At 59.5% G+C, this 56,222-nt stretch carries 53 protein-coding genes (2 of these 53 only partly in view); 22 read left to right on the top strand and 31 right to left on the bottom strand.

Translation table 11 applies throughout. From position 1 onward, the window contains the following. Positions 1–935, bottom strand: the 5' portion of a protein-coding gene (locus ABEB25_RS12995) for a porin (RefSeq protein ID WP_345736839.1). 616 nt of this gene lie to the left of the window's left edge; only the first 935 of its 1,551 coding nucleotides appear in the window; it begins with the start codon at positions 933–935; its stop codon lies beyond the left edge, outside the window. 165 nt (positions 936–1,100) lie between these two features. On the opposite strand from ABEB25_RS12995, the gene ABEB25_RS13000 reads away from it, so the two are divergent. The 4 genes from ABEB25_RS13000 (at position 1,101) to ABEB25_RS13015 (ending at position 5,643) form a co-directional block, all read left to right on the top strand. Then, positions 1,101–2,141, top strand: a complete 1,041-nt coding sequence (locus ABEB25_RS13000) for an aldo/keto reductase (RefSeq protein ID WP_345736840.1) — start codon at positions 1,101–1,103, stop codon at positions 2,139–2,141. A gap of 87 nt (positions 2,142–2,228) precedes the next feature. Next, positions 2,229–2,756: a hypothetical protein gene (locus ABEB25_RS13005; protein ID WP_345736841.1), complete on the top strand. Its 528-nt coding sequence runs from the start codon at positions 2,229–2,231 to the stop codon at positions 2,754–2,756. 203 nt (positions 2,757–2,959) lie between these two features. Then, complete coding sequence (locus ABEB25_RS13010; protein ID WP_345736842.1) at positions 2,960–3,841, top strand: hypothetical protein; 882 nt, start codon at positions 2,960–2,962, stop codon at positions 3,839–3,841. A 62-nt stretch (positions 3,842–3,903) separates the two neighbouring features. Beyond that, positions 3,904–5,643, top strand: coding sequence for an ABC transporter ATP-binding protein (locus ABEB25_RS13015; RefSeq protein WP_345736843.1), 1,740 nt, complete (start codon positions 3,904–3,906; stop codon positions 5,641–5,643). Positions 5,644–5,746: 103 nt separating this feature from the next. On the opposite strand, the gene ABEB25_RS13020 is transcribed toward ABEB25_RS13015, so the two are convergent. The 9 genes from ABEB25_RS13020 to ABEB25_RS13060 all read right to left on the bottom strand — a co-directional run bounded on the left by ABEB25_RS13020 (position 5,747) and on the right by ABEB25_RS13060 (position 16,790). Then, on the bottom strand, positions 5,747–6,916 hold the full coding sequence (locus ABEB25_RS13020) for a hypothetical protein (protein WP_345736844.1): 1,170 nt from the start codon (positions 6,914–6,916) through the stop codon (positions 5,747–5,749). 82 nt (positions 6,917–6,998) lie between these two features. Continuing rightward, positions 6,999–7,835, bottom strand: coding sequence for an ABC transporter ATP-binding protein (locus ABEB25_RS13025; RefSeq protein ID WP_345736845.1), 837 nt, complete (start codon positions 7,833–7,835; stop codon positions 6,999–7,001). Between the two features lie 15 nt (positions 7,836–7,850). Beyond that, on the bottom strand, positions 7,851–8,759 hold the full coding sequence (locus ABEB25_RS13030; RefSeq protein WP_345736846.1) for a hypothetical protein: 909 nt from the start codon (positions 8,757–8,759) through the stop codon (positions 7,851–7,853). A 6-nt stretch (positions 8,760–8,765) separates the two neighbouring features. After that, positions 8,766–10,781, bottom strand: a complete 2,016-nt coding sequence (locus ABEB25_RS13035) for an ABC transporter substrate-binding protein (protein WP_345736847.1) — start codon at positions 10,779–10,781, stop codon at positions 8,766–8,768. Then, a complete protein-coding gene (locus ABEB25_RS13040) occupies positions 10,778–11,608 on the bottom strand; it encodes a polysaccharide deacetylase family protein (RefSeq protein WP_345736848.1) in 831 nt (276 codons plus the stop codon). The genes ABEB25_RS13035 and ABEB25_RS13040 overlap by 4 nt, the downstream gene beginning before the upstream one ends. 12 nt (positions 11,609–11,620) lie before the next feature. Beyond that, positions 11,621–13,477, bottom strand: coding sequence for a cell division protein FtsZ (locus ABEB25_RS13045; protein ID WP_345736849.1), 1,857 nt, complete (start codon positions 13,475–13,477; stop codon positions 11,621–11,623). Positions 13,478–13,521: 44 nt separating this feature from the next. Then, positions 13,522–14,736, bottom strand: coding sequence for a cell division protein FtsA (gene ftsA / locus ABEB25_RS13050; RefSeq protein WP_345736850.1), 1,215 nt, complete (start codon positions 14,734–14,736; stop codon positions 13,522–13,524). 6 nt (positions 14,737–14,742) lie between these two features. After that, positions 14,743–15,735: a cell division protein FtsQ/DivIB gene (locus tag ABEB25_RS13055; protein WP_345736851.1), complete on the bottom strand. Its 993-nt coding sequence runs from the start codon at positions 15,733–15,735 to the stop codon at positions 14,743–14,745. Between the two features lie 134 nt (positions 15,736–15,869). Beyond that, entirely contained in the window at positions 15,870–16,790 is a 921-nt protein-coding gene (locus ABEB25_RS13060) for a D-alanine--D-alanine ligase family protein (protein WP_345736852.1), read from the bottom strand. Positions 16,791–16,894: 104 nt separating this feature from the next. On the opposite strand from ABEB25_RS13060, the gene ABEB25_RS13065 reads away from it, so the two are divergent. Then, on the top strand, positions 16,895–18,196 hold the full coding sequence (locus ABEB25_RS13065; protein ID WP_345736853.1) for a M20 metallopeptidase family protein: 1,302 nt from the start codon (positions 16,895–16,897) through the stop codon (positions 18,194–18,196). A gap of 29 nt (positions 18,197–18,225) precedes the next feature. Here ABEB25_RS13065 and ABEB25_RS13070 read toward each other — a convergent pair whose 3' ends face one another. After that, positions 18,226–19,998, bottom strand: a complete 1,773-nt coding sequence (locus ABEB25_RS13070) for an FAD/NAD(P)-binding protein (protein WP_345736854.1) — start codon at positions 19,996–19,998, stop codon at positions 18,226–18,228. An 81-nt stretch (positions 19,999–20,079) separates the two neighbouring features. On the opposite strand from ABEB25_RS13070, the gene ABEB25_RS13075 reads away from it, so the two are divergent. Both ABEB25_RS13075 and ABEB25_RS13080 read left to right on the top strand, forming a co-directional pair. After that, complete coding sequence (locus ABEB25_RS13075; RefSeq protein ID WP_345736855.1) at positions 20,080–20,628, top strand: MOSC domain-containing protein; 549 nt, start codon at positions 20,080–20,082, stop codon at positions 20,626–20,628. Positions 20,629–20,755: 127 nt separating this feature from the next. Then, positions 20,756–21,643 carry a polyphosphate kinase 2 family protein gene (locus tag ABEB25_RS13080; RefSeq protein ID WP_345736856.1) on the top strand — a complete coding sequence of 296 codons (888 nt, stop codon included), beginning with the start codon at positions 20,756–20,758 and terminating at the stop codon, positions 21,641–21,643. A 66-nt stretch (positions 21,644–21,709) separates the two neighbouring features. Here ABEB25_RS13080 and rph read toward each other — a convergent pair whose 3' ends face one another. Both rph and ABEB25_RS13090 read right to left on the bottom strand, forming a co-directional pair. Continuing rightward, positions 21,710–22,495 carry a ribonuclease PH gene (rph, locus tag ABEB25_RS13085; protein ID WP_345736857.1) on the bottom strand — a complete coding sequence of 262 codons (786 nt, stop codon included), beginning with the start codon at positions 22,493–22,495 and terminating at the stop codon, positions 21,710–21,712. Positions 22,496–22,543: 48 nt separating this feature from the next. After that, entirely contained in the window at positions 22,544–23,359 is an 816-nt protein-coding gene (locus tag ABEB25_RS13090; RefSeq protein ID WP_345736858.1) for a hypothetical protein, read from the bottom strand. A gap of 146 nt (positions 23,360–23,505) precedes the next feature. Here ABEB25_RS13090 and ABEB25_RS13095 point away from each other — a divergent pair, with 146 nt between their 5' ends. Beyond that, the gene (locus tag ABEB25_RS13095) at positions 23,506–24,435 is read left to right on the top strand and encodes an amidohydrolase family protein (RefSeq protein ID WP_345736859.1); all 930 of its coding nucleotides are present in this window, start codon (positions 23,506–23,508) and stop codon (positions 24,433–24,435) included. A gap of 1 nt (position 24,436) precedes the next feature. Here the strand turns inward: ABEB25_RS13095 and ABEB25_RS13100 are convergent, their stop codons facing one another. Further along, positions 24,437–26,869, bottom strand: a complete 2,433-nt coding sequence (locus tag ABEB25_RS13100; RefSeq protein ID WP_345736860.1) for a protein kinase family protein — start codon at positions 26,867–26,869, stop codon at positions 24,437–24,439. A gap of 391 nt (positions 26,870–27,260) precedes the next feature. Between ABEB25_RS13100 and ABEB25_RS13105 the strand changes: the two genes are divergently transcribed. Beyond that, positions 27,261–27,983 (top strand): sensor histidine kinase, encoded by a 723-nt coding sequence (locus ABEB25_RS13105; RefSeq protein WP_345736861.1) that lies wholly within the window; start codon positions 27,261–27,263, stop codon positions 27,981–27,983. Positions 27,984–28,002: 19 nt separating this feature from the next. On the opposite strand, the gene ABEB25_RS13110 is transcribed toward ABEB25_RS13105, so the two are convergent. Both ABEB25_RS13110 and ABEB25_RS13115 read right to left on the bottom strand, forming a co-directional pair. Further along, a complete protein-coding gene (locus ABEB25_RS13110) occupies positions 28,003–29,409 on the bottom strand; it encodes a DUF2851 family protein (RefSeq protein ID WP_345736862.1) in 1,407 nt (468 codons plus the stop codon). A 55-nt stretch (positions 29,410–29,464) separates the two neighbouring features. Then, positions 29,465–30,121 carry an HAD family hydrolase gene (locus tag ABEB25_RS13115; RefSeq protein WP_345736863.1) on the bottom strand — a complete coding sequence of 219 codons (657 nt, stop codon included), beginning with the start codon at positions 30,119–30,121 and terminating at the stop codon, positions 29,465–29,467. 145 nt (positions 30,122–30,266) lie between these two features. Here ABEB25_RS13115 and ABEB25_RS13120 point away from each other — a divergent pair, with 145 nt between their 5' ends. From ABEB25_RS13120 to ABEB25_RS13140, 5 genes are all read left to right on the top strand, one after another. Beyond that, the gene (locus tag ABEB25_RS13120) at positions 30,267–30,836 is read left to right on the top strand and encodes a DUF1990 domain-containing protein (protein WP_345736864.1); all 570 of its coding nucleotides are present in this window, start codon (positions 30,267–30,269) and stop codon (positions 30,834–30,836) included. Continuing rightward, positions 30,817–31,191 carry a YndJ family transporter gene (locus ABEB25_RS13125; protein ID WP_345736865.1) on the top strand — a complete coding sequence of 125 codons (375 nt, stop codon included), beginning with the start codon at positions 30,817–30,819 and terminating at the stop codon, positions 31,189–31,191. Before ABEB25_RS13120 ends, ABEB25_RS13125 begins: the two co-directional genes overlap by 20 nt. Before the next feature lie 74 nt (positions 31,192–31,265). Further along, a complete protein-coding gene (locus ABEB25_RS13130) occupies positions 31,266–32,171 on the top strand; it encodes a ThuA domain-containing protein (protein ID WP_345736866.1) in 906 nt (301 codons plus the stop codon). 129 nt (positions 32,172–32,300) lie between these two features. After that, positions 32,301–32,828 (top strand): GNAT family N-acetyltransferase, encoded by a 528-nt coding sequence (locus ABEB25_RS13135; protein ID WP_345736867.1) that lies wholly within the window; start codon positions 32,301–32,303, stop codon positions 32,826–32,828. Positions 32,829–32,837: 9 nt separating this feature from the next. Further along, positions 32,838–33,545, top strand: coding sequence for an NlpC/P60 family protein (locus ABEB25_RS13140; protein ID WP_345736868.1), 708 nt, complete (start codon positions 32,838–32,840; stop codon positions 33,543–33,545). Between the two features lie 40 nt (positions 33,546–33,585). Here ABEB25_RS13140 and ABEB25_RS13145 read toward each other — a convergent pair whose 3' ends face one another. The 3 genes from ABEB25_RS13145 to ABEB25_RS13155 form a co-directional block, all read right to left on the bottom strand. Then, entirely contained in the window at positions 33,586–33,987 is a 402-nt protein-coding gene (locus ABEB25_RS13145) for a hypothetical protein (protein ID WP_345736869.1), read from the bottom strand. A gap of 129 nt (positions 33,988–34,116) precedes the next feature. Beyond that, positions 34,117–35,103: an ABC transporter permease gene (locus ABEB25_RS13150; RefSeq protein WP_345736870.1), complete on the bottom strand. Its 987-nt coding sequence runs from the start codon at positions 35,101–35,103 to the stop codon at positions 34,117–34,119. Further along, positions 35,096–36,016 (bottom strand): ABC transporter permease, encoded by a 921-nt coding sequence (locus ABEB25_RS13155; protein WP_345736871.1) that lies wholly within the window; start codon positions 36,014–36,016, stop codon positions 35,096–35,098. The genes ABEB25_RS13150 and ABEB25_RS13155 overlap by 8 nt, the downstream gene beginning before the upstream one ends. Positions 36,017–36,117: 101 nt before the next feature. On the opposite strand from ABEB25_RS13155, the gene ABEB25_RS13160 reads away from it, so the two are divergent. Together ABEB25_RS13160 and trpB are read left to right on the top strand one after the other, a co-directional pair. Further along, positions 36,118–36,711, top strand: a complete 594-nt coding sequence (locus tag ABEB25_RS13160; protein WP_345736872.1) for a 5-formyltetrahydrofolate cyclo-ligase — start codon at positions 36,118–36,120, stop codon at positions 36,709–36,711. A gap of 71 nt (positions 36,712–36,782) precedes the next feature. After that, a complete protein-coding gene (gene trpB, locus ABEB25_RS13165; RefSeq protein ID WP_345736873.1) occupies positions 36,783–38,009 on the top strand; it encodes a tryptophan synthase subunit beta in 1,227 nt (408 codons plus the stop codon). Between the two features lie 41 nt (positions 38,010–38,050). Here trpB and ABEB25_RS13170 read toward each other — a convergent pair whose 3' ends face one another. After that, the gene (locus ABEB25_RS13170; RefSeq protein ID WP_345736874.1) at positions 38,051–38,626 is read right to left on the bottom strand and encodes a hypothetical protein; all 576 of its coding nucleotides are present in this window, start codon (positions 38,624–38,626) and stop codon (positions 38,051–38,053) included. A gap of 189 nt (positions 38,627–38,815) precedes the next feature. Here ABEB25_RS13170 and ABEB25_RS13175 point away from each other — a divergent pair, with 189 nt between their 5' ends. Beyond that, positions 38,816–39,466, top strand: a complete 651-nt coding sequence (locus ABEB25_RS13175; protein WP_345736875.1) for a methyltransferase domain-containing protein — start codon at positions 38,816–38,818, stop codon at positions 39,464–39,466. A gap of 11 nt (positions 39,467–39,477) precedes the next feature. On the opposite strand, the gene ABEB25_RS13180 is transcribed toward ABEB25_RS13175, so the two are convergent. The 5 genes from ABEB25_RS13180 to ABEB25_RS13200 all read right to left on the bottom strand — a co-directional run bounded on the left by ABEB25_RS13180 (position 39,478) and on the right by ABEB25_RS13200 (position 44,065). Then, positions 39,478–40,104 carry a tetratricopeptide repeat protein gene (locus ABEB25_RS13180; protein ID WP_345736876.1) on the bottom strand — a complete coding sequence of 209 codons (627 nt, stop codon included), beginning with the start codon at positions 40,102–40,104 and terminating at the stop codon, positions 39,478–39,480. Positions 40,105–40,147: 43 nt separating this feature from the next. Then, positions 40,148–41,371, bottom strand: a complete 1,224-nt coding sequence (locus ABEB25_RS13185) for a redoxin family protein (RefSeq protein ID WP_345736877.1) — start codon at positions 41,369–41,371, stop codon at positions 40,148–40,150. Positions 41,372–41,388: 17 nt separating this feature from the next. After that, the gene (locus ABEB25_RS13190; protein ID WP_345736878.1) at positions 41,389–41,715 is read right to left on the bottom strand and encodes a putative signal transducing protein; all 327 of its coding nucleotides are present in this window, start codon (positions 41,713–41,715) and stop codon (positions 41,389–41,391) included. A 155-nt stretch (positions 41,716–41,870) separates the two neighbouring features. After that, positions 41,871–43,187, bottom strand: coding sequence for a xylose isomerase (gene xylA, locus ABEB25_RS13195; RefSeq protein ID WP_345736879.1), 1,317 nt, complete (start codon positions 43,185–43,187; stop codon positions 41,871–41,873). A 104-nt stretch (positions 43,188–43,291) separates the two neighbouring features. Continuing rightward, positions 43,292–44,065: an AraC family transcriptional regulator gene (locus ABEB25_RS13200; protein ID WP_345736880.1), complete on the bottom strand. Its 774-nt coding sequence runs from the start codon at positions 44,063–44,065 to the stop codon at positions 43,292–43,294. A gap of 540 nt (positions 44,066–44,605) precedes the next feature. Here ABEB25_RS13200 and ABEB25_RS13205 point away from each other — a divergent pair. Together ABEB25_RS13205 and ABEB25_RS13210 are read left to right on the top strand one after the other, a co-directional pair. Further along, positions 44,606–44,908 (top strand): hypothetical protein, encoded by a 303-nt coding sequence (locus tag ABEB25_RS13205; protein ID WP_345736881.1) that lies wholly within the window; start codon positions 44,606–44,608, stop codon positions 44,906–44,908. Continuing rightward, the gene (locus ABEB25_RS13210; protein ID WP_345736882.1) at positions 44,905–45,276 is read left to right on the top strand and encodes a CoA-binding protein; all 372 of its coding nucleotides are present in this window, start codon (positions 44,905–44,907) and stop codon (positions 45,274–45,276) included. The genes ABEB25_RS13205 and ABEB25_RS13210 overlap by 4 nt, the downstream gene beginning before the upstream one ends. 1 nt (position 45,277) lies before the next feature. Here ABEB25_RS13210 and ABEB25_RS13215 read toward each other — a convergent pair whose 3' ends face one another. Further along, positions 45,278–46,072, bottom strand: coding sequence for an alpha/beta hydrolase (locus tag ABEB25_RS13215; protein ID WP_345736883.1), 795 nt, complete (start codon positions 46,070–46,072; stop codon positions 45,278–45,280). A gap of 135 nt (positions 46,073–46,207) precedes the next feature. Here ABEB25_RS13215 and ABEB25_RS13220 point away from each other — a divergent pair, with 135 nt between their 5' ends. Continuing rightward, a complete protein-coding gene (locus ABEB25_RS13220; RefSeq protein WP_345736884.1) occupies positions 46,208–47,407 on the top strand; it encodes a sialidase family protein in 1,200 nt (399 codons plus the stop codon). A 45-nt stretch (positions 47,408–47,452) separates the two neighbouring features. Here the strand turns inward: ABEB25_RS13220 and ABEB25_RS13225 are convergent, their stop codons facing one another. Next, positions 47,453–48,712: an MFS transporter gene (locus ABEB25_RS13225; protein WP_345736885.1), complete on the bottom strand. Its 1,260-nt coding sequence runs from the start codon at positions 48,710–48,712 to the stop codon at positions 47,453–47,455. Continuing rightward, on the bottom strand, positions 48,702–49,574 hold the full coding sequence (locus ABEB25_RS13230; protein WP_345736886.1) for an HAD-IB family phosphatase: 873 nt from the start codon (positions 49,572–49,574) through the stop codon (positions 48,702–48,704). Before ABEB25_RS13230 ends, ABEB25_RS13225 begins: the two co-directional genes overlap by 11 nt. A gap of 152 nt (positions 49,575–49,726) precedes the next feature. Between ABEB25_RS13230 and ABEB25_RS13235 the strand changes: the two genes are divergently transcribed. Beyond that, positions 49,727–50,902 carry a GntR family transcriptional regulator gene (locus ABEB25_RS13235; RefSeq protein WP_345736887.1) on the top strand — a complete coding sequence of 392 codons (1,176 nt, stop codon included), beginning with the start codon at positions 49,727–49,729 and terminating at the stop codon, positions 50,900–50,902. 72 nt (positions 50,903–50,974) lie between these two features. On the opposite strand, the gene ABEB25_RS13240 is transcribed toward ABEB25_RS13235, so the two are convergent. Both ABEB25_RS13240 and ABEB25_RS13245 read right to left on the bottom strand, forming a co-directional pair. Next, complete coding sequence (locus tag ABEB25_RS13240; protein ID WP_345736888.1) at positions 50,975–53,089, bottom strand: tetratricopeptide repeat protein; 2,115 nt, start codon at positions 53,087–53,089, stop codon at positions 50,975–50,977. A 116-nt stretch (positions 53,090–53,205) separates the two neighbouring features. Continuing rightward, the gene (locus ABEB25_RS13245) at positions 53,206–54,027 is read right to left on the bottom strand and encodes a PHB depolymerase family esterase (RefSeq protein ID WP_345736889.1); all 822 of its coding nucleotides are present in this window, start codon (positions 54,025–54,027) and stop codon (positions 53,206–53,208) included. A 117-nt stretch (positions 54,028–54,144) separates the two neighbouring features. Between ABEB25_RS13245 and lysA the strand changes: the two genes are divergently transcribed. Next, positions 54,145–55,437, top strand: coding sequence for a diaminopimelate decarboxylase (gene lysA, locus ABEB25_RS13250; RefSeq protein WP_345736890.1), 1,293 nt, complete (start codon positions 54,145–54,147; stop codon positions 55,435–55,437). Positions 55,438–55,542: 105 nt separating this feature from the next. Here lysA and ABEB25_RS13255 read toward each other — a convergent pair whose 3' ends face one another. Beyond that, on the bottom strand, positions 55,543–56,222 hold the 3' portion of the coding sequence (locus ABEB25_RS13255) for an LpxL/LpxP family acyltransferase (RefSeq protein WP_345736891.1). 283 nt of this gene lie beyond the right edge of the window; 680 of the gene's 963 nt are visible here — the last part of the coding sequence; the start codon falls outside the window, past its right edge — the gene reads right to left on this strand; the stop codon is at positions 55,543–55,545.

Here is a 56,222-nt window from a genome sequence, read left to right on the forward strand (position 1 = left end):
AAGACGCCATAGTCACCGGAGCCTTTGAGGCCTTCTTTGACGAGTTTGCTGAACAGCTTGCGCTTCTCTTTCGGAGCCCAATAGAAGTAGGCACCGATGTCACGCTCGCCCTCGACGGCGGAGTTCAGCGCATCTGGACGCTCCATCGGGGCGCGGTTCTGGCTGGACTGGAGGTTCACGAAGCCGAAGGGCACTTTCGACTGACCCACACGGAATCGAAATTCCTTGTCCGCATCCAGGGCAATGTCCGCATAGAGGTCGCGCATCTGGAGGGCAAAGTCCCCGGTGCCAGTGGAGCCCGCATAGTCACTCTGGGCGTAAATGTAAAGGTGGTCTGAAACGTCACCGCTCAGGATGAGGCGGCCACGGCGGATGAGGAAGGACTCAGTATCGCTGACGGAGCGGTCATTCGGCACGTTCAGCCCCTCAGCATTGTCCCCATAGAGGGCGGTGTAGCGGAACTGGGCGTAACCGCGGAAGCTGAGGTTCTCATACCACTTGCCGTCCAGCATCTTTTCCATGAGGTCCTTCGGCGTCTCGCTGGAAAGTTTGTCCAGCTCGGCCAGGGACTTTTTGCTTTCTGCGATGTGGGCGTCGAGTTCCTTCATTTCCGCCTCAGTCTGGGCAAGGCGCTCTTCCATTTGCTCCAGGCGCTCATTGGAAGGCAGCGCGGGGGCTGCTGCTGGCACGGGAGTAGGAGCAGGTACGGGCTTGGCATCCTCAGCCTGGGCTACGGCGACGAGCTGGTCATACTCCTCCTGGGTGATGGAGCCTTTGGCCTTCATGATCTCGAAGAGTTTCATCAGGGCGGCATTGTCAGCCATCACCTGTGGGGGCAGGCACAGCATGCCGAAGGTGAGGGCTACGCCTAGAGCGCGAAGGCTCTGTGACAGTTTTGACAGGAGGGAGGTGTGAATGCGGTTTCGCAGTGACATGTGCGTCACATAAGCACCTGACGTCACAACATGGGTAGCTTTGAAGTGTGACACGTTTGTCACATAAGCTGTCACAAAGCCTCTTTATGTGACGTTTCCTTGTCACAAAGGAGGAAAAATGACCGTCCAGCTTGCTCCTTGAGCTGCTCCCTCCTAGTTTCCAGGATGGAACGCAGACGACTTGGACGCAGTGGCATCGTGGTGACGGATATCTGCATGGGGACCATGACTTTTGGCCTTCAGGCGGATGAGAAGACCTCTTTTTCCATCATGGACACCGCCTACGAGGCCGGGATCGACTTCTTTGACGCCGCAGAAATGTACCCTGTGCCGCCCAGTGCGGAGCGCTTTGGCATCACCGAAGAAATCGTGGGCCGCTGGCTGAAAACGAAAACGCGTGGGGAGGTCATCGTGGCCACCAAAGTCACCGGCCCGGGCCATGGCTGGTTCCGCCCACCCATCCGTGGCGGGTTTACGGCGCTGGATCGGCGGCAGATTTTCCAGGCCTGTGAGGATAGTCTCCGTCGTCTCCAGACAGATTACATTGACCTGTATCAGACCCATTGGCCCGACCACGGCATGCGCCAGGAAGACACCCTAGAAGCCCTGACCGAACTGGTTAAACAGGGAAAAGTCCGCGCCATCGGCTGCAGCAATGAAACGAGCTGGGGCCTGATGAAGAATCTCTGGGCCTCCGAAAAGCATCATCTGGCCCGGTTTGACACCGTGCAGAACAACTTCTCTCTCATCAACCGCCGCTGCCTGAACGAGCTCGCCCAAGTCTGCCGGATGGAAGGCGTGAGCCTGCTGCCCTACTCCCCTCTGGGCGGGGGTGTGCTGACGGGCAAATACAACGGAGGCAGCCTGCCTGCCGGGGCACGCTTCAGTGATTACCTCGTCAATGGCGGCGAGCGCCAGCAGCGCATGGCACGCCGTTTCGTCAATGAACGAAGCCTGGCAACGGCGGAGAGGCTGGGGAAAATCGCCGCTGATATCGGCACCACCGTCACCGCCCTGTCGGTGGCCTGGAGCCGCCAGCACAATTTTGTCGCCTCCACCATCATTGGGGCCACCACCGTGGCACAGCTTCAAGAAAGCCTGGGTGCCGTGGACCTCATCCTCGATGCCGAAACACTGCGCCGTATTGATGAGCTGGAAGTGGAGATCCCCAATCCCATGACGGAAGACGGATTGAGGAGGCTGTAAACAAACTGTTTTCCCCTCAAGCTCATGCCTAGGCCCCGTCTTCTCTTCTTTCTGAGCCTGGGTTTATTGATAGGAGTCATGCTGGTGATGTGGACGAAATTCAGCTCCCCTACCCTATCGGCCCCTTCAGCGGCGAACCCAGAGGCACGGCGGGAAGGTACACCCCAGATACACCCACCTCTGGAGCTTCCCGGCGATGCCATTTTAAAAAACTACGCGCTGCCTAGCACCCGTCCCCAGGAGGATCTGGAGGCCCTGGCCCACACCTTTAGCAACCTGCTGCTGCTGATCAAAGGCGACTCACCTTTCCGTATGGGGGCCAATGAGGAATTCGCAGCCGCACTGCGAGGCAAGAATCGCACCCAGCTCCGCTTTCTCTCAGACACACACCGCGCCTTCAATGCCCAGGGGCAGCTCATTGATCGCTGGGACACCCCGCTTTATTTCCACGCCATTGCAAGGAACCGGGTGGATATCCGCAGCGCAGGCCCCGACCGCCAAATGTGGACGGCAGATGACCTCCACCGTCGCTACGACGGCAGCTTCCTCAAAGGCGAGGCACTGAATCCGAAGAGCCTATTTCAAGACAAAGAGCCGGGAAGATCTGTACGGTAGTCTGCACTCTCCGAGTGCAGTGCCTTGAAGGTGACCTAGCCCTCAGACATCGAGAAGAAAGGGGGCTGACGAGGACTGCTTGGGGCGAACGCATCACTCGGAGAGTGATGGCTACTGTACAAGAGCTGCGCCCCCTGGGAGTATATCCGATAAACGGCTTGCAGCGGGGCGTGCCTACCCTTTTGATGGGCTCGATTCCATCCATGCAAGAACTCGCCATCAGCCTGCCAGACATGAGCGGTGCCCTGGAAAGTGTGAAAAGCACTTTTTCTGGGAGCAGCATGACGGCAGGCGGGCTAGCCTTGGTCGCCTTCCTTGCTGGGCTCGCCTTTGCGCGAGGCATCGTTTCGCAGATCCTCACCATGCTCAGTCTGGGCCTCTCCGTCCTGGCGGGTCTCTACATCTTCCGCCATCGGGCGGAGGTCTTCGGCGCGTATGGCGCAAACATGAGCACAGACACCCTGCTCATGATGTCTGGTGCGGCGGCCATGCTCACCTTTTTCCTCGCACGGGCCGTCATCAATGTCGTGGCGGGTTTTGGCCTGCTCGCTTTTTTGGGTAGCATCACCGGGTGGAAGGCCGGCCTGCTCAGCCTTTTGCCGTCGGGGGTTATGGTCTGGCTCAGCACCATGGTGCTTCGCCTCGTAGGCAGCGTTTATGGTCTGGAAAACGCCTCCATCCAGCAACAGGGCAAAGGCGAAAAGAGCGACTTCGGAGCCTGGGTGGAACAGCTCGCTCAAAAGGTGGACCGCACCTCCGTGGGCAAGCTGGTGGAAAAACTGGACCCTTATGACTTCCGCGCCACGGCCAACCTAGCCCGGTTGCTCATCCTATGGCCCGATGGGCGCGTGTGGCAGCAGATCGCCGCGAAAGGTCCAGAGACCGCCAAGGCGCTGAACCATCCCGAAATCGCCGCTCTCGGGCGTGATGAAAAAGTACGGCAGGCCATCTCGCGGCAGGACTTTGCCGGCCTCATGCAGTTGCCCCAGGTCCTAGAGACCGCCAGCAACCCAGAGCTGGAGCCGTTCCTCAAAGGCTTGGCGCTGGAGCAGGCCATGGACAGCATCGTGTACCAGCGACGATAAAAAGTCCCACTTTGCCTGATCAATCGGCGAGGTCATCACGTCAGAGTTTTCGCCATTGCCCCATGTCCGAAAAACCCACCTCCCTGCGCACCACCGCCAGCCGCCTGCTCGTCTTTGCCCGGGCGCACTGGTGCATGGCCGCCGTGCAGTTTGTCCTCGCCGTCATCGGCACGTCCTTGATCATCGTCTTTCCCGGCGTGGTGCAGTGGTTTGTGGATGACATCATTCCAAACAAAGACATCCCCGGCATCTGGCGCGCAGGTGGCCTGGCCGTCGGGGCCTTCTTTCTGCGGGAGTTCCTCTTCTACGTGCGCACGCGGCTGAACAGCGTGTTTGAGCAACGGATGATCTTTGACCTTCGTGGGCAGCTCCATCACAAGATCGCCCGCCTGCCGCTGAGCTGGTTTGACCGCCAAAGCACCGGCGACATCCTCACCCGTATGGCGGATGATGTGCCTGCGACCCAACGTGTGATCCTGGAAGGCATCGAGCAAGGCGTCACCTCCATCCTGCAGATCATCATCAGTGCCGTGGTGATGTTTTACACCAACAGCACTTTCGCCCTCATCGTCATGGTGCCCACGCCCTTCATCGCGGCGGGGGGCTGGCTGTTCGCGCGCTGGATCGCCCCCCGGGCCAAGCTGGCACGCGAGGCCAGCAGCCACATGAATTCCCTGCTGCATGACACCATCACGGGCATCCGCCAGATCAAAAGCTACACGGCGGAAGACACCAAGCAGGAAGATTTTAACAACGCCAGCCACGGCCTGCGCCAGGCCCAGCAAAAGCTGATGACCGCCTGGGCCGTTTATAGCCCGCTCATGGGTTTCTTTGGCAGCCTGGGCCTCGTCTTGCTGCTGGGCGTAGGCGCGTATGGAGCCATCCAGGGGAACCTAACCACGGGCGAGCTTTTCAAATTCATCTTTTTGTTAGGCTTCTTTTTCGAGCCCATTGCCCGGTTGCATGGGGTGAATCAGACCATCGTCACCGGCCTGGCCAGCGCGGAGCGCGTCTTCAAAATCCTGGATCAGGAAGGCGAGGAGGATTTGGAAAAAGGCCGTGCCCTGTCCCAGGCCAAGGGCTCCATCGAATTCCGCCAAGTGACCTTTGGCTATCAGCCGGACAAGCCGGTGGTCCATGATCTGAACCTCACCGTACAGCCCCGGCAGACGGTGGCCATCGTGGGCGCGACGGGGTCGGGCAAGTCCACGCTGTTTCAGTTGCTCACCCGATTTTATGATCCGCAGTCTGGCAGCATCACCCTGGATGGCTCATCCATCGCTGACTACAGCCGGGTCTCCCTGCGAGATTCCATTGCCTACGTGACGCAGGATGCCTTCTTGTTTGCCGGGTCTATCCGGGAAAACCTGCGCCTAGGCAAACACGCGGCGGATGATGCCGAAATGTGGCAGGCCCTCAATTTTGCCTGCGCAGAAGAGTTTGTTAGGCGGCATCCGGACGGGCTTGATGCCCAAGTGGGTGAACGCGGCGTCATGCTGAGCGGGGGGGAGCGCCAGCGCATCGCCATGGCACGCGCGTTTCTCAAAGATGCGCCCATCCTGCTCCTGGACGAAGCCACCAGCGCCGTGGATACGAAGTCCGAACAGCTCATCCAGCAGGCTCTCGACACCCTGCGCCAGGACCGCACCTGCCTCGTCATCGCCCACCGCCTCAGCACCGTCATCAGTGCCGATGTGATCTACGTCATGCGCCAGGGGGAAGTGCTGGCCCATGGCCGCCACGAGGAGCTTCTTCTGAGCTGCCCTTACTATCGCGAGCTGGCCAGCCTCGCGCTATTGTGATCAAAGGATCAAATTAGAAGATTTATCATCATCCAACACTTGCCGACCTTGATGCCAGAAGCATCGCACCATGCTCATGACACGGACCGCCCATACCCTACCTCTATGAAGCATTTGGCGAGGGAGAAGGCATGATCGTTGTCGCTTTCAACCAGGCCTTTAACTGAACGATGACTTCCTGGCGATGGCTGAAGAGCAGGAAGTGATCAGCCCATGGAATGGCTTTCAGAGTCACCTGGATTCCCTTTTTGGTCATGGCCGAAGCCGCCCCCTCCACGCTTGACAGAGAAACACGATCATCCTCTGCACCCGAAATGATACAAACAGGCTTGCCCTTCCACTTCACAAAAAACTTGGGAGTCTGGATGACATCCCTGTCCACCACCGGAGAAATCAGGGTGATGGACTTGAACTGATCTCCCAAATCGCGGGCCACGTGACCGACACCCAGACCTCCATTGGAAAGCCCCATCAGATGAATCTGCTTCGAATCAATCGAAACAGTTCGTTTGGCATCTGACAATGTCTGCTGGATCAGTTTGGCAGAATCCTTGGATGTCCAGTTTCCCATCCCATAAGAGGGACAGATCAAGACCATTCCGAGTTCATCCGCAACCTCGGCCAGCAGCCAGGGATAGGCTTTAAAATTACCGCCGCTGCCATGAAGAAAAACCATCGCGGGTGCTGGCACATCCGGCCGCAGACTCGCCGGCACATACAGGAAATAGTGGCCATGATCTGCCCTCTGAAACCACAAGTCATCATAGGCCTGCGGCATCACGGAGCCCAGGGCATGGAAATCCGGGTCTGCTTCCAGTTCCTGATAAATCTCCGTGGTGAGTTGGGAGAGGCGGTGTGCCTGTCCAGAAGTGAAGAGACGGTCCATCAGGGGCACCAGCTTAAAGCCCAACAAAAATTGATCCAACTCCGGCAACAAATTGCCCAAGGCATGTGGTCGAAACCGAGACGATTCCTTCACATAACGGTGCTGGATTCTGGTGCCCTCCCTTGCAGTCCCCGCAGGAGCCACGATGGCAAGCCAGCCCGTGAGAATCACCCATCCCAAACAGGCTGCAAATCCTGTCATTTCCAACCTTTTGGACTCGCGTTCCTTGCCGATGCAGATCAGCAAAGGCCCCAGGCCTATCAACAGCCCGGCCATGCCAAAAACCTTGCTTTCCCAGGACACTCCCGCCTGAAGCAACAGCACTGACAAAGGGACAGCAATAGCAGCCAGCAACAAGCTGGCCATGCGGAATAGTACAGACAACATCTGCACCTATGATTTGATAAAGTGCCCCGATGTTCAATGAGATCATCGCAAACTCTTTACTCAACGAGGTGAGCGGCGTGAGCTACTTCAGCGCCGAATAATCAATCGTCCGCAGGCGGTGCTTTTTAGCACCCATGCGCGGCACGCAGTCCAGCAGGGCCTGGGTGTAGGGGTGCTGGGGATGGTTTAGAATCTGGGAGGTGGGGCCGGTTTCCACGATTTCGCCCCGAAACATCACCGCGACGCGGTCGGCAACATCCTTGATGATGCCGAAATTGTGCGTGATAAGGATGAGGCTCATGTCCAGCCGCTTTCGCAGATCCGCCAGCAGCTCCATGATCTGCTTTTGAATGGTGACATCAAGAGCGGTGGTGGGCTCGTCCGCGATGAGCAGCTTCGGCTGGCAACACAGGGCCATGGCGATCATGACACGCTGCTGCATGCCGCCGCTGAGTTCGTGCGGGTAAGCGCTGAGGCGCTTTTCCGGTTCGGTGATACCCACCATTCTTAGCCAGCTCAGGATTTCGGCATCGCGATCCGTCACTTCCGGACGATGCAGGTCCAGGGCCTCGCCGATCTGCGTGCGCACGGTCAGCACGGGGTTCAACGAAGTAGTGGGTTCCTGGAAAACATAGGCGATCTCCTTGCCGCGGACTTTGCGCAGTTCCTTCTCGCTCATCTTCAGCACCTCATGTCCGGCGATGCTGAGGTGCGTGGCGGTGATGGTGGCGGGTGGCTCCGGCAACAGCCGTGCCAGGGCCAGGGCGGTGGCGCTTTTGCCACTGCCGCTCTCTCCCACGATGGCGATGGATTCCCCCTGCTCCAGTTCCAGGCTAAGGCCCTTCACAGCAACGGCAGGCGGCCCACCATGACGGCGGAACTCGATCTTCAGGTCGCGGATGCTCAGGAGGGAAGACATAAGGGAGAAGAGATGCTACCGGGGACGCGGCAGAATGATGCGGCCCAGCAGACACAATGACAAGGCCCAAAGCGCATACGGCCACGCAAGCAGCAACGGTGCCTGGGGAGTCTGCAAGGCAGCCTGATATGCAGCCTGGAAGCGCACGCCGAGGATCTCCTCGCCCGGGCAACCCAGCGCGACCCACAAGACCAGCCCCCAGGCCGCGACGGAACAAACCATGGAGACAGCCCGCCGGGCCTGATTCCGCCAAAGATGCCGCCGCCAGATCTCCTCAGGGCTCAGGCCGATAGCCAGCGCGCCGTCGCGGATCCGGTCTTCCGCCGTGGGGTGATGCATCTCCTGGTGACGCGGCCACGCCAAAGCCACACAGCCCCAAAAGCCCGCCAGAAAGATGGCTGGCAGCAGCGCACCCAACACGGACATCGTGGCACCTGGCTGGAATGCGGGCAGCAGCCCTGCCAGTGCGCCCGGCAGGTGAAAAGCATCCTCCACAACGGCCAGCCCCAGGACCGCCGGCAGACCCAGCATGGCCACCTGATGATGAAACGGCCGCCGCCCCACCAGACATGCAGCCAGCAGATGTGCCGTCAGCGGTAGCGCCAGTAGAAACAAAGGCGGAGCCCACCACCACACCGAGGTGGCCAGTCGAGACACCGTATCTTCCTGGGCCGGATCTACGGCTGCTGGCATGAGACTGCTGATGGGCAGCCCCCACTGGCCAACCCACTGCCCCACCGCCGCCCAAACCAAGGCCGAAAGGGGAAACAAAGCCACCGCCTGGGCCAGCAGCGCCACCGGCCAACGTGCCCAAGTCCCCAATCCACGTGCCACTGCCGCCAGTGCCTGAGCCGTCGTCACCACGAGCAGCAACGCTCCGAAAAGGAGGCCCAGGCTAACAAGAAGTGAAACAAAAGACATCATACGAAACTATTCGTTCGGCACACGCATCTCCAGCGATTCCAAGGGGCTGGCCCGCAAGAGCCTGCGGAGGGTCAAAGGCCGGTTCAAATCCGGGGACTCCAGAAGAGGGAACCGCGCCCGCCGCACCGCCAATTCCTGTAGATCCCCAATGAGGGGCAGTACGGGCTGCTGGGAAAGAAACCGCTCCTGCAAGGCACGGGCGCGCAGCGGCAGTTGCGACGTCTCAAACTCACCCGCCAGCGCTTCCAAAAAAAGGTCAAGCTGTGGATCGGCCAGTTGCCCAAAGTTGAGTCCGGGCCCCACCTGCCCGCTGTGCCAAAAGGCCATCTGATCCCAGGCTAGTTCATAGTCCAGGCCCAGCAGCACGGCATCAAACCGGCCCGGAGAAAGGTGATCCGCCAGCAAGTTTTCCGGGGCTACGGAAGTGACGGTAACACGCGCGCCCAGTAGGGCCCATTGCCGCGCCAGTTCCTGCGCCAGGGCATCCCGCAGCGCATTGCCGGTGGTGACCAGCAGTTGAAAATCCAAGGACTGGCCGCCTTTTTTCGCCACGCCGGACACGTCCTTCAGCCAGCCTGCAGACTCCAGCTTTTCACGTGCGGCTTTCAGATCAAAGGAGGATGCGACGGGTGGGGGTGAATACCATAGACCGGGCGAAAACAACGGCTCGGCCAACCGGGCCCGCCCACCCTTGGCCAGCAATGTTTGCCGATCCAGGCCCAGAGAAAGTGCTTCCCGCACAGGCAGTTCGGACAGGCGTGAAGAGCGCAAATTCCACAGCACCAGCAGGCGGTTTCGGGGTGGGGTGGGGTGGGCATCCAGAGTGGCCACCTGCCCAAGGTCTGACTTTTCGTTAGGCCACACCACATCCAGCGTGCCTGTGGCCAGTGCCAAGCGAGTTTGCAGCGGCGGCATGGCGGTGAGTGCCTCCAACCTCGTGGCAATGCCCCCCTGCGCCGCCCTGCGGGAGGTCAGCGACAGATGATCCGCCGTCTGGCGTGTGACCTGCCAATCCCCAGCACCTGGGGGTGCGTTGGGCGAACCATCGAGGTGCTTTTCCAGCCAGGCCGCCGGCAGAATGGGAAAGCCTACCCAACTGGCCAACGCGGCTCCGTAGCTGCGGCGATAGGTCACCCGCACCGTGCTGCTGCCCTGCGCCTTGATCTCCTGAATGTGGCGAAAGCCCTCTCGCCCTGGCACCGGATAGCCCAGGCGCATCGCGTGGGCCACCGTGGCCCGCACATCCGCCGCCGTCACCGGGGTGCCATCCGGCCAGGCATGGCCATGAGCATTGAGTTCCAGGTCCAGCACCGGCTCCAGCAGGCCCGCCACCTCTGCCAGCGGCGTCATGCGCGGCACGGGTTGGCCCTTGTCCCGCAGCCAGTTGGCCAGGGCATCCCGCACTTGCAACAACGGGCGGGTGGTCACCAGTTCACAGGTGCCATCTTCATCAAACCATAACCGTACCGTGCTTGGTGCGTGGTCAGGGGCGCTCGCGAAGGCTTCCAGGGCAGTCCGCGTGGTAGGCACGCTATCCAGCCGCAGAAAGGTCAGAGGCAGCAGCGCATCCGTCGCCAAGGCTTGCAGGGCCTCATCTACCCCTGGGCTGCCTGGTTTGGCAAAACGGAGGATGAGGGTGAGCGCCTCGGTGGTCACTTCTTCCAGGGCCCAGGCCTGACGTTGAAGAGGTGGGATTTCTGCCAGCTTTCGCTGCGCCACCTGAAGGGCTTCAGTGGTGGGAAACCAGCAGGTCACACGCTGGTGCCAGGCCCAGCTTTCTGCCAGCCCTGGGGCCAGCCTTCCCTGGCCATCCAGGCGGATCAGTGGCTCATGCAGGAGGTCCAGAATCTGGCGCTCCGCCTCACTGGCGGGGAGGAAAGGGTTCAGTGCCGGGATCTGCCCAGGCAACATCATCACCACTGCATCCGCCCGTGCGGGCAGTGCCCGGTGCACCTGCCAAGCCGCCCAACTGGCGACGCCGAGCGCCACCAGGGGAATGCCGAAGATCAGAGACCGGTTCATGTGGGTTCCAGCCTAGGTGGGGGTGAGGCGGCTTGCAATGGGGTGGGCAAAGCAGCTTGCAGACCACGGGCGGCCAGCAGTCGCAATGTTCCCTCCAGCACCTCCACGCAACTGGCTGGACCATCATGAAGCAGGATGATGGCACCCGGCTTCAGCGAACGGGCGATGAGTTTCAGGATAAGCTGCGGATCCTTCACCACACCGTCAAAACCCCGGCAGTTCCAGATGGCCATGGTCAACCCCAAGGCCCGCAAGGGTGGATCGAGATACAGATTGTGGTGCCCAACAGGTGGGCGGAACCAGAGCGGCCCCTGGCCCAAAATCTCCGTCAACGTCTGCTGGCAGCCAGCCACCTCCGCCCACATGCGGGTGGGCCGCAGCGCCCAGAAACTGCCTGCGGGATGGGTTTGGCTGTGATTCCCTACGAGATGCCCGCGCCGGACCATTTCACGCACCAGCTCGGGATGGCGAGCCGCCTTGTCCCCAATAAGGAAAAAGCCAGCCTTGGCGTGATAACGGTCCAGCAAGTCCAGCATGGCGGGGGTGGTGGCAGGATCAGGACCATCATCCACCGTGATCCACACTTGGCCGGCGGCTGTTTGCTCGGGCGAAAGCTCAGACACATGCGGCCCGAACCACCTGACCCAGGGCAGAATGCTGCCGTAGCCGATGACCAAAAACGTGGTGCAGAAAATTCCCAGTGCCCAACCCCAATGTCCGGTAACAAGACAGATCACACACCCGCTGGCGGGCAGCAGGCTGATGACAAAACGCCGCTCATTTTCACGGCGGCAGTCAGCAGGCTGCTCAGGGATCGGCAGGGCCATCCAGAATGACGGTTACCGCTTAAGCTTCCGCTTCAGGCGCATCCAGGTCGGCACATCGAGGTCTTCCCCACCCGAGGCGAGGGCAGGCTCCGTGTCCTTGAAGCGGCCGCGGTCCTGGTCCGAGAAGCCAAGATCAATCTGCTCCTGATTCGTTGGCTTTTTGGCGACCACCGTGTTGGCAGGAGGCGCGTAGGCCAGATCTTCCGGCGGCAGGTTCGTGCGGGCCACCACGGCAGCCAAGGGCGAAGTGGCAGGACGAGGCTGTTGCACCGGTGCTGGGGCGACGGCCTGCGGCTGAGGAGCCGGGGCGGGTGCCGGAGTCATGAAGTCTTCGATGCGGAGCCGCGCAGGTGCGGGTGCCGGGGCGGGCTCAGGAGCCAGGGGCTCGGGCTCAATCTCAGACTCAGGCAGGAAGCTGGAATGAGAAACCGAAGGTTCCTCTTCTTCATAATATTCCTCTTCTTCGTATTCCTGCTGGACAGGAGGCTCTGTGAACTGGCTGACGGCAGCGGGTGCCTCAGGGAAAAGTTCGGGCTCGTCTTCCACAGATTGAGCCGGGGCTTCAGGCTCTTGGGGAGTCAGGGAGATGATCTCATCGTCCTTGAACAACAGGTCCATGGAATCATCCCGAGTCAAAGGGGCTGCGGCACGCGCCGGAGCGGGGGCGGGGGCGGGCTGGGGCTCGATAGCCGCAGGAGCTGGGGCGGGTGCCTGACGAGGTGCCCGAGAACGCGGGGTGGGAGCGGGGGTTGCTATTGCTGAGGCAGCCACGGGTGCTGGAGCTGCTGCGACGGGCGTTGCAGCCACCGCATCGGCCAGACTTGGCATCGGGCGGTCCGTCATCGGCAGCATGTTCGCCGGAGGGGCAGCCGCTGCGATGGTGTTGAGCTGGCTGAGGCCCAGAGAGCTGATCAGCGTGACAGAAATGGCGTCTCCCAGGCGGGCATCCACGGCCACGCCAAAAAGGATGTGCGTATGGTCGGGCACGTGGCGGCCCAGTTGTTTCATGACGGCATCTACCTCCATGAGGGTCAGCGTCTCGCCACCGGCGATGTGGACCAGCAGGGTCTTCGTCTGGTGCAGCAGGCGGCCTTGATCGATCAGCGGACTCTTCAGCGCACGCTTCAGGGCCTCTGCCCCGCGGTTCTGGCCACGGGCTTCACCAAAACCAAACAGGCAGCGACCGTTCGAGGTGCTGAGCGCGCTGGTGAGGTCGTCAAGGCCCAGCTTCACCAGACCGGGGGTGGAAACAATGGTGGAAACCGCACGCAGGCTCTGGGCGATGAGTTGGTCCGCTTGCGCAAAGGCTTTCTGGATGCCGTCCTTCGGGAGGATCAGCTCGCCCATGCGATTGTTTTCAAACAGGATGAGGGCGTCGGCGCGTTTTTGAAGCTGGTTCAGCGCCTCTTCCGCCTGGTTCAGACGGCGACGGCCTTCAAAGCTGAAGGGCATGGTGGCCGTGACAAAGACCAGGGCGTTGGAAGCCTTGGCAATTTCGGCGATGACGGGGGCAGCTCCGGAACCGGTGCCGCCGCCAAGGCCAGCGCAGATGAAAACAATGTCGTGCCCTTCGATGGCCTGACGGATTTCCTCGCGGGAAAACATGGCCGCCTCACGGCCCAGGTCCGGGTCACCCCCAGCACCGATACCGCGCATCAGCTCGGCACCCAGTTGGATTTTGACCGGGGCCATGGCATGGCCCAGCACGCGAATGTCGGTGTGCATGCAGACCAGATGCGCCTCCACGGTGCGGTCCAGCGTGATGCGGTCCAGGACATTGCTGCCTGCGCCGCCGATGCCGACAATGCAGGTACGAAGGGCGGGCTTGTTGGGTTCTTCCCGCTGCGAGTGACGATCGTATTCAACCATAGTACGGCGTGGCTAGAGGGTGAGCTAAAGAGGAGGGTGAAAAATCAGATGGCGACAGACAGAAGATCCGCCATCCGATGTGCCAGCCTTTTGAGCGGGGACAGGAAGGGCTTTTCTTGGTCCAGGATCTGCGCATAACGAATGAGACCGATAGGGGCGGAGAATTGAGGATTCTCGAAAGTAGCAGTCACGCCACTGACGGGAGCTGAACCTGCACGCGTTACCTTCATTCCAAACACTTCTCGGGCCACTACGTCAATTCCTTTTAGCAGGCTCGTGCCTCCCGTGAGATAAACTCCGGCGGCAATGCGGCCCGTGTGCCCTTCGCAGCGCTGATGCACCTGCTCCAAAATTTCCCGAACCCGCAGGTAGATGACTTCGTTCAAAAAGGCGCGCTCCACCTCACCCAGCACGTAGCCCGTGTCATCTTCCACGCGCACCATTTCCCCAGGGGGCACATCTTCGTATTCACAGCTTCCTTCGGTCACCTTCAGCGCCTCAGCCCGGCCATGCGGGATCTGCAGCGCCATGGCGATGTCCTGGCTGATGTGGTCCCCGCCCAGTGGGATGCAGCCGGAGATAGTCAGCATGCCATCTTCATAAAGAACGAAGTCAGCGGTGCCGCCACCCAGGTCAATCATCATCGCGCCTTCGCGCTTCGCCTCGCGGTTCAGCACCACCTGAGCGGCGGCGATGCCATTGAAGACCACGTCTTCCACTTCTAGCGGCACTTCCTTCACACACTTGATGGAGTTCTGGATGCGCGGCAGGCTGCCGTGGACGATGTGGTAGTCCGCCTCCAGTTGCCGGGCCTGACGGCCGATGGGCTGACGAACGGCCTCCACTCCATCCACAATGTACTGGCGGGTGACGCTGTGCATGGAGATGCTGTCCTGCGGCGCAGGCACATTGCGGGCGATCTCCTTCACCTCCTCGACATCGTCTTCCGTGATCTCGGACTGATCCGCCGGCAGGCGGTAGCAACCGCGGTTGTTCACGCTTTCAATGTGGCCGCCGCTCACGCCCAGGAAAACGTTCCGGATCATGACATCGCTGTAATCTTCTGCCCGGACGAGGGCGTCGTTCAGGCAGGTGTGGACGGTATCAAAGTCCACGATTTCGCCTTTGCGGACGCCGCGTGAGGGAGCCGTGCCGACACCCAGGATCTTGATGGTGCCGTCGCGCTTCGCCTCGCCGACGACGACGCAGATCTTGCTGGTGCCGATTTCCAGGCCTGCATAGATGGTGGTCTTCGCCATAATGTGTCAACGAACTGAGGTGGATTTTGAGAGGGTAACAGGGACGGGGCTTTCGGGCTGCAAGCCAGCCAGGTCAGGCGGCTGACGAAAGGTGATGGGGACATTCTGCCGGGCCAAAAGATTCAGCGTGCCGATCTCCCACCGACGCTGCCGAGCCTCCAGACGAATTCGGTCCAGACGTGCGAGCTGCACATCCAGGTCATCCACCCCAAAGGTGATGACGGATTTGTCGGCAAAAGTGGCCACCATGGAGTAGGGCGTCTGGATATCCAGGCTGCGCACCTGCGGCTGCCCCTGTTCAAAGCGTTCTTCTAGCTCGTGCAGCAGCTTCAGAGCGGAGGTCAGTTGTAGATCCTGAATGGCCACGCCAGCGGTCTTTTGCGCGAGCGCAGAATAGCGAATCACGGGCAGTGCGGTGAGGGATTCCGTCACCACATCGCAAGGGAAAGGCACGGCCTCGTGGTCCAAAAGGTAACCCACCTCCGAACGACCGGCGACCATACCCAGCTTGGGACAATCCAGCCAGGCCACAGGCTGGCGCTGGGTGATGCGCAGCGTCATGAGACCGGCATCAAAATCACGTTCGATCGCGACGTCCTTCACGGGGGCAAGCTGGCGCAGGCGGGTGTGCAGGGCACGCATGTTGATGGTCAGCAGGTTTTCCCCACGTGTCAGCAGCGTCGCTCGGACGATCTTTTCCACCGTCAGCGGGCCGCTGGTCTGCACAGCCACATCACGGAGCTCAAACTGCGGATTTTTCAGGATGGATTCCTGAACGGTGATCTTCAACAAGGCCAGGAAACAGATGACGACAATGAGTCCAAGAGCCCATTTGAACCCGCGCCGATGGGCCGCCTGTTTCTCCATCTCGCGAATCTTCGGGGAATCCACCCGCAGGCACACGTCCATGGTCACACCACCAGCCTTGGAGGACTGCTTTTTCGCAGTACTGCGAGGCGGCTTCGGAGCCGGGGCGGAAGCTTTCTTGGGAGGGGGCATGTTCGGGAGAAGATGACCTCAAGACCCTTAAGTCTTAATGATCAACTTTTATTAAATACCTGAAACGCTGTCTAAGCGCCATGACTTTTCTGGAAAAAAGAGTGGCTGCGGTCTTTCGCGCCCTGTCCGCTCACTCAAGGCCTGGCAGCCAACGATAGTTCAATGATGCGCACGCAGAGGTCGGGGAATTCGATCCCCACCGCCAGCGCCGCCTTGGGCAGCAGGCTGCTGCTAGTCATGCCGGGGATGGTATTGATCTCGAGAACGAAAGGCTCACCATCGTTTCTCAGCATCACATCCACGCGACCATAGACCTCCGTGCCGCAGGATTTAAAAGCAGCCATGGCAGCCTCCTGCACGCGGCGGGTGGTGGCCTCATCCAAGTCTGCCGGGCAGTGGTAGTGCGTCTTGCCCGTGCCATTCAGCCACGGGTACTTGTTACTCATGTCATAGAATCCATCCACGGGCTCGATGTGGATGATCGGCAGCACTTGATCTCCCAGGATGCCGATGGTCAGCTCCTTCCCCTCCACGAATTCTTCGATGAGGGTGGAGCTGCCGTATTTTTTCGCTTCCTCAATGGCGCTCACCCACTCCGCTTCCGTACGACAGATGTTCACCCCCACACTGGACCCCTCACGCGGCGGTTTGGACACCAAAGGAATGGAAATCGTCAGCGGTTCGCTGCCATCCAGCAGGTAGTTTTGGGAACGCGGGGTGGGCACACCCGCATCGACAAATCGTTCCTTGCTCTGAGCTTTGTCGAAGGCGATGCGGCTGCTCTCCACTCCGGCACCGGTGTAGGGAATGCCACGCTCTTCCAAAATTGCCTGCAACTGGCCATCTTCACCGAAGGTGCCATGGATCAGATTCATGGCGATGAGGGCATCCGCAGGCACGTCAAAGTCTGGCCCGGTCACGTCCACTTCCACCACCTCCGCTCCCTTGGTCTTCAAAGCGGCGACGACACTCTCCGCCGTCTTTTTAGACACTTCGCGTTCCGAACCGGGGCCGCCAAAGAGGACGGCGATCTTCTTGCCTGTGATGTCGAGCATGGTGCCCCAGATATGCTCTCACTCCCACGCTCGTGCAAGAGCGCCTCACGAAAATCCCCAGACACAGCCTTGCCACCACCGCCTCCACTCCATAGCCTGCGCGCATGAAAATGCTGCCGCTGCTGCTGATCGGAGTTTCCCCGCTGGCCTGGGCCGATGAAAAACGCGATGCCCTCTTTGCCACTTCCGTGGAGGCCATGTTCCCCAAACTCGTCGAAACGCGGCGCGACATCCATGCCCACCCGGAACTCTCCAATGAAGAGGCCCGCACAGCCGCCCTGGTGGCCGAGCGTCTCCGTGCCCTGGGCCTGGAAGTGCAGACGGGCGTGGCCAAACATGGAGTGGTGGCTCTGCTCAAAGGTGGCCAGGAGGGCAAGTGCGTGGCCGTGCGAGCCGACATGGATGCCCTGCCCATCAAGGAACTGCGCTCCGTCCCCTATCGCTCCAAAAATCCCGGTGTGATGCATGCCTGCGGTCATGACCTGCACACCACCGTGGCCCTGGGCGTGGCGGAGCTGCTGGCCAAACATCGGGACCAGGTCAAAGGCAGCGTGAAGTTTCTCTTTCAACCTGCTGAGGAAGCCATGCCCGCCACCTTCAAAGGGGAGTGGGGTGCGAAGCTGATGGTGACCGAAGGGGCCATGGCCAATCCGAAGCCAGATGCCGTTTTCGGCCTGCACTGCACCACCTCCGTCGCACCGGTGGGCGTGATGGATGACGAGGTACATTTCCTCAAGGCAGGCCAAGTGGCCTACACCATCGGTGCGGACAACGCGAACAGCGACCGCTTCCAAATCACCATCCGGGGCAAGATGGCCCACGGCTCCGCCCCACACAAAGGCGTGGATGCCATCGTCGTCGCGGCCGAGGCCATCAGCGCCTTGCAGACCATCCGTAGCCGTCAGACCAATACCCGCCAGCCACTGGTCATCAGCATCGGCACCATCCAGGGCGGCCAGCGGGAAAACATCCTGGCCGAGGAAGTGACCCTGGGCGGCACCGTGCGCACCTACGATGCCGGTTTCCGCGATGGCGTGGTGGAGATGATGCACCGCATCCTCAAAGGCATCACCGAGGCCCACGGTGCCACTTACACCATGGAGTACCGCATCGGCTACCCCAGCATCATCAACCAGGAAGCCCTCGTCAAAGCGACGCTGCCCGCCTTTAAACGCCTCCTGGGTGAGGCGAATGTGCTGGAGGTCATCCCTGGCATGGGTGGCGAAGACTTCTCCTACTTCGCCCAGGTGAGCCCTGGATTCTACTTTCGGTTAGGCGTGGCCAACGAGGAAAAGGGGATCATTCACGGAGCTCACACACCGATGTTTGATGCGGACGAGGACAGTCTGAAAACGGGAGTCCAAGTGATGGCGGCGGCCGTCTGCGACTTTCTGAATGCGAAGTAGGCGATGCGCTGCCAAGGCTAAGAGTCAGCCTACGACCGCTCCATAGCAGCCACCTTTCGCAAATCTTCCAGCCAGGCTTTTACGACGATGCGGCTGGTGTCATTGCAAGCCTGTAATCCATAGGAATAGGGCCGATGACCAGTCGTGTGGGGGAAGGCGATGTCGTGGATTCTTGGGTTTGCCTCTCCGCTGTCACCAATCACCCGGTAGCTAGGATCAATGTCAATGCCGCCCGTCTTGAGCAGCGTATTTCCATGGATTTTTAACAGCAGTTCAGGGTCTTCCTTCGCCAGTTTGGCCACGCTTTGGGATCGGTAAAAAGCGGCGCAGGCTGGGCGGACGGTTTTGTTTTTTACCAAGCTCGGGAAGGGATAGTCTTCCAGCTCCAGGGGGCCCTGACCACTGCAGTCTATGAACATCTCATAAGTATAGGTGGAGGTGTCAGCTTCCTGCTCCACCTCAACCACCGTATGCCGCTTGGCTTTTGATTTTCTGACATGGGTGACAGAGCCGGGAATCATCTCTAGCTTGCCCGCATCGTACAGGGCTAGAATGGTATTCCCTGAAGGCAGAGGCATGGCTGCGATGACATTGAGAAGGAATGGCATCAACTTTTTATGCAGGATGACATGGTCTTCCGCCGGCATATAACTGGAGTAATAGTTGAGGGTGTAGATGAGGTCATCCATCCTTTCCTTCCAGTGGATGGGCCGATGCATTTTCACGGATTCTTCGGCCTCCTTCATCTCAATGCGCATGCCTTCAAACGCATTGTCGTATTCATGCTGCTGGCTCATTTCCTCGATGAAATCGAGCAGCTTAAAGGAAGGGTCCTTCAGCCGTTTCACCATCTTGGGCAGGTCATCTTTCTGAAAGGCCTCTTGAAGCACAGGACGGCAGACTTGGTCGAAATAAGTTTCCAACCTCAGCCTGCCCTTGGCATCCATCAGCTTGGCCATGTCTGTAGGACTGACATGACGATAAATTTCCCGCATGGGCTCCTCCTGGTCGAACTGCAAGTGCGGTAGCAGTCCTTTCGAAGAGTGCATGACCATCTTGAATCCTTCCGTGCCGGGGTGGGGTCGGTAAGTCAGGGCATCGCCTTTAGGGATGAAGTCACCATGCCGGTGGGCCAATGAAGAAATCACATCAAAGGCACTGAGCGAGGCCCCCAGGGTACCGATGACAAAGTTGTAGTGTTCCCCGTCCTTGGGCAGCAGTTTGGCCATCGGCCATGGGGACGCGTAATAGCCAGCTTCGGGTACGTCCTTTTCAGGCCAGCGGTGGCCGGTGGCGATGATCACGCGATCAAACTCATAAGCCTCCCCTGACTGGGTGAAAAGGGTGATTCGCTGGCTCTCGGCATCGTCTCTTACATCCAGCACTTGGCTGTCGGCATGGCTGTGAACCCGGATGCCCGCTTCGGTCAGCCAAGCTTGTAGCAGTTGATACTGCGCTTTGAAATACTGGCCGAGAGCTAAGCGACCGTACACTTCATCCTCTTTGATTTCCACGCCCTCCAGACCTAGGTCCGCGAGGACGGAAGGAGCCTGGGAGCGGAGCCAGTCAGCCAAGGTCGTGGGCAGCTCAGGCAATTCCTCGGACGAGATATTCGACATGTTGTAGATGTCCGTGGTCTGTGGCGTGTAGGGCATGCCCATGCCGATGAAGGCATTCTTTTCAAAGACCACAATTTCACCCAGCGTGGGTCTGAGGCTAGCGGCGTGATCCAGGATGTGCTTGAGCAGGTAGATCGCCGAAGGGCCACTGCCGATGATGGCGAGAGATTGAGGACGGTTCATGCGGGAGAATGAGTTGAGGCATCCAATCTTCGTGTGGGAGCCATTTGATGGCCTTGATGCGAACTTGAATAACCGCACGTCATGGAAACCAACGATCCCCCTCTGCACCCGCCGCTGGAAGATGTGGTGCTGGAGGACGTGCCGGTGTGGGATGCTGAACTCGTTCACATCTACATCTCACCGGGGCATGATTACTGGGGCAGACTGGGCGAAGGACGGCTGCAGCATGGCATCCAGCAGGTGAGCCAGGTGGAGTGTGTCGCTGGTCGTGGACTGCGAGGAGACCGTTACTGTGAGAGAAAGATGGGACACAAAGGACAGGTCACCTTTTTTGATGCCCAGGTGGTGGAGGACATCCGCAGCCGCTTTCGTCTGCCTAAACTGCCTGCTTCCGTGTTCCGGCGGAACTTGATCGTCCGGGGGCCTCGATTGCAAGATTGGTTAGGCAAGCGTTTCCTTTTTCAAGGCATCGTCTTTGAAGGGGCTCAGGAGTGCCAGCCATGCCACTGGATGGACAGGGTGGTTGCAGAGGGCTCCGAAGATTTTTTATCCTCCGATTTTCGGGGCGGACTGAGAGCCAAGGTGATCACGCCAGGCATCCTGCGTGTTTCGGAAGAGCTGCTAGGCTGAGATGAAGCCATCATCCAGAGAAGAGCGGGCATCCATAAAAACCGCTGCATTCTTGCCAAACTAACCCTGTTCATGGCAAGACCTTCCTGCTAATGCTAGGTCCGCTGCCACCCCCAACTCAGACCCCATGAAACTTAAACTGGACCTTCACGACTTCCGAGTGCCCGATGGCAAGCCTTTCCGAATCTCCAAGGCGAAGACCAAGGTGAAGGATCTTTACACGGACAGTGCTCATTACGAGACACTCATCGCTCAGTTTCGTGAGGAGATTGATGACCTCCAACAAAAGATGTATGCGCAGGATCGCCAGGGGCTGCTGCTCATCTTTCAGGCCATGGATGCGGCGGGGAAAGACAGCACCATCAAGCACGTGATGAGCGGGGTGAACACCCAAGGCGTAGAAGTCCACAGCTTCAAGCGTCCGACGAGTGCCGAGCTGGATCACGACTTTCTCTGGCGCACCTCCCGCGTGCTGCCACAGCGTGGCCGCATCGGCATCTTTAACCGCAGTTACTATGAGGAAGTGCTTTGCTGCCGCGTGCACCCCGAGATCGTCACTGACATCCAACGTCTGCCGGAGAAGACCACCAAGAATCTGGACAAGCTGTTTGCCGATCGCCTCAAAGACATCCGCAACCTGGAGGCCTACTGCCACCGCAACGGCATTCGCATTGTGAAGTTCTTCCTCAATGTTTCCAAGGATGAGCAAAAGAAACGCTTCCTGGCCCGCATTGACACGCCCAGTAAAAACTGGAAATTCGAAGAAGGCGACGTGAAGGAGCGTGGTTTCTGGAAGGAGTACATGCACGCCTATGAAGACGCGATTCGCAACACGGGGACGGAGGAGTGTCCCTGGTATGTCGTCCCAGCGGATGACAAGAAAAACATGCGCCTCATCGTCAGCGCTGCCATCTTGCATGAAATGCAGGGTATGAAACTCAAGTACCCCGAGCTGCCTCCGGAACAGAAGGCCCAACTGGCCGTGGCCAAGAAGCTGCTTTTGGAAGAAAAATAGGTTCGTCCATCGGCAACCAAAACAGCCCACCCAGGTGACTGGGCGGGCCGCTGGGTTCAACCCAAATCACTTCTTCCCAAAGAACGCGGCCAGCTTTTGCAGGTCCTTCGGCTCCGCCGGTTTCATGGCGCTTTCGATGGCCTCCTGCTGGATGGCGCAGAGTTCACTGATGCCCTTGCGGCCGACGACCAGCATGGCATCCAGCTCCGCCTGGCTGAAGGTGGCCTCTTCTCCGCTGCCCTGGATTTCCACAAAGTCGCCCTTGTCCGTCAGCACGAGGTTGCAGTCCACATCGGCATCGCGGTCTTCCACGTAGCAGAGGTCCAGAAGGGTCTCGCCCTTCAGCACGCCGGCGCTGATCGCAGCCACCTTTTTGGTCATCGGCTGCTGGGTGATTTTGCCTTTTTCCAGCAGGCGGTTGAAGGCGATGGAGGCGGCAATGCAAGCCCCGGTGATGGAAGCTGTGCGGGTGCCGCCATCTGCCTGCAGCACGTCGCAATCAATGCAGAGCGTGCGCTGGCCCAGCTTCTTGAGGTCCACCACGGCGCGCAGGCTGCGGCCGATGAGGCGCTGAATTTCGATGCTGCGGCCATCGGGGCGGCCCTTGCTGCTGTCGCGGTCTTTGCGATCCAGCGTAGAGTAAGGCAGCATGGAGTACTCAGCCGTCAGCCAGCCACCCTGGACATTCTGCACCTTCATCCAGCGTGGCACTTCTTCCTGGATGGTGGCGGCGCAAATGACGCGCGTATTGCCAAAGGCGATCAGCACCGAAGCGGTGGCATGGGGAGCAACATCCAGGATGTACTCAATGGGGCGAAGTTGGTCGTAGGTGCGTCCGTCGGGTCTAGGCATCGCACGCCTTAACGTCATCAAGTCCTATGGTCAAGGCAGTCGTCAGCCTCAGACGCGGATCATGTCCTTCACCACCTGAAACCACAGGTAAAAGCAGCCGCGCCAGGAGTAGCGGAAGACGCCGTCTCCCGCTGGCTCGATGACCCCGATGGTGATGTTATGGTCAATCTGCGCGGTCATATCGCGCTCGATGTAAGTGGACAATTCCTCCGTATCCAGATCCACCAGTTGCTCCCGCAGGCCCTGCTTGGTCAAAAAAGCCTGATGGGAAGCCACCAGACTTTCCATGGAATCTGCATACACCTGCCGGTTCACCACCTGCTGGGGTGAAAACTGCATGGTGGGGGCAAAAGGGTAGTTGGTGGTGGTGCAGGTCACCCCCTCCCGCGTGCGGGAGGTGAGGCTGACGTAGGAAAAGGCAAACTCTCCCTGCTGCGCCAGGGCGATGGAGGCCTGGGTACGCATCTCCGCGTGGTAAAAGAGGCGCATGAAATGGTCCGTTTCGTTCCACTTCCAGCCCGTGTCCCCGGCTTCGGTGAATCCGGCAGCCTCGGTTTCCCGGCTCAGTTCTTCCAGGTCCGGGAAGACATCGCGAGAAGGTGGAAAGCGGTGTTTCACCTCACTGCGGATGGGGAAACGGAGCTGGCGCACCCGACCGACGATCTCCAACCAGGGAAGCATGAACCAAAGGGCGATGCCAAAGGCACCCGCCGCGTGGCTGTCGGTGAGAAAATATCCCCCGAGGTATGAGGCCCCTAGATAGGCCAGCCAACCGAGCTTTTGCAAAAAGCGATTGTCAAAAGTACGGCAGGCAATCGCGAACACGACGGTCGCGGCCAAATAGAGGAATTGCTGAAGAGCCATTTCGAACGGAGGCGGCCGCCAAGGATCAGCCGCCTGTCTCCTACCTATAAACTGACGCCGGAACCGAGGCAACCATTCAAATCCAGCCGGGTTCCCGGGCGGTTTTGTCTTTTCAGCCTCCAGTCCATCCCATCATACTGCCCTAAATGCAGCGCCGTCACTTCCTGAAAACTGCCGCCCTCAGCGCCACCCTGCCCGTCTGGGCCAGCGCCCAAAGCCCTGACGCCGTCCGGGTCATCGACACCCACACGCATTTTTATGACCCCACCCGCCCCGGAGGCGTCCCCTGGCCCAAGGCTGGCACTCCGCTGCATCGCAAGGTGATGCCCGCCGACTGGCAGGCGCTGGCCAATCCGCTGGGGATCAAAGAAACCGTCATCGTCGAGGCCAGCCCTCTGGTGGAGGACAACCAGTGGATCCTGGATCTCGCCGCGCAGGAAAAATGCATCGTCGGTTTCGTCGGCAACCTAGATCCCAATGACGCCCAGTTTGCTGCCCATTTGAAACGTTTCGCCATCAATCCCCTCTTCCGTGGCATCCGCTGGCGGGGAGATTTGGTGAAGCTGGATGCCAATCTGGACAAGGTACAGGCCGGGGCCAAACTGCTGGCTGAGCATGACCTGGAACTGGACCTCAACGGTCCAGCCACGGCTCTTCCCCAGGCCACCCAACTGGCCAGCGATGTACCCGCTCTGCGTATCGTTATCAATCATCTGGGCGGGTCCGGCGACCCCCAAGCCCTGAAACCGGAGTGGAAGGAAAACATCCGCCTGCTGGCGCAACGGCCCAATGTTTACATGAAAGTCTCTTCCCTGGTGGAGCAGGTGCCCGGCAAAGAAGGCCAAGCCCCGCGCGAGCTGGACTACTACCTGCCGGTGCTGAACCATCTCTGGGAATGCTTCGGCCCGGACCGCCTGATCTATGGCAGCAACTGGCCTGTTTCAGATCGTGGCGCTCCATATGAAACCGTCTTCCGCCTTGTCGCCGAATTCTTTCGTTCCAAAGGACGCGAGGCCGAGGAAAAGTACTTTTGGCGCAACTCCCTGGCGGCCTATCGGTGGATCGAACGGACCTGATTCACTGCCGGGCTGCTGCTTCCGGTAGGGGCATGGGCTGCGCGATATTTAGCGTAGGAACGGCACCTGAACGCTGGTTGGCTGGTTCTTGGGGGATGGTCTGCACCGGAAGCTGGGCTGGCTGCGGGTTGGCCAGCCCTTGTCTGAACCGGGCAACTTCTTCTGGGGAAGGAACGATGGCCTTACGGATGATGACCGGCTCCGGAGCAGGCCGGGGTGCAGGAGCATCCTGCTTCGACAGTGGCGGGCTTGCCAGCGGTGCGACAGCCGTCTTGATCTTGGCAGGTGCTGGAGGAGGCTGTTCCGTAGGAGGTGGAGATGGCGTGGCCTGCGGAGTTTTGTCCACAGGAGCCGTTGGAGCTGCGGTCACCGCGGGTGCTGGGACAGTGACCAAGGGCTGGTGAGAGACCACTTGTTTGGAAGCGGGAACCGGGGGAATCGTGGCCTCTGGCTCGATCACCGTGACTTCGTTAGCAGGGGATTTTTCTGCCAGAACTTCGGCCACGACGGGGGTTGCAGGAACTTTCGGCGCTGGCTTTGCGCTGGAGAACACCCACCAACTGGCGAACCCCAGCATCACGGCCGCCACAGCAACCCAGACGGGCCATCCCAAATAGGCCTGTGATTTCGAACGATTAAAATCGACGGGTTTGAAACGTCGGGAGACCGGGGGAGATGGCGGATCGTCCAGGGAATCAGCATCGCTGTCGTCCCTCCATTCGTTGTCGAAATCCGAGACACTGCCGACACTTTCCATTTCTCCCAGCGGGACCGACAGACCCCGCAGACGGGCGGCGAGATCCGGCCCGGAGGAAGTGCCATTCATCAGCACCTCGTATTGGGTCAAGAACTCCGCAGGACTGACCACTTGCCCATGATGACGGGATTTCTCCAGGCATTCCCGGATGAAATCCGCCAGCAATTCAGGCATGGCCTCAGGAAACTGGGGGTGGATCCCCCCCTGACGCTGCCCAGTGAGGAGGTAGGCGGCCAAAGCCACGAAAGCGCGGCTGCGATAATCGCGATCTGCCAGATGGCCTTCCGGATGCTCGCCATGCTCGGGCTTGTCCACCAAAGGCGGTTCGTAAAGATTGCGCATCGTGAGGTGCGCACGCAGCTTCACCTGAAAAGTCGGCCACGCATCCAGGCGCTTTTGCATGAGGCGGTCATGGTCGCGGCTCATCAAAGGACCGTTTTTCCCGACACGGAGCATGATGTTGGAAGGGTGCAGATCCAGCCGCTGGACACCGCATTCCAGGGCTTGTTCCTGCCCGGCATGGACTTGACGCAGCAGCACGGCCACCTCCTGAGGATTCAGCGTGATGCGCTCGGCCAGGAGCCTGCTCAGGGAAAAACCCGGCTCCCTTTCTTCCGTGAGGAAGGTCCAGTCTGGGCTTTCCCAAAGACTGAGGCTGCGCAGAATATTGGGGTGCTTGTCCGCATTGAATCGCCATGTTTGCAGCGGCACAGCTTCATACTGCGTTTTTTCCACAATGCGGGCCGGCGGGAGCAGATGCACCGTCACGGGCTGCTCGTTTTTCGTGTTGAAACACGGGATGGAAAACGGATAGCGGCGAGCATTGTCTTCGCCTTCCACGCGGAAACGGTTCCCAAGAATGATCTCCACCGGGACATTCTCCAGCAGCAGGTCCTGCAACTGCGAACGCGGCTGCAAGGCGGGAATAAGCACCAGTTGTTTGCGGGGGTTGCGGGCGTTGATACTGCTGACGATGGCACCGATGGCCTCCCGAACATCATCTCTGACTTTTTCGATGGATGTGGGGCAGTTGGCGGGATCCGTCAGCGCGGTCCGCATGGCCGTGCGCAGCCCCGTGGGCAGGGAGGTCAACGAGGGAAAACGGTCAGGATTGTCCCCGGCATAAGTTTTGCCTGTCAGCATCAGGAACATCAGTTCACAGACCTGGATCACCAGGCGTGCGCCCGTGTTTGCATCACTCTCGGTCGCTGAGAGCCCGTAATCGTAGATCCGAAGCTGGAGAAAGGTATCTTCAAGCGTGGTCATGACCACGCGGTCCAGCCGAATCTGCGAAACCAGGCGCGGATACTTTTTCAGGTGCAAAAGATCATCCAGGAGCTGGAAAACCAGGGAAAACACCATGGCAGGCTGCAGAGGTCCCCGTCGCCGGATGTAATCTTCGATGAACTCGCCATCGTTGAGATTGCTGGTGTAATAAACAAGTCCTTGGTCTTCACCGACGTCCTGGATGCGCATGAAGGAAGCACCGCGAATCTCAGAGGCTTCCTTCGCCCGTTCAAAGGCCGATTTTTTGGCCACGGAATCCAGGGTGCGACCACTGCGCAGGATGTGCAGTTCCACCAGCCGCTTGATCGACTCATCGAAAGCGAGGAAAACCACCTCATCGGGTGAACGCACCAGCCCTACCGGTTCTCCACCGGCACGGCGAGCGATCATGAGATGACCAAAGCTTTCGATTTCAGGGACCATTGCAGCAGGCGACGAAGGGAGAGCAGGACCACAAAAGGAACATTTCGCCGAAGCTCAGAGCGAGCCAAATTCGAAAAGAAACGAATGCGGAATGCCTCTTAATGTAAGGCAATCAAACCTTTTGGCAAAAAAATTCCAGTAAATCTAATAATTATAAACACAGAAATACCTAAATTTATGGATTTTTATAATAATAAGAGTCGTGAGCGCGGTTTTCGCGTCACCTACGATTTGTTATTTCACTTTTAACCAGGGCAGCTCATCGAGCGATAAAGCCTGCCTCACTGCCCAACCTTGCCGAAAATGCGTTTGCTCCTGGTTGCCCAAGGCTGCATAACTGCGCCATCTGTCTCCCCCCATGCAATTCGTTTTCCCTACCACTCTTCAACTTGGTCATGAACACAGCGATGGGTTTCACCAGGAGCTGCTGCGTGGGCTGACCCACAAGTTGAACAATCTTTTGGCAGTTATCCAGGGATTCAGCAGCCTGATTTTGATGACGGATGACCTGGATCCGGGTGTGGCAGAGAACATGCAGCACATTCGTGAAGCTTCCGTCGGCGTCTCCGCCCTCAGCGAGCGCATTCGCTCCGCAGGCGGCTGCGCCAAACTGACCCTGCAGCCTCTGAGCCTGAATGAGTATCTGAGCGTGGTGGAAGGCGCACTTTTGGAGCCCTTTACCAAGAACGGTGTGCAGTTAGAAGCCGATGTGCAGCAGGGGCTGCCACCTGTGCAGGTGGACCCCACGAAGTTTAAGGACATCCTCATCGAACTGCTGAGAAACGCTGCTGAAGCCGCAGGCAAGACCGGTGGTCGTGCCATGCTGAAAATCGCCGGCCCGGGTGTCATCACTCCAGTCGAGCAGCGTCGCGTAGACATCCTGGTCAGCAATACAGGCTCTCAGATCGCCCAGGAAAAGCTGGCCGAAGTGTTCCGCCCCTTCCACGGCTCCAAAAACAGCAACCATCTGGGCCTCGGCCTCACCATCGCCTCCATGCTGGCGCATCAGATGAATCTGCAGATCGGCATCGCCTCTGAGAACAACACGACGACGCTGTGGCTGAGCTGCCCCATCGCCTAATCCTAGCCTAAAGCAGAGATCACGCCCATTGCTTCAACCGCTCTGGGAAAGGGCAGTCCGCACAGGCAGAGTCATCTTCGAGACAGAAATCCTCGTAAACTTGCAGGAGGCCCTGGTGATGATGCAACTTCTTTTGGAAGGCCGTGCCAAGCTCACTCTCGCCAAACAGCCGCTGCACTGCCCTGCGGACCTTTTGGTTATCCAGCAGCGCGGGCAGTTCCAGATACTCCGCCCACAGGCGGGTGCGCTCCGGCATCAGCAGCGGGTAAGCCACATTGGCCAGCATCTCCTGCACCCGGGTTTCGCCAATAAGCGCCAGGGGCTTGGCAGATCCTTCAGCAAGCAGTGTGTAATGGGTGGACCAAAAATCATGCGTGAGCGAAAGCAGCGTTTCCCGCCAGCTCTCTTGGGACCAACGCCCTGCATCCATCAACGGCCCGGAAATGCGAGGCCACTGCTTCAGCATGGCCACCAGTGCGCCTAACCGACGTTGCGGATGGTTCCCTGGCCGGATGGCGGCCAGCTTCCATTGCAAGGCCTGCTGAGGTTGGAGCCAGCGCTGGGCGGCATCCCGCTGTTTCCACCAGGTGGACCACAGACCACGCAGGTAGGGCCGGGTCTCGGGCAGAGTGTCTTCATAGCGCACACTTTCCAGAAAACCGCTGACTCCAAACAGCAGGGCTTCACTTTCCTCCGCAGACATTTTTTGCAACCGCTGCACGGGCAGGCGCTGGGCCAGGATATTGAAAGACTGTTGGTTACTCCGATAACCCAACGTCTGAGCCAGAGCCTGATAGATCGCCTGCTCCCGGCCATGTGCTGCCACGCAGCGGTGCAGGCGCAGGCTTTTACGTTCCAGCCGGTATTGTGCGGCAGACTCCAGCATGGACTGCACCTGGGCGGGCTCCATCTCGCTGAGCGGGGTGTGACAGCGCCCAAGACGAGCGGCGGCCAGTCCACGGTTCGGCTTCGCATGGTCGGGCAAAGTGGTTGCATCCAGCCGCACCTGCACCACTTCCCGGTGCTCATGGGTGCGAGTGTAAAAGCGGTCCTCAGGTCCCTCCAGATACAGATGCAGCACCACCCGTGAGTAGTCGGGGTTGGCCCCATGCGCATGGCGCTCCCAGTCACGGGCATCTGGGTCCAGTTCAATGTCGCCGCTGAGCTTTTGCCCATCCACCTCCACTGTACAGCCGGTGAAGTCCGGCCCTGCGCTGGAGTTCCAGATCCCGTAGTCCACGATGTGCACAGGCTTTCCATCCACACTTCTGAAGTCGCTGCCAAAGGCCCCACCAAACCACAGGCTCTGGACATCCAGCTCTCCCATCGGCTGAGGAAAGCCGGGAAGCGAAATCTCCTCCAACCCCGAGAACACCGAATCGCGAAAGCGCGTGTAACGGGCGGCGAGCGGTAGGGGAGAGATCATGAGTCTACGGGAGTTACTTTTTAAACCAATAAAGCCTAACAAACAGCATGGTGAATCACGCTACCAGATCACGCAGTGAAACCTCTGATAGGGAACCCACACGACGAAATGCACCCTCAAAGTCCAGATGCTGCGTCATCGGTCCCGGGACCACGATGCAGCGCATCTCCGCCGCACGGGCCGCGCGTAGGCCATTGAGGGAGTCTTCAAAAACCAGCACCTCATGCGGATGCATACCCAGACGACTGGCGGCGTGGAGAAAGAGGCTGGGGTCGGGCTTCACCTTGCCCGTGTCATCCACGGTGGTGAGGTGGTGGAAGTGATGGCGCAGCTCCAGTTGCTCAATCCAAGTTCCCACCCAGGACAGGGGGCTGCTGCTGGCCACGGCACAGGGCAGCCCCAGTTCCCGCGCTTCCGTGAGGCGATCCACCACACCGGGCAGGGTGCTCAGCGTGCTGCGCAGTTCGCGCTCGTGTTCCAGGCGCCTTAGCTCCAGCTCTGACCAGGGCAGCGAGCTGCCGGTCAGCGCATCCAGGTCGCGGCGGGGATCATAGAGGTCGTTGAACTCGGTACCGATGGCCTGGGCATAAGTTTCCACCGCCAGTTCGTGCCCATGCTGCGCGTAGAGCTGCCGCCATGTGTGGTAGCCGACACTTTCCGTGTCCACGATGAGTCCGTCAAAATCAAAAAGGATGGCGCGAATGGGGGGCATCTCCACACTATGGCGTGGAGGAATGCCGTCGGCAAAACAAGAATGAAAGCAGCCCCAAGGACGGCTGAAAAGCCAACTGGAAACGAAGACTTTTCGAAGCACTCGGAAGTTGTCCCACGCCCCTTCCTCGGGAGGTTCCCTTCATATGATCACTTACCGGCCACCCAGTCCGCAGGAGCTGCAACAGCTCCTCGCTAGCTGGCAAGAGGCACCGCTGAGCTATCGACATCGGGAGGGAGTGGAAAATCCACCTTTCGAAGACTTCATTGATGATGAGCACCAAGTCCTGTTAGGCCAGGGTGAAGAGGTCTATCGGCGGGCCTGTGCTGCGCTGGATGCCTGGTGCATGTTTCCCCCATGGGCAGTGGTACATCCCCTGGAGGCCCCTCAAAAGCCGGGTCAAGTCGTCGCCATGGTCACCCAGATCTGTGGCCTGTGGTGGATCAATCCCTGCCGTGTCCTCCATCGTTGCGACGGCCCCCTTCGTCACGGTTTTGTCTATGGCACCCTGCCGGAACACACGGAGTGCGGCGAAGAACGTTTCATGGTGGAGCAACTCCCTGACGGCAGCGTGTGGTATGAAATCCGCGCTTTTTCACGACCGCGGCATTGGATGGCCTGGCTGGGCTTTCCCCTCGCCCGCTGGTGGCAGTTGCGCTTTGTGCGGGACTCCCAAACCCTCATGAAACGGATGTGTGCAGGAAGACCTCTTTAATGGCAACTGGGCAGCGAAGGGAAAAAGCCACACTCAGCGCGAGTGCGCTGCTGCTTATGCTCATCGGCAGCGGGCTGGGGCACTGGGCGTGGCGCTGCTGCAGATGAAGATGGCTTTCAAAAAAGGCCAGTCTACTGGCGTGCGCGCCCTGTTTTTCATCTCCGGTCTCAGCTTGCTGGTGGCCATGCTGCTGGCACTCACCTTTGACCTGCGCAGCTTCTTTCCCGCATTGGCCCTGCCCATGCCCACCATGTGGGCCATCCACGGCACGCTGAATACCTTCGGCTTTGGCCTCTACTGGGTGTTAGCCTGGCGCGCCCACGGCGGCACCGCCCGCACACCTACAGTTTTTTGATTGCTGCGGATTCCACTGCACTGCATGAAATGCCTGCGGCTTCTGCGGCGTTTGCATTCTGTCCCCCAACCTTGATGAAATTCCTCCTCTACTCCCTCGCCCTGGTCTTTGCCGCCACGGCCTCCGCCGCCGATAAAAAACTGGTGGTCATGATCGCGGGCAAGCCCTCCCATGGCCCTGGCCAGCATGAGCACAATGCCGGCATTCTGCTGCTGAAAAAATGCCTGGAACAGGGCGCGGCGGATCAGGTGGAAATCAAGCACCACCTCAATGGCGAATGGCCCAGCGCGGATGAACTGGCGAAAGCGGCCACCGTGGTGATCTACTCCGACGGCGGCAAAGGCCACCCGGCTTTGCAGGCAGATCGCCTCCAGCAACTGGACAAAGAAATGAAACGCGGCTGCGGCTTCCTCACCCTCCACTACGCCGTGGAACCCACCATTGAGCTGGGCGGAAAGGAGTTCATTGACTGGATGGGCGGCTGCTTTGAGATCAACTGGAGCGTCAACCCGCACTGGGATGCCAGCTTCAGCGAGTTCCCCGCCCACCCCATCTCCAGCGGCGTGAAGCCCTTTGGCACCAATGACGAGTGGTACTTCTACATGCGCTTTCGCAAGGGCATGGACCGTGTAACCCCTGTGCTGAGCGCGGTGGCCCCAGACTCCACCATGTCCCGTCCCGATGGCCACCACAGCGGCAACCCCACCGTGCGCGAGTCCGTCAAGAACAAGGAAAAACAGCACGTCGCCTGGGCGGCTGAGCGCGATGGTGGCGGCCGCGGTTTCGGCTTCACCGGCGGTCATTATCACCAAGGCTGGGGCAATGACGAGCAGCGCAAGCTGGTCCTCAACGCCATTCTCTGGACCGCCCAAGCCAATGTCCCTGCCACTGGCGTGGCCTCCACCATCACCGAGGCCGACCTAAAGGCCAACCTGGACCTCAAACCCGGCCAGGGCCTGCCTGAAAAGCCGAAGAAGTAAATAACCGCCTTCCTCTTCACCTGCCCCACAGCCGATGGTTGTGGGGCATTTTTTTGCCCCCAGCCCGCAGAGGAAAATCCCACGTGTTGTTTGACCCCTGGGCGGCAGCGCCGAATAGCTTCCTCGCCCATGAGCCTCACCTATCGCCTCGCCCAGCTCAGCGACATTCCTGTGCTGGAGGACCTCATCGCCCTGTCCACGAACACCCTGCAAGCTGCCTACTATTCGCCCCAGCAGATCGCCGGCGCTCTGGGTACGGTCTTTGGTGTGGACAGTCAGTTGATCCATGACGGCACCTACTTTGTCGCCGAGACCGGGAGCATTACCGTGGCCTGCGGTGGCTGGAGCCGCCGCAAAACCCTCTACGGCGGCGACCAAGGCAAAACGGGTCCTGATCCCTTGCGCGATCCACGGACGGAGCCTGCCATGATCCGGGCCTTTTTTGTCCATCCTGACCACGCCCGCCAAGGCATTGGCCGCCGAATCCTTCAGCTCTGTGAAGACGCCGCCCGCCAAGCAGGATTCCAGCGACTGGAAATGATCGCCACCCTCGCCGGCGAACCTCTTTATCATGCTTGTGGTTACGCTGTCCTGGAACGCTTTGACATCCCCTTACCCAACGGCCACCGCATGCCCGTCGTGCGCATGGGCAAATAACTTCATCCTATGCCTCAGAAAAAGCTCATCGCCCTCACCCTGTTCGCCCTCGCAGCAGCCATTTCTCTGTGGCTGTATCCGGTCAGCTCCACCCTGACCAAAACCGCCTTTCTGACCTCTTTGTTAGGCTTTTGGATTGGGCTCTACGACCTTTGCAGGAAACGTCCGTGGCTGCGCGGAGCCTTGCTTTCACTGCCCTTGGTGTTTGCGGCCCCCTTTTTCCTCCCTACGGCCCCGCTCGACAAGGATCAGCTCCGGAAAGACTATGTTCAACGGATGCTGAAACTGGCCGACACGCCCTATGTCTGGGGCGGAGAAAACTACCGTGGCATTGATTGCTCCGGCCTTCCCCGCCGCGCCTTTAGGGATGCGCTTTTGGCCCATGGCCTGACTCACGCTGAAGGAAGCTCCCTGCGGAAGTACTTGGAGCACTGGTGGTATGATGCCAGCGCCCGAGCCCTGGGGGAAGGCTATCGCCAATACACCATCCCCCTCGGCCTCTCGGGAACGATCCGGACTCTGGACACATCGGGCCTCCACCCTGGGGATCTGGCCGTGACCGGAGATGGCCTGCACATTCTTGCCTATGTGAGTGAAGGCCGGTGGATCCAGGCCGATCCGGGCATCGGATCTGTCGCTGTGCTCGAGGGACGCACCAACCCTAATGGATGGTTCTTTGTTCCTGTGACGCTCCACCGCTGGAGCCTTCTCGAGTGACGCCGGAAAAAACATTCACAGCCTAACAACAGAAGCTCGGTCAGTTCAGCCCTGCCCTTTTCAGACCAGGGAAAGTAGCACGCATTTTCGGGCATACCCGGATCGGTTTGCGGCGGCTGCCCTGGGCAACGGCGGTGAGCGCACTGTCCAGCAGCAAAGAAACCTGAAACCCGTGTTCCCCTCCGGGACGACGCATCGCCGGACATTCCACCACGTAGCCACGCAGGGTCACCCACTCCTCACCAGTCTCTTCAGCGACGGAAAGGGTGGGAATGGCACTGCGCAAAACGCGGATCTGTAGCTCCGACCCAATGTCAAAACGCTGTCTCGACCAGAACACCAGCCCGCAGTCTGAGACGGTGCAAAGCTCGACGATGGTCTGCCCTGCCCCGCTGCGTTTGCTGGCGGGGTTTCCCTGTTGGTGCTGGCTGTGGTTTGCCATGAGGACAGGAACTTGTGGGGGTTAGACACCAGTTCACAACCCAAGTTGTGAACGTGAAAAACAAGGCGCAGGCTTTTTCAAAGTCAATCGCCTAGTCAACGAATGGCAGGTCCTAAAGGCCACCTTTTCTCAATCTGAAGACTTGGGGTCAAAGGCATCCCGCAGCCCATCGCCGAGGAAATTGAGGGCCAAAAGACTCAGTGACATGAGCAACGCCGGGAAGGCCAGCAGCCACCATTTGCTCTCCAGCGGATTGATCACCTGAGCCCCATCCTTAAGCAGCGATCCCCAGCTCGCCGCCGGATCTTCAATGCCCAAACCGAGGAAACTGAGGAAGGACTCATCCAGGATCACCGCCGGGATGGTCAGCGTGAGATAAGTGAGAATGATCGTGCTCAAGTTCGGTAGTAGATGCTTGCGCAGGATGGTCCACCCGCCCTGCCCCATGGCCCGGGAGGCGGTGATAAAAGTCATTTCCCGCAGCACCAGCACCTGCCCGCGAATGATACGAGCCATGGTCAGCCACTCCACCAGGCCTAACGAAAAAATCATCACCAGGATTTTCGAATAGGGGATGAGGTAACGCGCCGTGTCATCCAGCATGGGCCACTGTTTCTGCTGGGCCCAAAGACGCGTGCCATGCAGCCAATCCTTAAACACCCCATCAAAGGCGGCGATGAAGATCATGATGAAAAGAATGCGCGGCACGGCATACAGCATGTCCACGGCCCGCATCATCAGCGCATCCACCCGCCCGCCAAAGAAGCCGCTGACCATCCCATAACCCGTACCAATAAAGAGTGAAATGATGGCCCCGATGATGCCCACGCCCAGAGACACCTGCGCCCCGGTGAGCAGACGGTAAAACAGGTCCTGCCCGTTCACATCCGTGCCACACAGGTGCAGCATGCCGGTTTCCTGGTCTAACGACAAGGGCGGCAGGAAGGTGCTGCTGCTGGTCGCCTTCAGGCTATCTGGCAGCAGGAAGGGCAGCGTGAAGGCCACCAGCACCACAAAGGCCAGATAGATGAGGGAGATCATCGCCGGACGGTTTCGCCGGACGATGGCCCAGCCACCCGGGCGGCTGATAGCGGCTGCAGGGGGAGCTTTAGCCATGGAGCTGGATGCGCTTGTCCAGGACGCTGTAAAGCAGGTCCACGATGAGGTTAAAGACGATGAGCAGGGTGCAGTAGATCACCACCGCGCCACAGAGGAGAAAGGCATCGCGATTCTGGATGGCATTCACAAAGATGCTGCCCGCACCGGAGATGTTAAACACACTCTCCACAATCATGGAACCCGTGAGCAGATGCGCCGCCAGCGGGCCTAGATAGGTCACCACAGGCAGGATAGCCACCTTCATGGCATGACGCACCAGTGCCTGAGATTCCGTGAGCCCCTTCGCACGCGCAGTGCGCAGAAAATCACTCTTCAAAACATCCAGCAGGCTGTTGCGCATGAGCCGCGCCACATAGGCCACATACGGTGCCGCCAGACAGCAGGCTGGCAGGATGAGGTGCTGCACACTGCCCCAACCGCCGACAGGTAACCAGCCTAACCAAAGAGCAAACACCGCGACCAAAAACGGCCCGGTGATGAAAGAGGGGATGGAGATGGCCACGATGGCGCCAAACATGGCCGTCCAGTCCACCGCCGTGTCCCGCCGCATGGCCGCAAGCCCGCCGATGAAGACGCCCAGCACACTGGCGATGACAAAGGCCACGCCGCCGAGCTTAATGGACGTGGGCATCTTCTGCGCCAGGATCTCCGCCACACTCCAGTCCCGGTACTTGAAGGACACCCGCAGGTCCAGCCGGGCCAGATCCCCCAAGTAAGCGGTGTACTGCTGCCACAGGCTGCCATCCAATTTGTACTGTTTTTCCAGGGCTTCCTTCACCTGCGCCGAGCTGGCCTTTTCACGATCAAACGGCCCGCCCGGCAGCGAGCGTGTCAGTAGAAAGGTGAGTGACACCGCAAAGAACAGCACCAGGAGGCTGCTCAAAAGACGGCGGAGGAGAAAGGCGACCATTCACCCGATGATGCAGGCGCTTTGCAAAAGTGGCAAGCGCAGGACGGAATGTCTCGCAACTTGCCGCTTTCCAAAGTCCCGCTCTTTGGCCACATACGCGCATGTCCACCGCCCCTCTCAGCAAAGCCGACCTACGCCGCCAAGTGCGCGAACGGCTGCGCGCCGTGCCTGCGGAGGAGCTGTCCGAATGGTCCCAGCAGATTGTCCAGCGCCTGATGGCGCGGGGAGATTTCTGGGCACGACCCGGCACCGTCAGCCTCTTTGGCGGGCTGCGAAATGAGCCAGATCTCATCACCGCCCTGCTGCCCTGGTTGCGCAGTCGCGGCTGGAAAACAGCCCTCTTTGCCATGGAGGGGGTAGAACTGCACGCGTACGAAGTGACGGGCGACCACGATCTGGAACGCGGATCTCTGGGCGTGTGGGTGCCTGTGATCTCCCGCTGCCGCCCCATCCCGCCGGAGGAATTGACGCTCATCCTCGTCCCCGGGCTGGCTTTTAGCCATACCGATGGTGCCCGCCTGGGCCGTGGCGGCGGTTTTTACGATCGTTTCCTGGACCTGCCTGCCGTGAAGGCAGCCCGCCTGGGCCTGTGTTTCGAGGCCCAGGTCTTGCAGGAAATCCCCCGTGAACCCCATGATGCCTGCGTACCCACGCTCATCACCGAGCAAAAAGAGAGGTCTTGGCCTGCAGTTTAAGACTTCCTTTTGGCCGATTTCTTTCCTGCCCTTTGCCAAGCCGCGTATCTGATTTATCCTGCCCTCCCGCCATGACTGCTGCCCCTGTTGCTTCTCTCCCTGTAATGCCTGACAAACACGGCCACTTTGGCCGCTATGGAGGCATGTTTGTGCCGGAGACGCTGATGTCTGCGCTCAATGAACTTTCCGAAGAGTATGAGCGTGCCAAGGCCGACCCCCTTTTCCAAACCGAGCTGAACCGTCTTCTGCACGAGTATGTCGGCCGCCCCACCCCTCTTTATTTTGCGGAGCGCTGGACGGAAAAGCTGGGTGGTGCCCGCATCTACCTGAAGCGCGAAGACCTCCTACACACAGGGGCCCACAAGATCAACAACGCCCTTGGTCAGGCCCTGTTGGCTCTGCGTTTGGGCAAACAGCGCATCATCGCTGAAACTGGTGCTGGTCAGCACGGCGTGGCCACGGCCACCGTCTGCGCCCGCTTCGGTCTGGACTGCACCATTTACATGGGTCAGGTGGACATGGAACGCCAGGCCCTGAACGTGGCGCGCATGCGCTTCCTCGGTGCCAAAGTCGTGGCCGTCACCGCTGGCCAGGCCACCCTGAAAGAGGCCGTCAACGAAGCCATGCGTGACTGGGTGACGAATGTCCACAGCACCCACTACATCTTGGGCAGTGCCCTTGGCTCCCACCCCTTCCCCATGATGGTGCGGGACTTTCACCGCGTCATTGGCGTGGAGGCCCGCCAGCAAATCCTGGAGCGTGAAAACCGCCTGCCAGATCTCCTCGTGGCTTGCGTGGGTGGTGGCAGCAATTCCATCGGCCTTTTCCACCCCTTCCTTAATGACGCCAATGTGCGCATGATCGGCGTAGAAGCCGGTGGCGACGGCATCGTGCCAGAGCGCCACGCCGCCCGTTTCCAGGGTGGGCGCCTAGGCGTCTTGCAAGGCACAAAGACATGGTTGCTGGCCAACGATGACGGGCAGATCGAGCTCACGCACAGCGTCAGCGCCGGTCTGGACTACGCCGCCATCGGGCCTGAGCACGCCTGGTTGCACGACGAAGGTCGCGTGGAGTACAACTACGCCACAGACACTGAGGCCCTGGAAGCCTTCCAGGAACTCAGCCGCGTGGAAGGCATCATCCCCGCGCTGGAAAGCAGCCACGCCATCGCCGAAGTCCAGAAAGTCGCGCCCAAAATGAGCAAGGACCAGGTCATCATCATCAACCTCTCCGGTCGCGGTGATAAAGACGTGGCCCAGGCCGCCCGCATGATCTTCAAAGAAGAACTGAAGTTCTAGTCACTCTCTGCATTCCACTCCCGCTTGAGAGCCGCGCGCTCTCAGGACCGGGGGCGCGCCATGAGGGTGATCTCGGGGCGGCGAATTTCTTCCTGGATAGCTTCGCCTGAGGCGGTGGCTGGAGCTTCCATTTCAATGGCTTTCAGCGCAGGTACTTCAGCACGGCGCACTTCTTCGATCGCCTGTGGCTGGCTTGAATAGGCAGACTCGGCCCGGCGTACTTCGAACAGTGTTTCCACAAGGGCCACTTCGGCGCGGCGTACTTCCTCCAATACCGCTACCCGCTCACTGGCCGGGGTGTAACTGCGTACCGCATCCATCACCGCAGCCGACCGGGCAGGGGCTACCTTGAGGGCTGTCTCCACAATCTGCTGCACTTGGGCTGGCTGCGCGCGCACCGCATCCATAGCCGCCGTGACAATCTCCGCCGCGCAGGCTTCATTGATCACCAAGGCATCTTCCAACCGCATCACCATCAGGTCGGGCCTCTCCTGAATTGCCTGGATGAGATTGGCGCACAGAACCTCACCGGGCGAGATCCAGGGCTCGGCTCTCGGAGCCAGCTCCTCCTCCCCATGGCATCCCAGCCCGGCACCGAGCAGCAGAAGGCAAGACACGAGAAAGCGCATAAGCAGGGAAATTCTAGCAGAGTGGGGAGTCCCACTTCCAGCTTAAATAAAACGAATGCATTTCCATTTTCGCCGTGCGCCATCCATGCCAAATTCTCCACAGTCTGCCTTCGCTCCACGTTTTCTCCCTCATTCACCCCACTTGCCAGAAGGCCAGGATGGTGTTCCAATTCGCCCATGAACGAGCCTTTCAGCACGCCGCAGGCATCCCCGGCCGGAGATTCCCTCCTGGTCCACGCCTCCACGTCGCTGCCACCGTCCATCGCCCAGGACATGGCGAAGCTGAAAGGCCTGCTGCGGGAAAGCTTGCAGCCTAACCTGAAAGCTGCCAACGATCTTCGCATCCTCAACCTCGCCTGCGGTCGCTGCGATGAGGCCGAAACTCTCGTCTCTGTGGGTCAAGAACTGACCCCAGGCGGCCAGGTGGAAATGATCGGCGCAGACATCCGCATCCGCGAAATCCGCCAAGCACGCGAGCAACACGCCCACCTCCCGGCGAAGTTCCTCATCGAAGACGCCACCAAAATGGATCAGCACAAGGAACTGGGAGATGATTTTAACCTCGTCTTCCTCCGCCATCAGAACTTCTGGCACGGCCAGGAGCTGTGGAAAAAGATCTTTGACCAGGGAATCGCCAAACTGCGGCCCGATGGCATGCTGGTCATCACCAGCTATTTCGATGTGGAGCATAAACTGGCGCTCAAAGCCCTGGAAGCCCTGGGCATGGAACTGGTGAGCAACAAGCGCAACAAAGCCTCCCGCGCGCTCTCAGATGCCCCTGGTAAATCCGTGGACCGCTGGGTCGCCGTGCTGCGGCGCAAGGCCTAAAGGACACTCCACTACCACCCGCGCACCTTCACATGCACCTGGGCGCAGGTCCCCATGTAATGATCCATGGCGTAATCCCTGGCCGCTTTCAGCATGTGATCTTTGGCCTTCGCTTCATCTCCCAAAGCCTCAAAATAGAGGCCCAAGTAAAGATGTGCGTAGCAGCGGTGATTGCGCAGGTCCTCACCCTCGCCCGACTCCGCCGCCTTTAGCACGGCCTCTTCACTGCCCTTCCCTGCGAAAAGCTCATGCACCTCTTTCATCGGGATGCGGGCATCTCCCTCGATCGGGATCAGCGCCTTGCGCGCGGCCTCCACGCTCTCCGCCCTGGCCACGCAGATGAAATGCCAGGCGGCATTTTCCACATCCGCCGTGTTCACCGTCTGATGCACCTCAAACTGCTCCCGCCCCGCTTTGAAATCGCCCGTGTAATACAGTGACAAACCGCGCTGCCAGAGCTGCGGCTTGGATTCTGGAGCCAGCTCAATGAGCTTGTCAAAAGCCGCTACCGACTCCTTCGGTTTCGCATCGTAAAAAGCGGCCACACCTTGGCGGAACAACTGGTTAGGCGTCGCTTTTTCCTCCGCGTGGGCGGAAGCGCAACAGAGGAGGGCGAGCAGTAAAAAGGAAGATTTCATAAACAAAGACATCCAGCAAAGGTCAGGTGATGCAGGCCCATCATCAGGGCTGTTCTGGCACATAAAAACGGCCCATATATTCCAGAATTTTGGCGCGCAGTTCATCACCATCCACAAGGCCATTGTGGCGGTAGATCACTTCGCCACCGGGGGCCACCACCAGGGTGTGCGGGATGGGACCTGGCCACTCAGGATCCAGAGCCTGGATGAGGGCATCGCTGTTCGCTTCATTGAAGACGTACGCATTGCCCTTGCGGCCTTCAGCCTTCAGGCTGGGCTTCAGTTTGTTAGGCACGACCGCGTTGTATTTCTCCAGGAAAGCCTTCACCTCCGGCAGTGTTTCCGGGTCGTCCATGCTGATGCTGATGAACTCAAAGTCACGCAAGCCAAACTTGCGCGAAGTGGCCACCAACTCTGGAAACTCCTTCACGCACGGTCCACACCACGTGGCCCAGACATTGAAAAGGCGCACCTTCTTCGTGTCGTTCTTGCGCAGTGCAGCCAGAGCTTTCGCATCAATCAATTCCACGGTCACTTCACCCGTTTCCCACTTTTCGTTATCTGCCGTCACTTGGTCGCGGTGGGTGATCCACTTGGTGGAGCAGCCATGCGGCGGCGTCACTGGCACCGCCACGGGCTGGCCCGCCAGCAGCGCGTCCAACGCATTCTTTGCATCGGGACTGGTGACAGTTTTCACATCGGCAAAACGCGAGTCATCCAGACGGCCCTGGTACCGGAGCTTCCGCTCTGCATCGAAAAGAAAGACGTGCGGTGTGGCCAGGCAGCCATAGGCCAGGGCGATCTTCTGCGTTTCTCCATCGTAGAGATACGGAAAGTTAAAATCCTGGTCCTTCGCATGACGCTTCATCTCGGGAAAGCTGTCGTTGTACTTGGAGTAGCCCAGCTCATCGGGCCGCAGGGCAGCAGGGTCATTCGGATTGATAGCCACCACCCGCAGACCCTTGCTTTTGTAGTCACGCGCCATCTGCTTCAGGCGTCCCTCAATGGCCTGGGAGGTGGGGCAGTGATTGCTGATAAATGCCACCAGCAGGTAATCTGCTCCCGCAAATTCCTTCAGCGTGTGCATCTCTTCATCAATGCCCAGAAGCTCAAAGTCCGGGGCGGCATCGCCGATCTGTAGCTCATGAAACCCTTCCGGCTGCCCAGTGCTTTTTTTGGCTTTTGCCTCGGTTGGAGCCTGGGCCTGAAGGCAAGAAGGGGCGAGCACGCCAAAAAGGGCCGCGATGAGGAAAAGGCAGCGTTTCATAAAAGGAAAAAGCGGGATCAGGCGGCGCGTTCGGCACCACAGCTCCAGCAAAGATCAAACGTGGACGGATTCGTTTCATTGCAGCCCGTGCAACTCCATTCCGGCCCTTCGGCGGCCACGTTCTGAAAATGCGTGCGGATCAGTTCCGCCGCCACTTCCGTCTGGGTATCGTCCAGCAAACAAAGCGAGGGATCCAAAGGATTTTTGTAACTGTAGCCCGCCACGCTCGGCCCCAGGGTGCGCGTGTTTTCATTCTGAATGAAACATGCGATTCCCTCTCCCTCCAGCAAGTTCCGGGCGAAACTCACGCGCGTGAGATCAGGGTCCACAAAGATCGGTTTCATCCCTCTAACAAACAACGCTCAAGCCAGAGCTCAAACGCATTCGTTCCGACAAATCGCGAAGCTGCCGAAAAGCCAAGCCCTGAATTGAGGGCACATCTGGCTGGGGCTTGGGATCTGCCCCCGCCAGATGCATCTCTTCCACGGTCAACGGTGCTTCAGATGAAGTCGTTGATCAGGTTTTCCAGCATTTCCTGGCGGCCACTGCGGGTGGTGGGCTCACCTTTGCCCAGTGTGTAGGCTTCCAGCTCTTCCAAGGTCGCGGTTCCGGCCTCGATCCGGGCACCGATGCCCGTGTCATAGCTCTCGTAGCGAGTTTTCACAAAGTCATCCATGCGGCCGTCGGAGATGATGGCGTGGGCAATCTTCAAACCACGGGCAAAGGCATCCATGCCGCCGATATGCGCGTGGAAGAGGTCTTCCGGCTCAAAGGATTCACGGCGCGTCTTCGCATCAAAGTTCAGACCACCCGTGGTGAAACCGCCCATTTTCAGCACCTCAATCATGATCTCGGTGGTGAGGTAGATATCGGTGGGGAACTGGTCCGTGTCCCAGCCGATGAGCTCATCGCCTGTATTCGCATCCACAGAGCCGAGCGCGCCGGCCTCGCGGGCCACGCGCATCTCATGCATCATGCTGTGCCCGGCCAGCGTGGCGTGGTTGGTTTCCAGGTTCAGGGAAAGCTCGCCTAACAGACCATACTCACGCAGGAAGTTCAGACACGCGGCCGCATCGGAGTCGTACTGGTGGGTGGAAGGCTCACGCGGCTTGGGCTCAATGTAGAAGGCACCTTTGAAGCCGATCTTCTTTTTGTAGTCGACAGCCATATGCAGGAGGCGGGCCAGGTGATCCAGCTCGCGCTTCATGTTTGTGTTCCACAGCGTGGCATAGCCTTCACGGCCTCCCCAGAAGGTGTAGCCCTCACCGCCCAGGCGATGGGTAACGTCGATGGCCTTCTTGATCTGCGCCGCGCCGTAGGCAAAGACATCTGCGTAAGGGGAGGTGCCGGCACCCTGGTTGTAGCGTGGGTGGGAGAATAGGCATGCCGTGCCCCAGAGAAGCTTGCAGCCAGTCTGCTTCTGCGCCTTTTCCAGCTCGTCCGCAACGGCGTCAAAGGCGGCGTTGGACTGCGCCAGGTCGTTCAGCTCGGGTGCCACATCACGATCGTGGAAGCAGTAGTAGTCGATGCCTGTCTTCTGCATGAATTCAAACATGGCCCACACGCGCTTTTGCGCATTGGCCACCGAGTCAGTGCCATCATCCCAAGGACGCTGGGCAGTGGCCCCACCGAAGGGGTCGGAGAGTCCATTGCGCATGGTGTGCCAGTAGGCACAGGCAAAGCGCAGGTGTTCCTTCATGGACTTGCCGCCCACAAATTCTGCGGCGTCATAGTGCTTGAAAGCAAGCGGGTTGCGGGACTTTGGGCCTTCGAAGGCAATGCGGGGGATGTTCGGGAAAAATTCGCCGTGGTTCATGGGCCACGATGCTGGTGCAAGGCGCTCTGGCGACAACTGTAAAGCGAATCCAGCCAACACTTCATGGCCAAAACCGCATAAAGTACGGCCTGTGCAGCCGAAAGTCAGTCATCGGCCACGTTCGAGCCCCGCTGGCGGTGGTCCTTCCGGTAGCGCGAGGGCGTGGTGCCCATGTGATGGCGGAAATGCAGGGTCAGTGCGCTTTGATCACAAAAGCCCGCATGCAGGGCGATCTCGCGGATATCCCGGTCACTCCGGCGAAGCTCCTGGCAGGCGGCCTGGATGCGTGTCTTGATGAGGAAATCGCGCGGGCTGCTTTGGAAAACCTGCTGGAAAAGGCGATTGAACTGCCGCACCGAAAGCCCCGCCAGCGGAGCCAAATCAGTGATGGCAATGGATTCGCGAAAGTGCTCACGGATGTGGTTTACAGCGCGGTCGAGCTGGAAGTAGGGCGTCTTCACCGCATGGGCGGCGGCGTAATTTTCGATGATGCCCATGATGCCGATGATGTGGCCCTGAGGACAACGCATGGGCAGTTTGTTGGTGAAAAACCAGTCAGGCAGCCCCTGCTGGTTGAAGAAGGGCTCCACAATACGCCGCTTCGCCTCGCCACTGGCTAGGATCTCCTCATCATCCACCCGGTAGTTGCGGGCGAGCTGGAGGGGGAAGATGTCAAAGTCCGTCTTGCCGATCAGCTCCTCCTCCGACTGAAAGCCGAAACGCCGCCAGAAGCGCCGATTCGCCGCCACGAATTGGAAGTCACGATTTTTGGCAAAGAAAGAAACACCCGGCAGCTCATCGAACAGTTGGCCGAAATGGCTCCCGCCACCCGCCAGCGCGAGATAGGAGGCTTGGATCTGGAGGCTGGCATCGACCATGACGTGGCCTGTTTAGCATAAAGCCATGACCCATGAAACGCCTGATTTGTGTGAACAGGTCTAAAAATGAAAGCGCCCTGGACAAGAGCCAGGGCGCTTTGAGTCCCACGTTGTGCCGTCCGGTCTGAGGACCTCGTATCCCAAGGGCGACGAGGTGGGAATCCATGAACAAGGGCGCTGTCTTCCAGTAAAGGCATGACAAGACATCCCAGGTCACGCGACTCCCGGAGTCATAAAAACGGGCCGGGTCACTGACAGCCCGATGACGAGCACTGCAGGAAAGTGAAGGAAGAGATGGGCGGTCTCTCTTCCGAGAAAAGGGCATTTCAAAGAGCAGGAAAGCCCGGAGGCCTTCGAATCAAATACTGACTCAGCATAGACAGGGCCAAGTCGGCATTCAAGACAGATGTCAGATGACTTTCGAGACAGAATGTTCACTGAAAAAAGGCCGCTGGCGAAAGTTCCCCGGTCGCTGCATTTTGCCTGATGTTTGAATCGCGTGAATCGCCCCTCGCCCCTCGGCATGTCTTTGCTTGGCGCATGTTTTGGTTCTTTCTCATGGCGCAAGTATTGGCCGGAGTGGCTTTGATGATTGGCATCCTAGGTTACCGTTACATCGCCGAGATGAGCTGGGTAGACAGCCTGCTGAATGCCTCCATGATCCTCGGCGGCATGGGGCCGATGGGGGAGCTGAAGACCGATGCCGCCAAGATCTTTGCCAGTGCGTATGCTCTTTTCAGCGGGTTGGTGTTCATCTCGGTGATGGGCATTGTGCTGGCCCCGGCGGCGCACCGCGCTCTGCACCTATTCCACCTCGACGAAGACGATTCTAAAAGCTTATGAATACTCCTGAACGAGTGGTGATCCTCGGTGCCAGTGACAAACCAGATCGCTATGCTCACAAGGCCATGACAGCCCTACTGCGGCATGGGCATGAGGTGGTGCTGGTGCACCCGCGTCTGAAGGAGATCGAGGGCCGCCCCGTGCTCGCCGATGTGGGCGAGGTGACTGGCCCGGTGGATACCGTGACGATGTACGTTAGCCCGGCCATCTCGGCAGGCCTGGCCGACAAACTCGCGGTGCTGAAACCGAAGCGCGTCATCTTTAATCCCGGTTCCGAAAACCCGGAGCTGCAAGACAAACTCAGCAAGGCGGGCATCCGCCCCGAGGAAGCCTGCACGCTCGTGCTGCTGGCGACGGGCCAGTATTGACCTAACCAAGAGTCTTTCCAAAAAAGCGCAGCGTGTCCGCCAAGTGCTCATTCCAGTAGTCCCAGGTGTGGCCACCGGGGAATTCCTCATATACATGCGGGATGCCTGCTTCCTCTAACTGATGATGCAAAGTGCGGTTGTGCTCGATGAGGATGTCGTCGCTGCCACAGTCGAAACGCAATGGCGGAAGTCGGGTGGCGTTTTGCTTCAAGCACTCAAAAACAGACATCGGCTCCTTTTCCGCCAGCACAAACTGGGCGGCCGTTTCCTCCACAAATCCCTGCATGTGGGCGATGTCCGTACAACTGCTATGGGCGCTGATGGCGGCGAATTTCTCCGGATGCAGCGCGCCCAGGCGCATGGCCCCGTAACCGCCCATGGACAGCCCGGCAATAAAGCGTGGAGCACGGGCGACCCGTGGATCCACCAGGGTGGCCGCCGCAGGCACCTCCTCCACGATCCATCGTTGATAATCCGCATCGGCGTGGCTCGCATAGCCGCTGCCATCGCCCCACAGGCCGTCAGAGGGCATCGCCAGCATCATCGGCGGCAGCTTTTCCTCGGCGATCAGGCGGTCCAGCACGCGATGAGCGCCACCTTTAAAAAGCCAGGCCCAATGGCTGCCGTACACGCCATGCAGCAAAATAACCAAAGGCAGCGGCCCTGCGGAAGCCGCAGGCGGCACATACAGGCTGATATCTGCCCGCCGTTTCAGTGCGGCTGATTTGACAGTGACAAAGGAAACGCCCGCAGGGGCAAACTCCGGCTGGGAGATCTCGATGGTACGAAAAGGCATGAAGTGACGACCATTAAACACAAACCCACGGGTCCGGCAATGCCCGGCAGGGGCCTGGTCCCAAAAGGGGACCAAGCAAAAGGGCCTCTCGGAAGCACGTATTTTCACGGACCATCCATTCAGCCCTTCCACCTTATGTCTTCATCGCCCACCACCAGCCGCCGCTCTTTCCTTTCCCAATCCCTCCAGGCCGGTGCCGCACTGGCAGCCGCACCCTGGACCGCCAGCGCGGCATCCCCTGCCGTCACCGTTTTGGAAACTCGGGTCATCACCCGTCAGCCACAGTTTTACCACGGCTGGCCCACAGTCGCCCGCCGCCAGAATGGCGAGCTGTGGGTGGTCTGCTCCGGCGGGCGTGAGGAACACGTGTGCCCCTTTGGCCAGGTGGTCGCCATGTCTTCCCGCGATGATGGCGCCTCCTGGACGCGCGCCCGGGTGCTGCATGATGGACCGATGGACGACCGCGATGCCGGAGTGCTGGAGACCGCCAAAGGCACTCTGCTGGCCACTACTTTCACCTCCCTGGCCTATGAACCTAATTTGGAAAAGCAGAGCAAGTTCGCCGAGCTGGGGCCCAAGGGCTGGAGCACCACCAAGATGCCGGAAGGCGAATACGCCATGTGGAAGGCCACGCAGGATTTCATGACCCCGGAACAACGCAAGGCCGCCTTGGGCGAATGGGCCCTGCGCTCCACCGATGGCGGCATCTCCTGGTCTGCCCCCATCCCCACGGTAGTCAACAGCCCGCACGGCCCCATCCAGCTCAAGGACGGCCGCCTGCTTTACCCTGGCAAGCAACTGTGGACCGAGGAGAATAAGATCGGCGTTGCCGAATCGAAGGACGACGGACTGACCTGGCAGTGGCTGGCCGAGATCCCTACCCGCAAAAGCGACTCCGAGGCGAAAGATTACCATGAACTGCATGGGGTGGAGGCAGCGGATGGCACCCTGATTGTCCACATCCGCAATCACAGCGCCACGAACAAGGGTGAGACTCTGCAAACGGAATCCAAGGACGGCGGCAAGACCTGGAGCGAGCCCCATTCCATCGGCGTCTGGGGCCTGCCCTCCCATCTGCTGCGCCTGCGCGATGGTGGCCTGCTGATGACCTACGGGCATCGCCGCAAGCCCTTCGGCAATCAGGCCCGCCTGAGCCGCGACAACGGCCAGACCTGGGGCGAAGCCATGATCATCTCCGGCGACGGCATTGGCGGTGACCTCGGTTACCCCAGCACGGTGGAACTCGCCGATGGCACTCTCCTCACCGTCTGGTACGAAAAAATGCAGGAGCCCAAACACGCCGTCCTGCGCATGGCGAAGTGGAAGGTGGGCTGAGTGATCACCTCATGGGCCGGGAGCAATCGCTCCCGGCCCTTTTAGTTAGGCCGGTTTCGTCGCATCCGGGTGGAATGCCTTGGGTTTCAGAATGACAGGCCAGCCGGGTGGACGGGCAGGTTTGGAAATCACCTGAGGTTTGCCCACACTCGGCGCCAGCGCCATGAGCAGAAGGCTGGTGGCAATGATGGTGGCCAGGGCCAGGGGCAGGCTGGCCACATCGGCCAAAAGACCGATGAATGGCGGCCCGATGAGGAAACCCAAATACCCCAGGGTGGTCACTGTGGCCATTGCTGGGCCCGAGGCGACACCGGGGGTATTGCCCGCTGCGCTGAAGACCTGCGGCACCACGGTGGCAAAACCTGCGCCCACTGCTGCGAAACCGATCAACGCGGTGACAGGATGCCCTCCCAGCAAGGCCAGGGCGAGACCTGAGGCCGCTAGGAAGCCACTCCATCGCACCAGACTCACCGGACCCACATGCTGTGAGAGGCGATCCCCCCCAAAGCGCCCCAATGCCATGGCAATGGAGAAGGCGGCATAGCCGGCGGCAGCCACGCCTTCCGTCGCGCCCGTGATTTCACGCAGGAAAACCGCGCTCCAGTCCGCCATCGCCCCTTCGCCGATCATGACGCAGAAGGCCACCGTGCCCAACACCAGTAGGCGGCGTTTTTCTGGTCCCCAGGCAGGCAGGGTGCCCTCCACGGGATGCTTCCCAAGGATGGGCAGCTTTTCGGCCTCCTGAAACAGACGTGGAAAGGCCAACCAGCCTCCGACCCCGCCCAAAAGAGCTGCCGCCAGGGCATAATGGGCCTCTGGAGAAAGGCCCAGTGCCGCCAGTCCCCCGCCTAGGCCAGACCCTGCCAGACCCCCGAGGCTGAAAAGGGCATGGAAGGAGGCCATGATGGGTTTGGGGTACGCCTTTTCCACCAGCACCGCCTGGGCGTTCATGGCCACATCCAGCGCACCATGGGCAGCCCCAAAGGCGAGCAAGGCCAGCATGAAAACCATGGCATTCGGGGCCAGGGCCAACAAGGGCAGAGCCAGACAATACAATGCGGCTGAAACCTGGCAGACGCGGTGGCTGCCATGGCGGGAGGAAAAAGACCCGGCCAGCGGCATGGAAATGAGCGCACCCGTGGCCATGCCCAGCAGAGCTAGCCCCAGCGTGCCGTGACTGAGCCCCAGCTTGGCCTGCAAGGCAGGAATGCGTGAGACCCAACTGGCAAACAGGGCGCCGTTCATGAAAAACAGCACGGTCACCGCCTGCCGGGCCGCCCGAGGTAGGGGAAGATCAGTGGCCATTGAGGTGCAGGGGTTTCAGTTCCGCCGTGCGCCAGCGATGCTCCAGCGGCAGCTCAGGTTCCGCCTCTTCATGGAAGGCCAGCCAATCCGTGCGCACCTTGTCCCAGTCTTGCAGAGTCAGGCCGTGGGAGGCGAAAAGCTGGCGGATCTGGGCACTGTCCCATTTCAGGATGTCTTCCAGGATGGGCACCAGCACGCTGGGGCTGTGATTGCTGAGGACCGTCCGTTTGGCGATGCGGCCAATGGATTTGGCCTCCGAAACGGCAATCGTGTGGCCATCGCGGCTGTTCACATGCTGCATCACGTATAAGTCGGAACTGCCATCGCCGATGTAGATCGTGCGGTCTGGGCTGACGTGCAGCTTGGACTCCAGCTCCTGTAGGACGGCCACCTTGCCGTAACCCGCTGGCACCCGGCGCACGGCGGAGATTTCCCCCGTGCCAGGATCAAAGTCGAAGTCCGTGCCAAACACGCGCTCTGGCGGGACGATGCCCTCCAGGGCGGAGCGCACCACTTCGGTGGGCCCGGCAGAGATGACGTGGAACTCGAAGCGGCAGTTGCCCAGTTGCTGACCGAGGATCTGGGTGAGCAGGTCCACATTGTATTTCAGGCGCACCTGCTTGCCGGTTTCGATAAGGTGCTCGCGCCGGACTCCGCGGAATCCGGGGTCGTGTCGCAGCAGGTAGGCCAGTTCGGCTCCTTGCTGGACAAAGTTGATCTTGGCAAGACCAGCGACTTTTTCTTCGAAATCACGAACGCCCATCATTTCACTGAGGACGAGACCTGAATCATTAAAACTGAGGGTTTTGTCGAAGTCGCTGGCCACGAGGTACTGCGTGACGGCATCGGGGGATTTAAACATGGGGGGAGTGGGGGGGTTTGGGAAAGAGCGGTAAGGCATAACAGTGTCCTTCTAATTGATATGTCATTTACCAGCATCGGAGATGCCAAGAGGCCTCAAAAGCCGCTTTTCTCTTGCTTCCACATCCATCAAAGCTGTAATGTCATATTTAAATGATGAAATCTGGTCTCCGCCCTGCCCCGCCCAAATACCAGCTGGTGTTTGAGAACCTGCGGCAGGAAATCCTCTCGGGGCAGTATCGGGCAGGGCAGAAGATTCCCAGCGAAGCCCATCTGGAAAAACGCTTCGGGGCCTCGCGTATCACCATTGGCCGCGCCGTGCGTGATCTGTGCCATCAAGGCCTGGTGGAACGGCGGGCGGGCTCCGGCACCTTTGTGAGGCCCACTGCACCGCCGCTGGCAGCGGCCAGCGGACTGTCCTTTGGCCTCCTGATCCCCGATCTGGGCCGCACAGAGATTTTTGAATTCATTTGCCAGGGCATGGCCGAGGCACCGCATGCGCAAGAGCACGCGCTGCTATGGTGCAATGCGATGGCCGCCCCCGGCAGTCTGGCAGAGGAGCGCGCGTGGCAGATCTGCCAGCAGCACATCGCCCGTCGTGTCTCCGGCGTCTTTTTCGCCCCGCTGGAAGAGAATCCCGACACCGCAGGCCTTGAAACCATGAACGTACGGATCCTGGCCGCACTGAAGGAGGCCGGCATCCCGGTAGTGCTGTTGGACCGCGATGCCCTTCCCTTCCCCGGCCGCAGCGACTGCGACCTCGTGGGCCTGGACAACTGGCGGGCCGGGCTGGTAGCCACGAATCATTTGTTAGGCCTCGGCAGTTCCCACCCCTTCTTCCTCTGCAGCAGCCGCCGCACCGCCTCCTCCGTGGAGGAACGCATCGCCGGATTTCACGCCGCCCTCGCAGCGCGCTCCCAGCCTGTGGACCCAGCCCAGGTACAGCGCCTGGACCTGGAGGATGACGGTGCCCTGCGCCAAATGATCACCGAACACCGCCCGGAAGCCGTTGTCTGCGCCAATGACCGCACCGCCGGTCGTCTCATGCAGGCCGCCCTCGCCCAGGGGCTGCGCATCCCGCAGGATCTGCGCATCATCGGCCTGGACGACATCCCCTACGCCAGCCTCTTTTCCGTACCGCTCACCACCCTGCGCCAGCCTTGTCGGGAGATCGGCATCGCTGCCATGCAGACCATGCTCGAGCGACTCAAACAACCTGACCTCCCCCCTCGCCGCATCACTCTCGATGCCGCCCTTGTCGTGAGGCAATCGTGCGATACCCCCTTGCCCCCAGGTGAAGAGCGCGAGTTCTTGGTGCAGCGTGGGTGAGACCACCTTAATATCTTACCTTGGCCATGGATAGCTTCCTCCTCCAGACGTCCAGCGCAGAGATATGGCCAGCTATCCGAGCGTGCAGCCCTGACAAAGATAAGCCAGACTGCCGAACTTATCTGTTGGAGGAGCCACCTTGACCTCTGGAAACGGTGTCAACTTTCTACACTCTGTGCATTCGATGTCCAAGGACGGTAACCGGAGATGCATCGCAAGGCCTGCAGGTAGTACGTCCTTCACTCCAGACAGTTGGCGCAAACCCTTGACCAATGGAATGCGCAAGTCCGTAAATCCCGCCCAGAATTCACCAATGAGTGCCAAGTTCGGTTTGCACTCCTTCAGCAACCGCGCCGTGCCGCGATAGCCCAAATGGACGTCTTTGAGTTTCGAGGCATCTCTAAGCTCTTCGATGGTTGGCTGGCTAATGTGTGCGATCAAAACATCGCACTTGGAGAGATGTTGCTGAAGGTCCGCAAAGTATGCGGTATCCGCTGTATAGCCGATCCGTAGAACCGTTTTCCCTTTATTGTCGAGAAGTTCCACCATCATTCCCAGCGCATGCTGTACATCAGTCCCGTGGTTCACCTTGAATGGAGTGATGCGCACCGGAATCTTTGCGGGGTGCTCGCCTAAATGGAGAGGTTGCGGAAACCCGCTTCCCATGACTATTGGCGGATGCTGATGCTGGGGCTTATCAAACCCGAATTTTGTCGCAGTACTCGTATCTTCATCCCATAGTAAAACATAAGGCTTGCTGCCAGGTCCCTTCGTGGAAGCCAAGCGTTTGTAGAGTTCATACCGGAGGTCGTCGATGTGCTTGAGGTCGCTGTTATGGTCGGGATGATTGTGGCTCACCACCACGGCAGCGATTTCCCGCCCGTGATAGCCGGCATCGTGAAAGTTTCGCAGAAAGTCGAATCCAGGATCAATCACAATCCCATAACCTCTCCACTTCAGGAAATAACCACCACCGCGCCAGCGCCGCTCCGAGCCTTCAAGAAGGGTGACGGCACTGCTCCAGCCACGCAGAATGCTCAGCGTGTTGTCTCGCTCGGAATCAACCTTCTTGATGTATCTATCGTACTGTGTATCTCCGGCTTCGTTGATAGCCGCGATGATCCCATCTTCGATTTCTGCAGTATCACTACCACTCGTTGGTCTTGCCATCATGGCACGGTCATCTGGAGAAAGCGCAGTAGGAACAATCTTCGACCTCAAAATCTGCAAGCCGCGGCGAGCGCGAGCGTGATCACCACCGTGAGTGTCTGCGCTCGCAAGAGCTTTCTGGTAGGCACTCTCGGCATCCTCCAGTTTTCCCGCGTCAACATACGTCTGAGCAAGATTGGTCCACGCTTTTGCGGGATTGTGGTAGTTGGGATCGTTGAGAGCCTGGCGGAAGGCCTGAATCGCCTCGTCGTGCTCGCCTGTGGCTCGTAGTGCGATGCCGAGGTTGGTCCAAGCGGTTCCAGGTGTCGCGTAGTTCGGATCGGCAAGAGCCTGGCGGTAGGCTTTAATCGCCTCGCCGTGCTCTCCTTTGGCTGCTAGTACGAGGCCGAGGTTGGTCCAAGCGATTCCAGGTGAAGTGAAATTCGGATCTTCAAGAGCCTTGCCGTAGGCTTTAATCGCCTCGTCGGGCTCGCCTTTGGCTACTAGTGCGATGCCGAGGTTATTCCAAGTGTTTCCATGTGTCGCGTAGTTCGGATCTTCAAGAGCCTTGCCGTAGGCTTTAATCGCCTCGTCGGGCTCGCCTTTGGCTAGTAGTGCGAGGCCGAGGTTGGTCCAAGCGTATCCAGGTTGATCGAATTGAGGATCGTCGAGGACTCTGCGGTAGGACTTAATCGCCTCCTCGTGCTGGCCACTCCCATGAAAAGCAGAGCCACGAACAAAGTGAAGGAATCCTTGCCAACGCTCGGGCATCTTGAGCTCCGTCTCGGCCGCAAGTTTGAGAGCCTTGTCGAACTCTCCCATTCGACTCACTCTGCTCGCTTCGATCAACGCCTTAGCCCACTCCCAACCTTGAGCATCTGCAAAGGCCATCGCGGCCTTGGATGCTACATCCGGAGCCAATGCCTTTCCTTTGAGAGGTGTTTGCTCCTTCCGGGCAGCCCAGAAGAGGCGGCTGAACTCGGCCTCGTGATCATCGTTGGAGCGCTTCGAGGCCATTTTCTGCAGTGATGGTTGCATCTCGAATCATACAAAGGCGTAGTTTGCGACACAAATTATTCCAAACTTTATGAGCAAATCTTTTATTTATTAGAGGATTGCTTACCCAAGCCCGACAGTGTGCGACGATCCCTGCCTCACTTCCCTGTATCCAGAAACTTGATCACCTTTTCCAGCCATTTGGCTTCGGGGGCACTGTGGCCTTGGCCGGGGATTTGGAAGAGTTTCACGCCTTTGAAGTCGTCGCTTTGGAAGCCTTGCTCATAGATGGCCAGGGTGTTGTCGAGATTGGAATCTTTGTCGCCGGTAATGAGGGCGAAGCGGTTTTGCTGCTGGGCGATCTGGGCCATCTGCGGATGGGGGAAGTAACGGCGGTCATAAGCCATGCCGCCTTTGCCCTGGGTGGGGCGGAAGTAGTTCACACCCATGAAGCAGGCTGCCCCGGTGAACATGTCTGAATAAGCGACGCCGATCATGGAGGCGACCCGGGCCCCGCCGGAGTGACCGCTGACATACACGCGGTCCGGGTTCACCTTGTAGAGCTGGCGCAGGTGGTGGTTGGCATCCACGGCTAAGCGGATGCGATCCGGCACCTCGCGGTTGTTGCCAGAATTGACAGCGCCAATGAAGATCAGTTTTTCATCGGCCAGCACCTTTTCCCATTCGGGATTGAGGTTCGGTTTTTCCCCGGGGCTGATCCAAATGAAAAGGCCGTGAGGATCGCTGTCTTTGTAGCCTTTGGGGACGATGATTTCGAAAGTTTCACGGCTGAGGTCATAGGGCCGGGGGGCATCGGAATCCGACAGCCGCATCTGGTACTGCTCGTCGCTGTTTTGGGGAATGGAGCCTTGGAAAGTGATAGTGCTGCGGACGCCCAGCTTGATTTCCGGGGCCGCCGGTGTGGCGGCGGCGAGGGGGAAGACGGCGGTGAGGAGGGCGAGGAGAGAAAAACGAAGCATGCTGTCATCACAACGGATGAAGCGGCATAATCCAAGAGAGAAGTTTCACCTGGAGGCCCAGGGACGCACGGCAGCGGTTGCGCCCGCGCCATTCCCGCCTATCTACCCAGCCCGCATATGCACAGTTTCCGTTATACCGAGGGCGAATTGTTCGCCGAAAACGTCTCTCTCCAATCCCTGGCCGAGCAACACGGCACGCCCTTGTACGTGTATTCCAAAGCCACGATCACGGGCCACTTCACCCGCCTGGATGCGGCATTGGGCAAGCTGGACCACCTCATCTGCTACGCGGTGAAGGCGAACTCCAACCTCGCCGTGCTGAGCACCATCGCCAAGCTGGGTGGCGGGTTTGACATCGTTTCCGCAGGCGAACTTTACCGCGTGATCAAGGCCGGGGGCGATGCCTCCAAGTGTACCTTCGCCGGTGTGGGCAAGACCCGCGACGAGATCGTCTATGCGCTGGAACAGGGCGTGTACTGCATCAATGCTGAGTCTGAAGCTGAGCTGCGCTACATCAACCAAGTGGCGGGCGAGATCGGCAAAAAGGCCCCCGTGGCCGTGCGTGTGAACCCGAACGTGGATGCGAAGACGCACGCGAAGATTACCACGGGCAAGAGCGAGAACAAATTTGGCATCGAGTTTGAAAACATCCTCGACGTCTATGGTCGTGTGGCTGCCGAGATGCCCAATCTCCAGATCAAGGGCCTCCAGATGCACATCGGCTCCCAGCTCACCAGCGTGGACCCGTTTGTGGAAGCGGTGAAGAAAGTGGTGCCACTCGTCCAGGAAGTGAAGGACAAGTACGGCATCCAGTTTTTCAGCATCGGCGGCGGCATCGGCATCAACTACAAGCAGAGCCTGGACTCCGGCGATGAAGGCTGGTGGCAGGAAAACAGCGAAGTGCATCCCCTCACCGTCCAGGCCTATGCCGAAGCCGTGGTGCCACACCTGGCCCCTCTGGGCCTGCGCATCCTCTGCGAGCCCGGCCGTTTCATGGTGGGCAATGCGGGCGTGCTTTTGACCAAGGTGCTCTATGAGAAGCGCGGTGCGGCCAAGACCTTCAAGATCGTGGACGCCGGCATGAACGACCTCATCCGCCCGACCCTTTATGAAGGCTGGCACATGATCACCCCCCTGAAGCAACCGACGACGGATGCGGTGGAGAAGGTGGACGTGGTGGGCCCGATCTGCGAGACCGGCGATTTCCTGGCGCAGAACCGCGAGATTCCCCTCGTGAACGAAGGCGACTACCTGGCCGTGCTCAGCGCGGGGGCGTATGGTTTTACCATGGCCTCCAACTACAACACCCGCCCGATGCCTGCCGAGATCCTGGTGGATGGCGACAAGGCCACCGTGGTGCGCGAGCGCCAGACGCTGGAAGACGTGCTGAAGGGCGAGCACATCGCCTAATTCGATCCCGATCCTCCGACAAATTCAGCCCCCTCTGCCTTCGCGGTGGAGGGTGCTTTTTGTGGCACTTGAGATGGACCGCACAGGGGACTATGCGGGCTACCTTCACTCCGGTTTCGCCGCTTCCTGTTCCACGCTCTTTTTTACCAGGGATTCAAAGACGAACCACTGGTCCCAGTGCTCATGGACAAAGCGGTGCATGATGGGAAGCCAGACTTTGCCCAGGTCATCGGCACGCTGCTTGGTCTTGCCATCGTAGAAGCAGGGGCCGCAGACGATGCGGTATTTCAGGGTGCCCATGCGCTGGAGGAAGATGGGGTAGCAGGGCACGCGGGCGATCTCTGCCAGCACCAGGGGCCCGCGCGGGATTTTGAAGGTGACGCCCTCATCATCCATCTCGATGGGGGAGACGCCCGTGACGACCCGATCCCCCTGCACGGCCACGGCTTCGCCTGCCATGAGGATGCGGCAAAGCTCCAGCCCCAGGTGGCTGTCCACCTCATTGTAGTGGACACGCAGGTGCGGATTTTCATCTTCCACCTTCTTCAGTTCGGCCGCCCGCAGTTCCTGCAGCTCCTCGGTTTGCTCAGGAACACGCACCATGTGCAGGGTGCGGCCAAACTTTTGGGCGAACAGAGTGGCTCCAATGTCGTAATTGCCACTGTGAATCGTGAAAACCAGGACCCCGCCCGGCTGCGCGCGCATTTCTTCGAAATGCTCGAGATTGGGGATATCCCAGGTGACCTCCCGCTTAAAATGCATGTGCCAAAGGCGGTCGAGGTAGG

It is taken from the genome of Prosthecobacter algae (assembly GCF_039542385.1).
In the GTDB taxonomy this organism is placed as follows: Bacteria; Verrucomicrobiota; Verrucomicrobiia; order Verrucomicrobiales; family Verrucomicrobiaceae; genus Prosthecobacter; species Prosthecobacter algae.

Bases quoted from the DNA above. Each gene is read 5' to 3' on its own strand.
- ABEB25_RS13045 (WP_345736849.1), bottom strand. From the start codon at position 13,477: ATGGTTGAATACGATCGTCACTCGCAGCGGGAAGAACCCAACAAGCCC.
- lysA (WP_345736890.1), top strand. From the start codon at position 54,145: ATGCACAGTTTCCGTTATACCGAGGGCGAATTGTTCGCCGAAAACGTC.
- ABEB25_RS13110 (WP_345736862.1), bottom strand. From the start codon at position 29,409: ATGATCTCTCCCCTACCGCTCGCCGCCCGTTACACGCGCTTTCGCGAT.
- ABEB25_RS13180 (WP_345736876.1), bottom strand. From the start codon at position 40,104: ATGAAATCTTCCTTTTTACTGCTCGCCCTCCTCTGTTGCGCTTCCGCC.
- ABEB25_RS13020 (WP_345736844.1), bottom strand. From the start codon at position 6,916: ATGTTGTCTGTACTATTCCGCATGGCCAGCTTGTTGCTGGCTGCTATT.
- ABEB25_RS13210 (WP_345736882.1), top strand. From the start codon at position 44,905: ATGAATACTCCTGAACGAGTGGTGATCCTCGGTGCCAGTGACAAACCA.
- ABEB25_RS13175 (WP_345736875.1), top strand. From the start codon at position 38,816: ATGAACGAGCCTTTCAGCACGCCGCAGGCATCCCCGGCCGGAGATTCC.
- ABEB25_RS13205 (WP_345736881.1), top strand. From the start codon at position 44,606: ATGTTTTGGTTCTTTCTCATGGCGCAAGTATTGGCCGGAGTGGCTTTG.
- ABEB25_RS13230 (WP_345736886.1), bottom strand. From the start codon at position 49,574: ATGTTTAAATCCCCCGATGCCGTCACGCAGTACCTCGTGGCCAGCGAC.
- ABEB25_RS13190 (WP_345736878.1), bottom strand. From the start codon at position 41,715: ATGAAACCGATCTTTGTGGACCCTGATCTCACGCGCGTGAGTTTCGCC.
- ABEB25_RS13150 (WP_345736870.1), bottom strand. From the start codon at position 35,103: ATGGCTAAAGCTCCCCCTGCAGCCGCTATCAGCCGCCCGGGTGGCTGG.
- ABEB25_RS13000 (WP_345736840.1), top strand. From the start codon at position 1,101: ATGGAACGCAGACGACTTGGACGCAGTGGCATCGTGGTGACGGATATC.
- ABEB25_RS13065 (WP_345736853.1), top strand. From the start codon at position 16,895: ATGAAAATGCTGCCGCTGCTGCTGATCGGAGTTTCCCCGCTGGCCTGG.
- ABEB25_RS13005 (WP_345736841.1), top strand. From the start codon at position 2,229: ATGTGGACGAAATTCAGCTCCCCTACCCTATCGGCCCCTTCAGCGGCG.
- ABEB25_RS13055 (WP_345736851.1), bottom strand. From the start codon at position 15,735: ATGCCCCCTCCCAAGAAAGCTTCCGCCCCGGCTCCGAAGCCGCCTCGC.
- ABEB25_RS13135 (WP_345736867.1), top strand. From the start codon at position 32,301: ATGAGCCTCACCTATCGCCTCGCCCAGCTCAGCGACATTCCTGTGCTG.
- ABEB25_RS13145 (WP_345736869.1), bottom strand. From the start codon at position 33,987: ATGGCAAACCACAGCCAGCACCAACAGGGAAACCCCGCCAGCAAACGC.
- ABEB25_RS13200 (WP_345736880.1), bottom strand. From the start codon at position 44,065: ATGGTCGATGCCAGCCTCCAGATCCAAGCCTCCTATCTCGCGCTGGCG.
- ABEB25_RS13185 (WP_345736877.1), bottom strand. From the start codon at position 41,371: ATGAAACGCTGCCTTTTCCTCATCGCGGCCCTTTTTGGCGTGCTCGCC.
- ABEB25_RS13245 (WP_345736889.1), bottom strand. From the start codon at position 54,027: ATGCTTCGTTTTTCTCTCCTCGCCCTCCTCACCGCCGTCTTCCCCCTC.
- rph (WP_345736857.1), bottom strand. From the start codon at position 22,495: ATGCCTAGACCCGACGGACGCACCTACGACCAACTTCGCCCCATTGAG.
- ABEB25_RS13030 (WP_345736846.1), bottom strand. From the start codon at position 8,759: ATGATGTCTTTTGTTTCACTTCTTGTTAGCCTGGGCCTCCTTTTCGGA.
- ABEB25_RS13120 (WP_345736864.1), top strand. From the start codon at position 30,267: ATGATCACTTACCGGCCACCCAGTCCGCAGGAGCTGCAACAGCTCCTC.
- ABEB25_RS13220 (WP_345736884.1), top strand. From the start codon at position 46,208: ATGTCTTCATCGCCCACCACCAGCCGCCGCTCTTTCCTTTCCCAATCC.
- ABEB25_RS13235 (WP_345736887.1), top strand. From the start codon at position 49,727: ATGATGAAATCTGGTCTCCGCCCTGCCCCGCCCAAATACCAGCTGGTG.
- ABEB25_RS13095 (WP_345736859.1), top strand. From the start codon at position 23,506: ATGCAGCGCCGTCACTTCCTGAAAACTGCCGCCCTCAGCGCCACCCTG.
- ftsA (WP_345736850.1), bottom strand. From the start codon at position 14,736: ATGGCGAAGACCACCATCTATGCAGGCCTGGAAATCGGCACCAGCAAG.
- ABEB25_RS13140 (WP_345736868.1), top strand. From the start codon at position 32,838: ATGCCTCAGAAAAAGCTCATCGCCCTCACCCTGTTCGCCCTCGCAGCA.
- ABEB25_RS13040 (WP_345736848.1), bottom strand. From the start codon at position 11,608: ATGGCCCTGCCGATCCCTGAGCAGCCTGCTGACTGCCGCCGTGAAAAT.
- ABEB25_RS13035 (WP_345736847.1), bottom strand. From the start codon at position 10,781: ATGAACCGGTCTCTGATCTTCGGCATTCCCCTGGTGGCGCTCGGCGTC.
- ABEB25_RS13115 (WP_345736863.1), bottom strand. From the start codon at position 30,121: ATGCCCCCCATTCGCGCCATCCTTTTTGATTTTGACGGACTCATCGTG.
- ABEB25_RS13155 (WP_345736871.1), bottom strand. From the start codon at position 36,016: ATGGTCGCCTTTCTCCTCCGCCGTCTTTTGAGCAGCCTCCTGGTGCTG.
- ABEB25_RS13130 (WP_345736866.1), top strand. From the start codon at position 31,266: ATGAAATTCCTCCTCTACTCCCTCGCCCTGGTCTTTGCCGCCACGGCC.
- ABEB25_RS13100 (WP_345736860.1), bottom strand. From the start codon at position 26,869: ATGATCGCTCGCCGTGCCGGTGGAGAACCGGTAGGGCTGGTGCGTTCA.
- ABEB25_RS13075 (WP_345736855.1), top strand. From the start codon at position 20,080: ATGGAAACCAACGATCCCCCTCTGCACCCGCCGCTGGAAGATGTGGTG.
- ABEB25_RS13070 (WP_345736854.1), bottom strand. From the start codon at position 19,998: ATGAACCGTCCTCAATCTCTCGCCATCATCGGCAGTGGCCCTTCGGCG.
- ABEB25_RS13025 (WP_345736845.1), bottom strand. From the start codon at position 7,835: ATGTCTTCCCTCCTGAGCATCCGCGACCTGAAGATCGAGTTCCGCCGT.
- ABEB25_RS13080 (WP_345736856.1), top strand. From the start codon at position 20,756: ATGAAACTTAAACTGGACCTTCACGACTTCCGAGTGCCCGATGGCAAG.
- ABEB25_RS13090 (WP_345736858.1), bottom strand. From the start codon at position 23,359: ATGGCTCTTCAGCAATTCCTCTATTTGGCCGCGACCGTCGTGTTCGCG.
- ABEB25_RS13105 (WP_345736861.1), top strand. From the start codon at position 27,261: ATGCAATTCGTTTTCCCTACCACTCTTCAACTTGGTCATGAACACAGC.
- ABEB25_RS13060 (WP_345736852.1), bottom strand. From the start codon at position 16,790: ATGCTCGACATCACAGGCAAGAAGATCGCCGTCCTCTTTGGCGGCCCC.
- ABEB25_RS13160 (WP_345736872.1), top strand. From the start codon at position 36,118: ATGTCCACCGCCCCTCTCAGCAAAGCCGACCTACGCCGCCAAGTGCGC.
- ABEB25_RS13015 (WP_345736843.1), top strand. From the start codon at position 3,904: ATGTCCGAAAAACCCACCTCCCTGCGCACCACCGCCAGCCGCCTGCTC.
- ABEB25_RS13010 (WP_345736842.1), top strand. From the start codon at position 2,960: ATGCAAGAACTCGCCATCAGCCTGCCAGACATGAGCGGTGCCCTGGAA.
- ABEB25_RS13215 (WP_345736883.1), bottom strand. From the start codon at position 46,072: ATGCCTTTTCGTACCATCGAGATCTCCCAGCCGGAGTTTGCCCCTGCG.
- xylA (WP_345736879.1), bottom strand. From the start codon at position 43,187: ATGAACCACGGCGAATTTTTCCCGAACATCCCCCGCATTGCCTTCGAA.
- ABEB25_RS13225 (WP_345736885.1), bottom strand. From the start codon at position 48,712: ATGGCCACTGATCTTCCCCTACCTCGGGCGGCCCGGCAGGCGGTGACC.
- ABEB25_RS13240 (WP_345736888.1), bottom strand. From the start codon at position 53,089: ATGCAACCATCACTGCAGAAAATGGCCTCGAAGCGCTCCAACGATGAT.
- trpB (WP_345736873.1), top strand. From the start codon at position 36,783: ATGACTGCTGCCCCTGTTGCTTCTCTCCCTGTAATGCCTGACAAACAC.